Source organism: Protofrankia sp. Cj5 (assembly GCF_917627405.1).
In the GTDB taxonomy this organism is placed as follows: Bacteria; Actinomycetota; Actinomycetes; order Frankiales; family Frankiaceae; genus Protofrankia.
This window is the reverse complement of sequence record NZ_CAKJTO010000011.1, coordinates 1-57,355: the sequence shown is the minus strand read 5'-3', so window position 1 is coordinate 57,355 and position 57,355 is coordinate 1. Positions and strand designations below refer to the sequence as shown.

Annotated in this window: 50 protein-coding genes (1 of these 50 cut by a window edge); 27 read left to right on the top strand and 23 right to left on the bottom strand. The window is 69.6% G+C overall.

From position 1 onward, the window contains the following. From MJ777_RS04620 to MJ777_RS04595, 6 genes are all read left to right on the top strand, one after another. On the top strand, positions 1-893 hold the 3' portion of the coding sequence (locus tag MJ777_RS04620) for a sugar phosphate isomerase/epimerase (protein WP_239308817.1). The gene continues 25 nt to the left of window position 1, outside the view; 893 of the gene's 918 nt are visible here — the last part of the coding sequence; its start codon lies beyond the left edge, outside the window; its stop codon occupies positions 891-893. 62 nt (positions 894-955) lie between these two features. After that, on the top strand, positions 956-1,429 hold the full coding sequence (locus MJ777_RS04615) for a VOC family protein (RefSeq protein ID WP_239308816.1): 474 nt from the start codon (positions 956-958) through the stop codon (positions 1,427-1,429). Positions 1,430-1,569: 140 nt separating this feature from the next. Next, positions 1,570-3,306, top strand: coding sequence for a PEP-utilizing enzyme (locus MJ777_RS04610; RefSeq protein ID WP_239373434.1), 1,737 nt, complete (start codon positions 1,570-1,572; stop codon positions 3,304-3,306). 289 nt (positions 3,307-3,595) lie between these two features. Continuing rightward, on the top strand, positions 3,596-3,877 hold the full coding sequence (locus tag MJ777_RS04605) for a hypothetical protein (protein WP_239308814.1): 282 nt from the start codon (positions 3,596-3,598) through the stop codon (positions 3,875-3,877). Positions 3,878-4,195: 318 nt separating this feature from the next. Further along, positions 4,196-4,405, top strand: a complete 210-nt coding sequence (locus tag MJ777_RS04600; protein WP_239333780.1) for a hypothetical protein — start codon at positions 4,196-4,198, stop codon at positions 4,403-4,405. Positions 4,406-4,492: 87 nt separating this feature from the next. Beyond that, positions 4,493-5,962, top strand: a complete 1,470-nt coding sequence (locus MJ777_RS04595; protein ID WP_239308812.1) for a flotillin family protein — start codon at positions 4,493-4,495, stop codon at positions 5,960-5,962. Between the two features lie 45 nt (positions 5,963-6,007). Here MJ777_RS04595 and MJ777_RS04590 read toward each other — a convergent pair whose 3' ends face one another. Then, on the bottom strand, positions 6,008-6,637 hold the full coding sequence (locus tag MJ777_RS04590) for a TetR/AcrR family transcriptional regulator (protein ID WP_239373432.1): 630 nt from the start codon (positions 6,635-6,637) through the stop codon (positions 6,008-6,010). Positions 6,638-6,721: 84 nt separating this feature from the next. On the opposite strand from MJ777_RS04590, the gene MJ777_RS04585 reads away from it, so the two are divergent. From MJ777_RS04585 to MJ777_RS04565, 5 genes are all read left to right on the top strand, one after another. Next, positions 6,722-7,366 carry a TetR/AcrR family transcriptional regulator gene (locus MJ777_RS04585; protein WP_239308810.1) on the top strand — a complete coding sequence of 215 codons (645 nt, stop codon included), beginning with the start codon at positions 6,722-6,724 and terminating at the stop codon, positions 7,364-7,366. Positions 7,367-7,725: 359 nt separating this feature from the next. Continuing rightward, complete coding sequence (locus MJ777_RS04580) at positions 7,726-8,505, top strand: SDR family NAD(P)-dependent oxidoreductase (RefSeq protein ID WP_239373430.1); 780 nt, start codon at positions 7,726-7,728, stop codon at positions 8,503-8,505. Between the two features lie 97 nt (positions 8,506-8,602). After that, positions 8,603-9,364: an SDR family NAD(P)-dependent oxidoreductase gene (locus tag MJ777_RS04575; RefSeq protein ID WP_239373428.1), complete on the top strand. Its 762-nt coding sequence runs from the start codon at positions 8,603-8,605 to the stop codon at positions 9,362-9,364. Positions 9,365-9,382: 18 nt separating this feature from the next. Beyond that, positions 9,383-10,168 (top strand): ThuA domain-containing protein, encoded by a 786-nt coding sequence (locus MJ777_RS04570; RefSeq protein ID WP_239308807.1) that lies wholly within the window; start codon positions 9,383-9,385, stop codon positions 10,166-10,168. Positions 10,169-10,384: 216 nt separating this feature from the next. Beyond that, a complete protein-coding gene (locus MJ777_RS04565; protein ID WP_239373426.1) occupies positions 10,385-11,545 on the top strand; it encodes an epoxide hydrolase family protein in 1,161 nt (386 codons plus the stop codon). A gap of 134 nt (positions 11,546-11,679) precedes the next feature. Here MJ777_RS04565 and MJ777_RS04560 read toward each other — a convergent pair whose 3' ends face one another. The 6 genes from MJ777_RS04560 to MJ777_RS04535 all read right to left on the bottom strand — a co-directional run bounded on the left by MJ777_RS04560 (position 11,680) and on the right by MJ777_RS04535 (position 15,486). Further along, positions 11,680-12,732 (bottom strand): NADP-dependent oxidoreductase, encoded by a 1,053-nt coding sequence (locus tag MJ777_RS04560; RefSeq protein WP_239373424.1) that lies wholly within the window; start codon positions 12,730-12,732, stop codon positions 11,680-11,682. After that, positions 12,729-12,950 (bottom strand): hypothetical protein, encoded by a 222-nt coding sequence (locus MJ777_RS04555; RefSeq protein ID WP_239308805.1) that lies wholly within the window; start codon positions 12,948-12,950, stop codon positions 12,729-12,731. Before MJ777_RS04555 ends, MJ777_RS04560 begins: the two co-directional genes overlap by 4 nt. A gap of 7 nt (positions 12,951-12,957) precedes the next feature. Further along, positions 12,958-13,302 (bottom strand): 2Fe-2S iron-sulfur cluster-binding protein, encoded by a 345-nt coding sequence (locus MJ777_RS04550; RefSeq protein WP_239308804.1) that lies wholly within the window; start codon positions 13,300-13,302, stop codon positions 12,958-12,960. Beyond that, entirely contained in the window at positions 13,287-14,690 is a 1,404-nt protein-coding gene (locus MJ777_RS04545) for an SRPBCC family protein (RefSeq protein ID WP_239308803.1), read from the bottom strand. The genes MJ777_RS04550 and MJ777_RS04545 overlap by 16 nt, the downstream gene beginning before the upstream one ends. Before the next feature lie 137 nt (positions 14,691-14,827). Further along, complete coding sequence (locus MJ777_RS04540) at positions 14,828-15,100, bottom strand: hypothetical protein (RefSeq protein WP_239373422.1); 273 nt, start codon at positions 15,098-15,100, stop codon at positions 14,828-14,830. Beyond that, entirely contained in the window at positions 15,061-15,486 is a 426-nt protein-coding gene (locus MJ777_RS04535; protein ID WP_239373420.1) for a helix-turn-helix domain-containing protein, read from the bottom strand. The genes MJ777_RS04540 and MJ777_RS04535 overlap by 40 nt, the downstream gene beginning before the upstream one ends. Before the next feature lie 140 nt (positions 15,487-15,626). Here MJ777_RS04535 and MJ777_RS04530 point away from each other — a divergent pair, with 140 nt between their 5' ends. After that, positions 15,627-16,484: an SDR family oxidoreductase gene (locus tag MJ777_RS04530; RefSeq protein ID WP_239308802.1), complete on the top strand. Its 858-nt coding sequence runs from the start codon at positions 15,627-15,629 to the stop codon at positions 16,482-16,484. A 154-nt stretch (positions 16,485-16,638) separates the two neighbouring features. On the opposite strand, the gene efeB is transcribed toward MJ777_RS04530, so the two are convergent. The 3 genes from efeB to MJ777_RS04515 all read right to left on the bottom strand — a co-directional run bounded on the left by efeB (position 16,639) and on the right by MJ777_RS04515 (position 21,967). Continuing rightward, positions 16,639-18,093, bottom strand: coding sequence for an iron uptake transporter deferrochelatase/peroxidase subunit (gene efeB, locus MJ777_RS04525; protein ID WP_239373418.1), 1,455 nt, complete (start codon positions 18,091-18,093; stop codon positions 16,639-16,641). After that, positions 18,090-20,201: an iron uptake transporter permease EfeU gene (gene efeU, locus MJ777_RS04520; protein WP_239373406.1), complete on the bottom strand. Its 2,112-nt coding sequence runs from the start codon at positions 20,199-20,201 to the stop codon at positions 18,090-18,092. The genes efeB and efeU overlap by 4 nt, the downstream gene beginning before the upstream one ends. Positions 20,202-20,431: 230 nt before the next feature. Next, positions 20,432-21,967 carry an AMP-binding protein gene (locus tag MJ777_RS04515; RefSeq protein WP_239373449.1) on the bottom strand — a complete coding sequence of 512 codons (1,536 nt, stop codon included), beginning with the start codon at positions 21,965-21,967 and terminating at the stop codon, positions 20,432-20,434. Positions 21,968-22,292: 325 nt separating this feature from the next. On the opposite strand from MJ777_RS04515, the gene MJ777_RS04510 reads away from it, so the two are divergent. Genes MJ777_RS04510 through MJ777_RS04490 form a run of 5 tightly spaced genes read left to right on the top strand, consistent with a single transcriptional unit; the run spans position 22,293 to position 27,472 of the window. Next, positions 22,293-23,360, top strand: coding sequence for a thiamine pyrophosphate-dependent dehydrogenase E1 component subunit alpha (locus MJ777_RS04510; protein WP_239373404.1), 1,068 nt, complete (start codon positions 22,293-22,295; stop codon positions 23,358-23,360). 55 nt (positions 23,361-23,415) lie between these two features. Continuing rightward, positions 23,416-24,399: an alpha-ketoacid dehydrogenase subunit beta gene (locus MJ777_RS04505; RefSeq protein WP_239373402.1), complete on the top strand. Its 984-nt coding sequence runs from the start codon at positions 23,416-23,418 to the stop codon at positions 24,397-24,399. Between the two features lie 4 nt (positions 24,400-24,403). Next, the gene (locus MJ777_RS04500) at positions 24,404-25,843 is read left to right on the top strand and encodes a 2-oxo acid dehydrogenase subunit E2 (RefSeq protein ID WP_239373400.1); all 1,440 of its coding nucleotides are present in this window, start codon (positions 24,404-24,406) and stop codon (positions 25,841-25,843) included. 13 nt (positions 25,844-25,856) lie between these two features. After that, the gene (locus MJ777_RS04495) at positions 25,857-26,312 is read left to right on the top strand and encodes a Zn-ribbon domain-containing OB-fold protein (RefSeq protein WP_239373398.1); all 456 of its coding nucleotides are present in this window, start codon (positions 25,857-25,859) and stop codon (positions 26,310-26,312) included. Then, positions 26,309-27,472, top strand: a complete 1,164-nt coding sequence (locus MJ777_RS04490) for a thiolase family protein (RefSeq protein WP_239314012.1) — start codon at positions 26,309-26,311, stop codon at positions 27,470-27,472. Before MJ777_RS04495 ends, MJ777_RS04490 begins: the two co-directional genes overlap by 4 nt. 49 nt (positions 27,473-27,521) lie before the next feature. Here the strand turns inward: MJ777_RS04490 and tnpA are convergent, their stop codons facing one another. Next, positions 27,522-27,947 (bottom strand): IS200/IS605 family transposase, encoded by a 426-nt coding sequence (tnpA, locus tag MJ777_RS04485; protein WP_239373387.1) that lies wholly within the window; start codon positions 27,945-27,947, stop codon positions 27,522-27,524. A 21-nt stretch (positions 27,948-27,968) separates the two neighbouring features. On the opposite strand from tnpA, the gene MJ777_RS04480 reads away from it, so the two are divergent. Together MJ777_RS04480 and MJ777_RS04475 are read left to right on the top strand one after the other, a co-directional pair. Beyond that, a complete protein-coding gene (locus tag MJ777_RS04480) occupies positions 27,969-29,183 on the top strand; it encodes a transposase (protein ID WP_239373385.1) in 1,215 nt (404 codons plus the stop codon). Positions 29,184-29,265: 82 nt separating this feature from the next. Beyond that, the gene (locus MJ777_RS04475; protein ID WP_239373383.1) at positions 29,266-30,513 is read left to right on the top strand and encodes an acyl-CoA dehydrogenase family protein; all 1,248 of its coding nucleotides are present in this window, start codon (positions 29,266-29,268) and stop codon (positions 30,511-30,513) included. A gap of 51 nt (positions 30,514-30,564) precedes the next feature. Here the strand turns inward: MJ777_RS04475 and MJ777_RS04470 are convergent, their stop codons facing one another. Both MJ777_RS04470 and MJ777_RS04465 read right to left on the bottom strand, forming a co-directional pair. Next, on the bottom strand, positions 30,565-31,341 hold the full coding sequence (locus MJ777_RS04470; RefSeq protein ID WP_239313417.1) for a VOC family protein: 777 nt from the start codon (positions 31,339-31,341) through the stop codon (positions 30,565-30,567). Positions 31,342-32,046: 705 nt separating this feature from the next. Continuing rightward, entirely contained in the window at positions 32,047-33,087 is a 1,041-nt protein-coding gene (locus MJ777_RS04465; RefSeq protein WP_239373381.1) for a cation diffusion facilitator family transporter, read from the bottom strand. A gap of 1,027 nt (positions 33,088-34,114) precedes the next feature. On the opposite strand from MJ777_RS04465, the gene MJ777_RS04460 reads away from it, so the two are divergent. Both MJ777_RS04460 and MJ777_RS04455 read left to right on the top strand, forming a co-directional pair. Continuing rightward, positions 34,115-34,951: an oxidoreductase gene (locus tag MJ777_RS04460; protein WP_239373379.1), complete on the top strand. Its 837-nt coding sequence runs from the start codon at positions 34,115-34,117 to the stop codon at positions 34,949-34,951. Positions 34,952-35,271: 320 nt separating this feature from the next. Continuing rightward, positions 35,272-36,036: a protein kinase gene (locus tag MJ777_RS04455; RefSeq protein WP_239373368.1), complete on the top strand. Its 765-nt coding sequence runs from the start codon at positions 35,272-35,274 to the stop codon at positions 36,034-36,036. A 126-nt stretch (positions 36,037-36,162) separates the two neighbouring features. Here the strand turns inward: MJ777_RS04455 and MJ777_RS04450 are convergent, their stop codons facing one another. From MJ777_RS04450 to MJ777_RS04410, 9 genes are all read right to left on the bottom strand, one after another. Further along, positions 36,163-36,441, bottom strand: a complete 279-nt coding sequence (locus MJ777_RS04450; RefSeq protein WP_239373357.1) for a hypothetical protein — start codon at positions 36,439-36,441, stop codon at positions 36,163-36,165. A 23-nt stretch (positions 36,442-36,464) separates the two neighbouring features. Then, entirely contained in the window at positions 36,465-36,788 is a 324-nt protein-coding gene (locus MJ777_RS04445) for a hypothetical protein (RefSeq protein ID WP_239373355.1), read from the bottom strand. A 26-nt stretch (positions 36,789-36,814) separates the two neighbouring features. Further along, complete coding sequence (locus MJ777_RS04440) at positions 36,815-37,975, bottom strand: HNH endonuclease signature motif containing protein (protein WP_239373353.1); 1,161 nt, start codon at positions 37,973-37,975, stop codon at positions 36,815-36,817. A gap of 276 nt (positions 37,976-38,251) precedes the next feature. Next, positions 38,252-39,157, bottom strand: coding sequence for a hypothetical protein (locus MJ777_RS04435; RefSeq protein ID WP_239310678.1), 906 nt, complete (start codon positions 39,155-39,157; stop codon positions 38,252-38,254). Beyond that, positions 39,157-43,365: an AAA domain-containing protein gene (locus MJ777_RS04430; protein WP_239373351.1), complete on the bottom strand. Its 4,209-nt coding sequence runs from the start codon at positions 43,363-43,365 to the stop codon at positions 39,157-39,159. The genes MJ777_RS04435 and MJ777_RS04430 overlap by 1 nt, the downstream gene beginning before the upstream one ends. 379 nt (positions 43,366-43,744) lie before the next feature. Then, positions 43,745-43,927, bottom strand: coding sequence for an ester cyclase (locus MJ777_RS04425; protein WP_239310676.1), 183 nt, complete (start codon positions 43,925-43,927; stop codon positions 43,745-43,747). A gap of 635 nt (positions 43,928-44,562) precedes the next feature. Further along, positions 44,563-45,738, bottom strand: a complete 1,176-nt coding sequence (locus tag MJ777_RS04420; RefSeq protein ID WP_239373349.1) for an acyl-CoA dehydrogenase family protein — start codon at positions 45,736-45,738, stop codon at positions 44,563-44,565. After that, positions 45,735-48,320, bottom strand: a complete 2,586-nt coding sequence (locus tag MJ777_RS04415) for a putative PEP-binding protein (protein WP_239373347.1) — start codon at positions 48,318-48,320, stop codon at positions 45,735-45,737. Before MJ777_RS04415 ends, MJ777_RS04420 begins: the two co-directional genes overlap by 4 nt. Continuing rightward, positions 48,317-48,949 carry a hypothetical protein gene (locus MJ777_RS04410; RefSeq protein ID WP_239310672.1) on the bottom strand — a complete coding sequence of 211 codons (633 nt, stop codon included), beginning with the start codon at positions 48,947-48,949 and terminating at the stop codon, positions 48,317-48,319. Before MJ777_RS04410 ends, MJ777_RS04415 begins: the two co-directional genes overlap by 4 nt. Before the next feature lie 504 nt (positions 48,950-49,453). Here MJ777_RS04410 and MJ777_RS04405 point away from each other — a divergent pair. After that, positions 49,454-50,710: an aromatic ring-hydroxylating dioxygenase subunit alpha gene (locus tag MJ777_RS04405; RefSeq protein WP_239373345.1), complete on the top strand. Its 1,257-nt coding sequence runs from the start codon at positions 49,454-49,456 to the stop codon at positions 50,708-50,710. Positions 50,711-50,804: 94 nt separating this feature from the next. Continuing rightward, positions 50,805-51,584: an SDR family NAD(P)-dependent oxidoreductase gene (locus MJ777_RS04400; protein ID WP_239347518.1), complete on the top strand. Its 780-nt coding sequence runs from the start codon at positions 50,805-50,807 to the stop codon at positions 51,582-51,584. A 79-nt stretch (positions 51,585-51,663) separates the two neighbouring features. On the opposite strand, the gene MJ777_RS04395 is transcribed toward MJ777_RS04400, so the two are convergent. Next, on the bottom strand, positions 51,664-52,230 hold the full coding sequence (locus MJ777_RS04395) for an HdeD family acid-resistance protein (RefSeq protein ID WP_239373343.1): 567 nt from the start codon (positions 52,228-52,230) through the stop codon (positions 51,664-51,666). Between the two features lie 200 nt (positions 52,231-52,430). On the opposite strand from MJ777_RS04395, the gene MJ777_RS04390 reads away from it, so the two are divergent. The 4 genes from MJ777_RS04390 (at position 52,431) to MJ777_RS04375 (ending at position 57,222) form a co-directional block, all read left to right on the top strand. Continuing rightward, on the top strand, positions 52,431-52,919 hold the full coding sequence (locus tag MJ777_RS04390) for a hypothetical protein (RefSeq protein WP_239373341.1): 489 nt from the start codon (positions 52,431-52,433) through the stop codon (positions 52,917-52,919). 269 nt (positions 52,920-53,188) lie between these two features. Continuing rightward, positions 53,189-53,470: a hypothetical protein gene (locus tag MJ777_RS04385; RefSeq protein ID WP_239310667.1), complete on the top strand. Its 282-nt coding sequence runs from the start codon at positions 53,189-53,191 to the stop codon at positions 53,468-53,470. A gap of 688 nt (positions 53,471-54,158) precedes the next feature. Next, complete coding sequence (locus MJ777_RS04380) at positions 54,159-55,286, top strand: substrate-binding domain-containing protein (protein WP_239347515.1); 1,128 nt, start codon at positions 54,159-54,161, stop codon at positions 55,284-55,286. Between the two features lie 382 nt (positions 55,287-55,668). After that, positions 55,669-57,222 carry a sugar ABC transporter ATP-binding protein gene (locus MJ777_RS04375; protein WP_239310665.1) on the top strand — a complete coding sequence of 518 codons (1,554 nt, stop codon included), beginning with the start codon at positions 55,669-55,671 and terminating at the stop codon, positions 57,220-57,222. Positions 57,223-57,355: the final 133 nt, after the last annotated feature.

Sequence of the window (57,355 nt, the reverse complement as noted above, 5' to 3'; positions counted from 1 at the left end):
GCGGGCTGCCCCGGCGTGTCCCCGTGCCCGGCCGGGCCGGGCCGGAGGACCTCGCCAGGGTGGTGCTGTCGTTCTATTCGCTGCCCCCGCTGGAGCCGCTGCGGCGGGCACAGGTGGCGCGTGCCGCCGGCTTCACCTCCATCGGTCTCAGCCTGAGCTGGCTGCGCCGTTGGTTGGCGGCCGGCCACGGCCTGGCCGAGCTGGAGGACGCGCTCGCCGAGGGTGGCGTCACCGTGGGCGAGCTCGACGTGCTGCGACCGCTGGGCGGCCAGCCCGACGAGGCCGAAGAGGTCTGCTGGGCGGTCGCGGAGCGGCTGCGGGTGCCCTACGTGGGAGTCATCGGTCCCTATGCGGGGAGCTGGGATGACGCGGTGGCCCGCTTCGCCGGGGCCTGTGACCGGGCGGCGACCGTCGGGACGGGTGTCGTGCTCGGTGTCGAGTTCCTGCCGTTCACCAATATCCCCGACGGGGCCACGGCGGCGTCGCTGGTGCGTGCCGCCGGCCGGGCCAACGGCGGGGTCTGCCTGGACGTCTGGCACGTCTACCGCGGCGGCCAGACCCCGGACGACCTCGGCGACGGTGTCTGGCCGTATGTCGTGCGGCTACAGCTGTCCGACGGGCCGCTGGTGGCCGAGGACGACGATCTGCTGGCTGACTGCCTGGCCAACCGGCGGCCGCTCGGTGACGGCGAGTTCGACCTGACCGGTCTGCTGGCGGCCGCGGCCCGCCGCCGTCCCGAGGTGGGTATGTCGATCGAGGTCATCTCCGAGCGGCTGCGTGCCGAGCCGCCCGAGCGGATCGCGCCCCGGCTCGCCGCGGGGCTGCGTGCGCTCCTGCGGGGACATGGCCGGTTCTCCCCGGCGTCGGACGTTCTTACTATTGACAGCATTTAGTTTCTCGGCTGTGATGGGCATCACGGTGACGTGCGGTCGAGAAGGCGCGGGGAGGAGGGGCGATGGCCACCCCGCCCTCGTCCACCCCGGCGCTGGTGATGACCCGGCCGCTGGAGGTCGGGATCGTCGTCGACGACCTGGTGGGCATGGTCCGCTTCTACCGTGAGGCGCTCGGCTGTACCGAGGCGCACCGTTCGGACGTGCCTGCCGAGCTCAACGCCAAACTGGGCCTGGGGGCGGCGGCCACCGTGGTCTGGCTGCGCACCCCGTGGGGGGAGCGGATCAAGTTGCTGCGGCCCGCCACCGGCACGGGCCCGCTCGCGCCGGCTGTGCCGCTGACCGCCCGCCGCGGCCTGTCCTACCTCACCCTGTACGCCGCCGATGCGGTGGGGGCCGCCGAGCGGATGCGTCGTGGGGGAGCGAGCCCGCTGTCAGAGCCGGAGCTGGTCGAGGCGAGCGGGCGGCTGATCGCCTTCTGGGCTGATCCCGAGGGCAACGTCATCGAGCTGGTCGAGGATCTCGGCCGGGCCGGGTGAGCCCGGCCGTGCAGGCGTGCGCATCGCAGACTTTCTGTTGACAACACATAGTTAGTGCCATGTAATGGCCGTCACATTCGTGCCGGCCATTACATGTGTGTCCGTACTGGCGCCTGGCATCAGCGGAGAGAGGACGCGCCGTGCAGAGCTGGGTCGCAGACTGGGAGCGCAGCCCGCGGCTGCCCCACTACACCAGGGCCAACGCGGGCGAGACGTTGCCCGCGCCCGCGAGCCCCCTGGGCTGGACACTCGCCTATGTCAGCGTCCTGCGGGCGTGGCGGCAGGGTTTCATCGACATCGGGGTCTACCGCCCCGACGAGATGTCGGCGGACCGGCCCGAGATCGCGGGGCTGTTCGGAGGCTACTTCTACCTCAACCTGTCGCACATGCGGCTGTTCTCGCTGCGGCTGGGGATGCCGGTCGAGCAGACCGACCGGGCCTTCGTCGGGGAGCGGCCCGACATCCCGCCCTACGTCGCGCATCCCGACGACGTCGACGCCGAGCGCGCGGCGGCGGCCGGCGCTTCGGTGCAGCGGCTCCTCGCGACCACGGAGTTCACCGATGCCATGACCGATCGTGATCGCGTGCGGGCGTGGCGTCGCGAACGGCCCGATCTCACGACGCTCTCCGAGAGCGAACTGGTCGCCCGGGTCCGTGCTCTGCTCGACGAGAGCGAGAAGAGCATCTTCTACCGGCACGTGTTCTCCAGCCTCCCGGCGAGTTTCGGCCCCGGTATCCTCGGGCCGATCTGCGAAAGTGTGGGACGCGGCAGCGACCTGCTCGATGTGATCAGTGGTATCGGCGGCATCGACTCCGCCTCGCCCGCGGTGGGCCTGTGGGACCTGTCCCGCGCCGTGACCGGGTCCACCGAGCTGACCACGCTGTTCGACAAGGGCCCAGCCACGGTGGCGATCGCCCTGGGCGAGGACGCCACGGGCGATGTTGCCCTCTTCCGGGACGCCTTCGCCGCTTTCCTCGACAGCTACGGTGACCGTGGCCCCAACGAGTGGGACATCCACTCGTTGGCGTGGGAGGTGGATCCCGCCGCGGCGCTTGCCCTGGTCGACCGGCTCCGCACCAGCCCGGACTCGGAGTCGCCGGCCCTGCGTCACGACATGCTCGCCGCCCGCCGCGCGCGGATCGCGGCGGAGATCCGCGAGGCGCTCGCTGGCAACGCCGAGGCTCTTGCCACCTTCGACATCGGTATGCGGGCGGTCGACGTCTGGATGCCCGCGCGGGAACGCACCAAGTCCAACTGCGTCGCGGCGCTGCACGAGATCCGCATGGCAATCCGCGAGCTGGGCCGCCGCGGCGTCGAGGCCGGTCGTTTCGCCCATCCCGAGGACATCATGATGCTGCTCGCGGACGAGCTCGACGGCTACCTCACCGACCCCGGCCGGTTCACGCCGGTGATCGCGCGGCGGCTGGTCGAGTACGCCGAACTGGCCCAGCTGGAGCCGCCGTTCTTCGTCGCCGAGGACCCCGACATCGCCACCTGGCCGCGGCGGGACCGCGAGAGCCCGGCCGCGGCGGTGGGGGAGGTGTTCACCGGCGTCGGGGGCAGCCACGGTGTCTACACCGGCCGGGTCCGCATCATCACCGATCTGGCCGGCTGCGACGCCCTCGAGCCCGGCGAGGTCCTGGTCTCCCCCATCACGGACGCGGCGTGGACGCCGCTGTTCCTGGTGGCTGGCGCGGCCGTGGTGGACGTGGGCGGCCTCAACAGCCACGCGGTCGTGGTCTGCCGCGAGCTCGGCATCCCGTGTGTCATCTCGGTGGGCGACGGCACCGCGCGGCTGCGCGACGGTGCCGAGGTGACGGTGGACGGCGGGGCCGGCACGGTCACGGTGGTCTCGGCCGTCCCCGCCGACGGCTGAGACCACCCGGCACGGCTGACAGCGGGTGGGATGCGGGGGGCCACCCGGCCGTCCGCATCCCACCCATCCGGATGGCTATCCCACCCATCCGGATGGCGCGCCCGCGGTCCTGAATCACCGGTCCTGAATCACTCGCGGCGGGTGATGCGCCGCGGCCCCGAGCGGCCAGAATCGGTGACGGGAAAGCTCCGGGCTGATGTCGCGGGTCTCGTGGTGGTGGCACCGTCAAACCACCGGCTGACCGGCGGCACGGTGCCGGAAAGACACCGGACGACAAGGCGGCGGATATATGGGTGCGCAGACATACGGCCGTGGCATTCAGCCCAGCCGGCGGCTGCTGGTGGGCGGGGGGCTGCTCGTCGGTATCGGCGGCCTGCTGGGAGCTGCGGGCATGGCTCTGGTCAGCGTCGCCGTGGTGTCGGCGACCCGGCAGTGGGCGCGGCAGCTGGAGGTGCCGCCCAGTGAGATCGCGAAGGTGAAACTCCAGCAGGCCAGGGCCGCCACAGCCGCGGCCACGTCAGCCGGTGCCGACGCCTGGCGGAGCGGAGCCCCGGGCGAGCCTCCATCCTGACCGCTGCCGGTGGCCGTGCCCGCCGCGGCGCCTGATCCGATCGCATTGGATCGTCATGCTCCCGACAATGGTGTATGGGCTGTTCGCCACGGGCCTACGGTCGGGAACCATGAGAGCGTGTGTGAGATCGGGCTTTCGATCAGTGAGCCGTGTCCAGGCGCTCCCTGGCAAGGCGGAAGGCCGAAGCGATACCGGATGAGTTGTATCGGTTTGGCCGACAACGCAGCCAGGGGACGCCTGGGCGCGGCGAGCCGGAATGACGATCTCACACACGCTCTGAGTGCCTATGCTCTATCCCGATACCGAGTGGGAGAGTGCATGGCCGATCAGATCATGCTGGGCAAGACGGCTCGGGTGACCGGGACAATCAGGCCGGATATGGTGGGCGAGGTGATGGTTTCCGTGCGTGGTGGCGCGGAGGCGTTCCATGCCTATGCCGCTGAGGACGGTGTGACCATCGCGATCGGCTCCCGCGTGCTTATCGTGGAGTATCACCCGCCCCGTACCGTGATCGTCACCAGGTTGTGAGGACCACCGCTGGGTACGCCGTTCTGGCTTCTGGCCAGCGCATTCTCGTAAGTTTCAGCAAATCCGGGTCTCAACAGAGGAGATCGCGTGGTCCCGATCCTCATCGCGGTGGGTGCGGGTGTCATCGGCATCATCGGCGTTATCAAGTTGATGTGGCGGGTGGCGGAACCCAACGAAGCGCTGATTATCTCCGGCTTACGGGCGTACAAAAATCCGGACAACGCCGTGGCGGAAAGCCTGGGTTTCAAGATTATCACCGGGAAAGGGGTGCTGGTGTTCCCGGGCGGGCAGAACGTGCGGCGCCTGTCATTGGATCTTCGAGCCGCTCAGTTGAGTACCGATTGTGTCAGCCAGCAGGGCATCCCGGTCGGCGTGCGCGGTGTGGTGATTTTCAAGGTGGGGGATGACTACGCCTCGATCGCCAACGCCGCCCGGAGATTCCTTGACCAGCAGGACAAGATGGATGACCGGGTGCACAATGTTTTCACCGGCCATCTCCGGGCGATAGTCGGCCAGCTCACCATTGAGGATATGATCAGGGATCGGGAGAAACTGACGGCGCTGACCCGGGCGAGTTCCGGTATGGAGATGCAGAAGCTCGGGCTGATCGTTGACTCCCTGCAAATCCAGGAGATCGACGATCCCACCGGCTACATCAAGAATCTCGGCCGCCCGCACGTCGCCGCCGTGGCCGCCCAGGCGCGCATCGCCGAGGCGCAGGCCGACCGTGAGGCGACCGAGCAGGAACAGGTCGCCGCGGCGCTCAAAGCGGAAGCGGCCCGGGACAGCTCCATCAAGCAGTCGGGTTTCCAAGCCGAGGTCGACGAGGCCGCCGCGCGAGGGCAGCAGGCCGGCCCGCTGGCGGAAGCAGCCGCTCACCAGCAGGTCGTGGTCGAGCAGACCAAGGTTGCCCAGCTTGAGGCGGACCTGGAGGAACAGCGGCTGCAGACGACGATCCGCAAGCCGGCGGACGCCCGTGCCTATGAGCAGATCACCCTGGCCCGTGCCAGCCGCGACGCGCAGATCAGCGCGGCTGAGGCGAGCGCCCGGGAGGCGACCTTGCTGGCGGCGGCGCAGGCCGAGTCGACCCGTACCCTCGGTGATGCCCAGGCGCATGCCCGGCGCGCCGTCGGTGATGCCGAGGCGGACGCCCTGCAGGCCAAGGGGCTGGCGGAGGCCGCGGGGATCAGGGCGCGGGCGGACGCCCTGTCGGTGAACCAGGAGGCCGTGATCGGCCAGCAGCTCGCCGAGCAGTGGCCGGCCATCGTCGAGGCGGCGGCGAAGCCGTTCGGCGACGTCGACCAGATGATCCTCCTCAATGGCGCGACCGGTATCGGCGAGCTGCTGACCCAGGCGCTCTCCCAGGGCAGCGCCGGTCTCCAGCTCGCGCGGTCCCTGCTGGCGGGCCAGGCGCGGCCCGGCCCGCCAGCTTCCGGTACCGTTTCTGGTGATGTTCCGGCGCCGCATGTCGACATCCCGGCACCGGCATCCGCCCCCGCGGAGCCAGCCCTGCCGGTGGAACCAGCCTCACCGGCAGCCGATGCCGACGAGGCATAGTTCAGACGAGGCATAGCTCAACAGTCATCGTCAGCCCAGCTGACGTCAGGTGCTGACGATGCGCTCGGCCAGCGCGGCGGTCTCCCGCAGGAAACGGCGTCGGCCGAGCCCTTCGAGGATGGCGTCCTCGGCCAGCCAGGATGCCGCCGCCGTTTCGATCAGAGACAGCAGGCCTGTCGCCATCACACCGGCTTCTGCCGCCGGTATGCGCTGGGCGGGGAGCCGGGCCGTGCGCACCGCCTGGGTAAGCAGCTCCATCAGGCGGACCCGGGTTTCCCGGCGCAACGCCTCCGCCGCGAGATTCGCCCCGGACGATGTCACGAAGTAGACCGTTCCGGCGAGGCGCTGGCCGTCGAGCCAGCCCAGCATGCTGGTCAGCAGATCACCGATGGGGCCGTCGTCGGCGGCCGGTCCGGTGATCTGGGCATCCAGTTCCCTGACAAAGGCATCGCTGAAGCTCCGCATGGCCTCCAGTAGAATGTCAGCCTTGGACGGGAAGTGGTAGTAGACGGCAGCCGGCGTCATCCCGGCTTCGTCGGCGATGTCGGCAACGGTGACCGTTTCCAGGCCACGCATGGCAAACAGCCGGGTGGCAGCCTCGATGACATCAGGGCGGCGGGATGGCCGGTGTGCCGGTCGTCGTGGTTCACCGCTCCGGTCGGTGCTCGCGGTCATGTGGCAGATTACTCCTGAAAGCTGCGGGACACCTGGGCCGGCATGGCTCTGCGAACAGCAACAGACGGTCGGGAGGCGTTCACCGTGGCGGAGCCCGCAGACCTGCCCGAGCGGGGCAGGCCGCCGGCCCACCGGCCATCCAGACGCCAGATTATTATCAGCGCCGCCATCCGGGTGTTCGCACGCAAGGGGTTCGACGAGGCGAGTGTCCAGGACATCGCGGCAGCGGCCCAGGTCGTCCCCACCGCTGTCTATTACCACTTCTCCGGCAAGGAGGAGCTGTTCGACGTGGCGCTGCGGCGGGTGGTCGGCGCGACCAACGCCGTCGTCGCCGCGGCTCGCTCCGATGACGAGCCCGGTGACTTCACCGCGCTCAGGCGGGTCACCGCCGCGGTCTGGGACTGGATCGAGGCCCACCCCGACGAGGCGCGGCTGCTCTACCTGCACATGCCCGGCGCGACCCAGCAGGCGCGCACGCTGCGGCGGGACTTCGAGGAACTGCACATCGAGCGGTCGTTCGACTACATCGTCTCCGCGCGGGTGCCGGCCACGCGGCGTTCCGCCGTGGCCAAGCATGCCACCCAGTCACTGGCCGCGCGTACCCTCAACCACCTGCTGCTCGCCATCCATCCGATGCGCATGGACGACGGCCCGTTGAGCCAGCAGCCGCCGAAGGCGCTGCGCCGCGCGCTGGATGCCGTGTCCGAACGGATACTCACTGTCGATTAATGGTCGACGCTTTGTCATTGATTTTTCCGCCACCGGACGGTGCCGCCCGCACGGAACCTATGGACAGATATTGGCGGGACGGCCAAGGGCAGTTACTGTTGTCGCCATCACAAAAGTAGCCCCGGAGGGAGCGCCGTGTCCCCGGCTGCTCCTCGGCCGCTCTCGGGCGAGGAGCCCGATAGCGGCAGCTCCCGTGCTCCGGGTCCGGAGTCTGCCGAAGAAGTTCCCCAGGCAACGAGCCCTGGTCGAGGCCGACCGCGATACGGGCTGTATCGGTTCGTCCGAGAACACGGCCAGGGGCCGTCTGGGCGCGGTGAGCCGGACCCACGACGTGAGACAGGCTTCAAGAAGGGATCGGGATGCTCGCGGGACTCAGCGGTCGGTCGGTGGTCGTCACCGGCGGTGCGGGTGTGATCGGGTCGGCGGTCAGCCGGCGGCTTGCGGCGGAAGGGGCACTGGTCGTGGTCGCCGACCTCGACGACGCCGCCGCCGGGACGGTCGCGCGGGCCATCGGTGGTGACGCCGTGGGCGTCGGCGTCGACATAACCACGCCGGCCGGCGCGCAGGCCAGTGTCGACGCGGCTGTCCAGGCCTTCGGAAAACTGGACCATTACCATGCCAATGCCGGCGTGGAGTGCATGGTGCGGCCGGTGGCGGATTTCGATCCGGCTGACTACCACCGGGTTTTCGCCGTCAACGTGCTCGGGGCCTTTCTGTCAGCGCAGGCTGCGGTACGGCAGCTGGTGGCCCAGGGCAACGGCGGCTCGATACTTTTCACCGCGTCCATCGCGGCGCTGATGGGGGCCGGTGGAACAGCGATCTACAATGCTTCCAAGCATGCCGTGCACGGCATGGCCCGCTGCCTGTCCCTGGAGGTCGCGGGTGCTGGAATCCGGGTCAACACCCTGGCGCCGGGCGTCGTCGAATCCCGCATGATGGATTCGCTGGGCGCCGGCCTTGGGACGCTGGCCGGGGTGGGCGAGACGGCTTTCAGGGGCGGCATGGAACGCGCGGTGCCGCTCGGCCGGTACGCCACTCCCGCGGAGATCGCGGCGGCCGCGGCGTGGATCCTCAGCGACGAGGTGCCCTATCTGCACAACGAGTGCATCACTGTGAGCGGCGGAATAGCGCCGTACTGATGCCCGCCGTACCGGTACCCACAGCGCTGATGATTGCCCCACTGAACACGCGGGATATGTGGGCAACTCATCGATGGCCGACGAAAGGTGACAGATAGTGGATCTTGAATTGGCGGGACGGCGGGCGCTGGTGACGGGCGCCAGCCGAGGACTCGGCCGGGCGATCGCGGCGACGCTGGCCCAGGAGGGCTGCTCGCTTGCCCTGTGCGCCCGCGGCGCCGAAGGCCTGGAGAAGGCCGCGGCCGAGCTGCGTGCCGACGGTGCCCAGGTGTGTGCCGAGCCCTTCGACGTCAGCGACACCGACGCGCTCACCACTTTCGTCAACGGCGCCGCGGCGGAACTGGGCGGGCTGGACATCGTCGTGTCCAACGTATCCGCCGGCGCGGCCAAGGACCCTGGCCAGTGGCAGCGCAGCCTGGACGGTGACCTGCTGCCGTTCGTCCGGCTCGCCGAGGCCGCGGTGCCGCACCTCGCCGACGGCGGTGGCTCGATCATCGCGATCGGCACGACGAACGCCTTCGACACGGTGCGGCCGGCATCGGCCAACGCCTACTCGGCTATCAAAGCGGCCGTGCTGCACCACTCCGCGGCGCTCGCGCGGACCCTCGCGCCGCGGGGGATCCGGGTCAACACGGTCTCCCCCGGGCCGATCGAATTCCCCGGCGGCGACTGGGAGAAGATCCGGGAGCAGCGGCCGGAGGTCTACGCGGAGGTCCTGGCCAAGATCGCTGTTGGCAGGTACGGCCGCCCTGAGGACGTCGCGGCAGCCGTCGCCTTCCTGGCGAGTCCCCGGGCCGGGTTTTGCAACGGCGTCAACCTCGTGGTCGACGGCGGGCTCGTCACCCGCGTGCAGTTCTAGAACCGGCGGTTGCGAGCCATGGCGGGACCGGCCGGCCGGGTGGAGGCCGTACTCGTGTGCGGCGGGCGCTGGCACGACTTCGACTTCGCGCGGTTACACCTTCTTGAGCGCCTGGGAAGACACGAGCGGGTGCGCACCCGGGTCTTCGAGGACTACGCCCGCATCGATGCGATCGAGTCCGCAGACCTGCTCGTCACCTACACCTGTGACGTGCGTCCCAGCCGTGAGCAGCAGCGGGTTCTGGTGGACTTCGTGGCGCGCGGCGGGCGGTGGCTGGCACTGCACGCCACCAACGCGGCGATCGAGGCGCCCACGCCGGGCGGGGAGCGTCTGTTCACGACGCCGCGGGTGTTCGGAGCGGTGGCCGCGGTGCTGGGCAGCCAGTTCCTCGGCCACCCCCCGATCGCGCCCTATCAGGTCGAGATCACCCAGCCGGATCATCCGCTGGTCGCGGGGATCAGCCCCTTCCAGGTCAGCGACGAGCTGTACGTCAGTGAGCTGCACCCGCCGATCGACGTGCTGCTGCACACCCGCTACCGCGGGCCGTCCCGGGGTTTCGCCGAAGGGCAGGTGCCCGCTTCCGCGGACGCTCGCCAGCCCGTGCTCTACCTGCGTCGCCATGCTGCCGGCGAGGTCTGCTACCTCACCCTTGGGCACTGCCGCGGCCGATTCGACGTCCAGGATCTCGGCGTCGACGACCTCGGCCACAGCGACCGGGGGAGCTGGACCGTCCCGGAGTTCATCACGGTGCTCGACCGTTGCTTGTCCAGAGCGGTCTACGGCACGGAGCACGGCGCCGGGTAGGAGGCTCCGGTAACAGGGGTGTAGATCAAAGAGCGGGGCTGGGGCGCGTGCGTCGCAAGGCGGCGCAGGGAGCCACCCTGGTCCTTTGATCCGCAATTAGTCATATAATTTTTTTATTTTGGGAGATGGTTGTCGATGACCCGTCAGCCGGACCTGTAAAAGACCCACAGCGTGCCCATCGACCCCCACCGGCGTGACCCGCGAATGGACCAGGCCATGACCCCACCGACCATCGAACCCTTCGATGTGCGCGTCACCACCGCCGAGATCGACGATCTCCGTGACCGGCTGGCCCGGACCAGGTGGCCCGACCAGATACCCGGCACGAGGTGGGAGTACGGCACCGAACGCGATTTCCTGGTCGAGCTGTGTCGGTACTGGAAGGACGACTACGACTGGTCGGGCTTCCAGACCCGGGCCAACGCCTTTCCTCAGTTCACCACCGGGATCGACGGGCAGCGCATCCATTTCATCCATGCACGCTCTCCCGAACCGACGGCGAGGCCCCTGCTGCTGACCCACGGCTGGCCGGGCTCGGTGGCGGAGTTCTGGCAGGTGCTCGGCCCCCTGTCCGACCCGGCAAACCACGGTGGTGACCCGGCCGACGCCTTCCATGTCGTCGTCCCGTCCCTGCCCGGCTACGGCTTCTCGGGTCCGACGACCGAGCGGGGATGGACCATCATCCGGGCTGCGTCCGCTTTCCTGGAGCTCATGACCCGCCTGGGCTATGAGCGCTTCTTCGCGCAGGGAGGCGACTGGGGCAGCGCGGTCACCACCACGGCTGCCGGCCTGGCCCCCGAGCGAGTACGGGCCATCCACCTCAACCTGCTGCCGGCGCCGCCACCGGACCGCAACGACCCGACCGCCGGCCTGGACGAAGCGGACCTGGCCATCCTGGCCCGGGTGAAGCATTTCGCCGACCACGAGACCGGCTACCAGAAGATCCAGGGGACGAAGCCGCAGACGCTGGCTTACGGCCTCGTCGACTCGCCGGCCGGGCTCGCCGGCTGGATCGTGGAGAAGTTCCACGGGTGGAGCGACTGCAACGGCACGATCGAATCTCGCTTCAGTCACGACCGGCTGCTTGACAATATCTCGATCTACTGGCTGACCGGGACGATCAACTCGTCGACCCGCCTCTACTACGAGTCGATCGGTCCCGGCCGGCGCCACACGCCCCCGCCGATCACGGTCCCGCTCGGCCATGCCGCGTTCCCGGCCGAAATGGTCCGGGCTCCTCGTAGCTGGTGCGAGGCAGCCTTCCCCACCCTGTGTCACTGGACGGATATGGCCCGGGGCGGCCACTTCGCGGCGATGGAGGAGCCCGAGCTGCTTGTCGACGACGTCCGCGCGTTCTTCCGCACCCAGCGGCTCTGAACGGCTCTGCCGCGTTGGCGAGGTCTGTTACCGCACCCTTGGCTTGGGCGCTGCCGCGGTCGATTCGGCGTCCAGGACCTCAGCGTCGACCACACGTTCCCAGACCCGCGGCCGGCGGATTGTGCGGCTTTCGGTCATGCTTCGACGTCGGGGTCGACACGGACGAGCATCTTGCCGACGTTGTCACCCCGTAGCATCCCGAGGAAGGCTGCGGACGCGTTTTCCAGGCCGTCCACGACCGTCTGTCTGGATACGAGCTCGCCGGTCCGCAGCCAGCCCGAGACACGGTCGGTGAACTCCGTCCGCAGGTCCTCGTGGTCGCGGATGATGAACCCGCGTAGGGTCACCCGTCTGAGCACAGCCTGGATGAGGTGGTCGATACCGGGCTGGGGTGCCGTCGAGGTGAACTGGGAGATCATGCCGCAGAGGACGACCCGGCCGCCGACCCGGAGGGCATGCAGCGCGGCCACCAGGTGGTCGCCGCCGACGTTGTCGAAGTACAGGTCGATGCCGTCCGGCGCGGCCCGCCCGAGCCCGGCCGCGATCGGTTCCGCGCGGTAGTCGACCGCGGCGTCGAAGCCGAGCTCCGTGGTAAGCAGGTGGCACTTGGCCACGCTGCCCGCGCTGCCGATGACGCTGGCGGCACCCAGCAGCCGGGCGAGCTGGCCGACCGCGCTGCCGACCGCCCCGCCGGCCGCGGAGACGAAGACAGCGTCCCCCCTGGCCAGCTTGCCCGCACGCAGCAACCCGGCATAGGCGGTGAAACCGGTCTGGCCGAGGATGCCGAGCCAGGCCGATGGCGCGGCGCGCGCGGCGTCGACGGCGCTGAACGCCGCGGGGCTTCCCGGCGTCGCCTCGACGATCGCCAGCTCTCGCCAGCCGAGCCGGTGGCGCACCCACGCGCCTGGGTGGATACCGGGAACGCGGCTCGCGAGCACCCGCCCGATGGCGGAGCCGTCCAGCGGCTCGCCGACGGCGAAGTTGGTCGTGTAGTGCTTCTCGGTCTCCTCGAGGCGACCCCGCATCGACGGGTCAACGCTCATGAAGGCGTTGCGGACGAGAAGCTGGCCCGCACCCAGCTCGGGCACTGCTCGTTCGGTGAGCGTGAAGTCCTCGGGCGCCGGTCCGCCCGGACCAGGACGGCGGGCCAGCGTCACCACCCGGGTGTGGCGCCCGGCGGTGCTCATGGCGGGGTTTTCCCGTCCCGCGGCCGGGCGCGGCGGCCGACCCAGCCGGTGATCTGCAGGTCCGCGTGACGGATCTCGCCCGACTGCCAGCGGCCCTCGGAGTCGAACAGGCCGCGCTGGCCGGTCATCGGGTCGTGGACCTCGACCAGCCCGGTGTCGGTCAGCGTGTACACCTGTTTGGTGATCGGATGAGTCAGGCTCATGGGTTTTGCGTTCACCGCACGTTCACAGCTCCTCCAGGCCGCGCAGTTCCTCCACACGGCGTACGCCGCGCTTGACGACCACGACCGGGCCGGTCACACGCAGCCGGCAGGCCAGCCGGAGGCGCCCGTCCGCCTCCGGACCGATGGCGGTCAGCCCCTCCTGTTCACGATCGTCAACGGGGCCGCAGTTGTCGGCCCCCGCGCTGACCCGCAGCACGCAGATACGGCAGGTGCCGAGCCCGCCGCAGACGGTCGGCCACCACAGGCCGTGCCGCCGGGCGGCGCTGAAGACGGTCTCGCTCTCGGCCACGGCCAGCACGATGCCGGACGGCGTTACCGTCACCTGAGCGGTCAGCGTGACATCCACGTGTCGAGCAGATGGTGAAAGTGCCGGATGCGGCTTTCCTGATAGTCCGCGAGCGTTATGCCTGGTTTGCGGGTCGCCTTCAGGCCCTGCTGGACGAACGGCAGGTTGGCGAGGTCCTGGTCGAAGACCGGGCCCAGCAGACCGAGTTCGGCAACGTCCGCCATGTTCATGCCCGCGGGCACCCATCGGATCTTCGCCGGGGCCGGGCGCGGGGTGCCCTTGGGCCATCCCGACAGGAAGAAGATTTCGGCAACACAACGGTCGGGGTCGTTACCGTAGGGCCGGAACCGATAGACGATATTCGATTTTTTCCCCGCCCAGGGGTGGAAGTTCGGGAAGAGAATATAGTTGACCGCGTCCAGCAGCTCGCTGTCGGTGACCTCCGCGTAGCTCTCGCCGGAGAGCGCGCTCAACTGGGCGCGCATCTGGTCGGCGAGCACCGCGCGGGCCGTGCCACCGGCTGGGATCTCCGGCAGGTCGCCGCCAGCCGCGGTGAGGTCCCGGCCCTGGGTCGAGGCGTAGAAGCCGCGTGAGAAGTAGAAGCTCTCCAGGACATCCTCTTCGGTCACGCCGCCCGCCAGATGCGGGCTCGGCACGCCCTGCACGGTGATCGTGCGGTCCCAGTTGGCGCTGGCCACCACGTCGTACTGGGAGTTGGCGTCGCCCATCCAGGCCAGTAGCTGCGGGTGGGTGCCGATCACGTGGAAGGCCTCCATGAAGGCCTCCTGCCCGATCTTCCAGTTGCAGGGCAGGACCTTCGCGATGTGTAACGAGGTATAACGGTCTTCCAGCGGCCACCGGGTGAAGTGGTCCGGCAGGTCGCCGGCGAAGGTCTCGAACGGCTCGCTGTGGGGATCCATGTTGATGAAGACAAAGCCGCCCCAGGTGGCGACCCTCGCCTCGGGCAGGCTGAATTTCTCCCGGTCGACGTGGGGGAAGTCCCAGGCGCACGGGATGCTCTTGAGGGTGCCGTCGATGTTCCAGGTGAACCCGTGGAACGGGCAGCGGAACTCCGGAACGTGCCCGCTGGTGGTGCGCAGCTTGCGCCCGCGGTGCAGGCAGGCGTTGACGAAGGCCCGGATCTCGGTCGGGGCGGTCCGCACGATCAATAGCGAGTCGTCGGCGATCTCGTAGATCTCGTGGTCACCGACCTCGGGGATGTCCTCCTCCCGGCAGGCGAACTGCCAGACCCGCCGCCAGAGCTTCTCGACCTCCAGACGATGCCAGGCGGGGGAGATGTAGCGCTCGGCATCGATATCCTCGTTGCCGAGGTACTCGTTCACGGTGAGCCGCAGGACGCTGGGCACGGGCCGGGTGTCCGCGGCGAGGTAGTCCTGAGCGGACGGGCCGGGGCAACGGGCGCGGGTGCCGGGCTCCTGCGTGACCATGACGCCTCCCGAAGTTTCTTGTGTCTGGCTATAGTAACCGGTCGCCAGGCGCCAGGCAGGAGATCACACCGGAATCCCCCCGGCCGGAATACGCTGCGGGGCCTGCGGCCATGCCAGCTGGCTGGGTGGGGAACGACCTATGGCCGGTGGTCGATGAGGATCGGTTCCTCGGTGACAGTGATGGTGTCTCCCGGTTGGACGGCGGTTGTACTGCTGTCCAACCGGTGGATCGCCGCGACGCCGGGTTCGGCGGTGGTGGTCGCGGTGCCGTGGTCGGTCCACCGGATCGTCGCGTCGTAGCGCCGATCGGATTCGGCAATGGTGAACAGGCACTGCCAGACGTTGTCCGGCAGCCTGATCGCCAGGAACGTCAGGCCGACGAGGCAGGGGGCTTCGCGCGGTCGTAGCACGTCTGGGCCGCGATCACCGCGGGCATCTCGCTCTCGATGAGCTCTATCAGCTCGCGCAGCTTCGCCGCGATGCGCACGCCGAGCGGCGTCAGGCTGTACTCCACGCGTGGTGGGATGGTCGCCTGGACGTCCCGGCGGACCAGCCCGTCGCGTTCCAGCGCCTGTAGCGTCTGCGACAGCATCTTCTCGCTGACCCCGTCGACTCTGCGGCGCAGCGCGTTGAACCGGTATTCGCCCTGGGTCAACGCTGCCAGGGCGAGGACCCCCCACTTGCTGGTGACGGTCTCCATCGTCCGCCGCGAAGGGCATGCGCGGGCGAAGACGTCGGCGGCCAGAGCGTCCGCCGGGTCGGCGGACACGGCCGTCGTAGGGGTCGAGCGGTTCATGGTACCCACTGTAGCGATTCAGGGCGCCATCCCCATCAACCGTACTAACCAATATGACTGCACTTACAAATAGTTAGTACACTCCTGGAGTGCCTACCGCACGGGCAGGCAACGCCAGATCGGCCACCAGGGAGAAAGCTATGATCACTGTTACCGGCGCCACCGGGCACCTCGGCCGCCTTGTCATCGAGGAGCTGCTGGAACGCGGCGTGCCCGCCGGCGACGTCGTCGCGGCCGTGCGCGGCCCTGAGAAGGCCGCCGACCTCGCCGCCCGCGGCGTGCAGGTTCGGGAGGCCGACTACACCAGGCCCGAGACGCTCGCCACGGCCCTCGCCGGCACGGACAAACTGCTGCTGATCTCCTCCAACGAGGTCGGCCAGCGCGCGGCCCAGCACCGCAACATCGTGGATGCGGCCGTCGCGGCCGGCGTCGGCCTCATCGCGTACACAGGCATCCTCAACGCCGACACCACCGGTCTGGCGCTGGCCACGGAGCATAAGGCCACCGAGTCGATCATCCGCGACTCCGGCCTGCCGTTCGTCTTCCTGCGTAACGGCTGGTACATCGAGAACTACACCGACAACCTCGCTCCCGCGCTCGAACACGGCGTGCTCCTCGGCGCCGCGGGCGACGGCCGGATCGCCGGCGCCACCCGCGCCGACTTCGCCGCCGCGGCGGCTGCCGTCCTGCTGGGCGCCGGCCAGGCGGGCGCCGTGTACGAACTGGGCGGTGACGAGCCCTTCACGATGACCGAGCTGGCCGCCGAGGTCTCCCGCCAGAGCGGCAGGACGGTCGTCTACCAGAACCTGCCTGCCCAGGAGTACACCAAAGCTCTCGTCGACGTTGGTGTCCCCGAGGCCTTCGCAAGCCTGCTCGCCGACTCGGATCTCGGCATCGGCCGCGGCGAGCTGACTACCGACAGCGGCGACCTGCGCCGCCTGCTCGGCCGCCCCACCACCAGCCTCGCCGACGCGGTAGCCGTCGCTGTCAAGGCCTGACCGAGCGAAGACGGTAGGCCGGGGCCGGGGCAGGCCCGGAATCGGTTATTGGGTGTGTGCCTGATAGCGGCGATCATGGCCGGCGGCGGGCCGGTGTTACCTGGTCCCGGCCCGCCACCAGCTCGTCCTCTGCCGGCCAGGCCGGCGTCCAGGGTCAGGTGAGCAGAGCACGGCCGAGGTGGTCGGCGGCGTCCCGGACGCCGGGCAGGACGAAGAAGTAGCCGCCACCGGTCGGGCTGATGTAGTCGACCAGCGGTTCATCGATGAGCCGGGTCTGGGTCGCCTCGAACTGGCGGGCGATGTCCTGCTGGTAGCAGCAGAAGGCCAGGCCCATGTCGAGGTTGCCGTTGGTGTCGATGCCCCGGTCGTAGTTGTAGCCGCGGCGCAGGATACGGGAGCCGGCGGTCTCGGCGGTGCGGGGGTTGGACAGCCGGATGTGCGCGTCGAGCGGGATGATCTTTCCGTCGGCGTCGCCCGCGTAGTCCGGGGTGTCGGTCTCGGCGGTGCCGTCCAGCGGCGCGCCGGTGTCCCGGCGCCGGCCGATCATCATTTCCTGCTCGTTGAGGGAGACCCGGTCCCAGAACTCCACCAGCATCCGGATGACCCGGATGACCTGGTAGGAGCCGCCTGTGGTCCAGGCGGGCTCGTCGCCGCCGTGCACCCAGACCAGCCGGTCCAGCTCGGCGGCGCTGGTCACGTCCGGATTGGCGATGCCGTCCTTGAAGCCGAGCAGGTTGCGTTGGGCTCCCGACGGCCGGGGCTGGTTCTGGAAGCCGTCGATGCGCCACCGCAGCTGCATGCCGCCGCGGGTGTGCCGGGCGATGTCACGCAGCGCGTGCAGCACGGTGTCGCGGCTGTGCGCGCACAGCTGAAGGCTGATGTCGCCATGGCACTGCGTGGCGTCCAGGTTGTCGTTGGGGAAGGTGCGCATCGGTGTGAGGTGACGCGGCGCTCGGTCGGCCAGGCCGAAGCGGTTGTCGAACAGGGATGCGCCCACACCGACGGTGACGGTCAGCGCGTCCGGGGGCACCACGGGCCCGACGATGCCGCTGTCCGACGGCGGGGCGGTCGTGCCGAGGTCGACCGGGGTGCCGCCGGCAGTCAGGAAACGGGCCCGTTCGGTGATTGTCCTGAACAGGTCGACAAGCCCGGCCCGGTCCGTCGTGATCGCGTCGAAGGACGCGAACATCGCCGCCGCCGGTGGTGGTGTGATGATCCCGGCCTGGTGGCTCCCGTGGAAGGCGACCACCTCGTCGGAGCTTCTGGGGCTGCCGGCGTCGGCGTTGGCGGTGGCGGTGGTGGTGGTGGTGGCCAGCGCGGTGCCCGCGGCGCCCACGGCCGCGCCCGCGGCCAGCGCGCCAGCGAGAAAGGAGCGGCGCCCGAGCGCGCCCCCGGCGAACCCGGCGCGGCGCCGGGGCACCGGACAGCTGGTGGCGGCTGTGGTGGCGGTGTCAGCGGCGGTTGCCTGCCGCGGCGGCGGTGATGGTTCGGACGCTTCGGCCATGATGGGTGGCACTCCGGAGGACGGTGCGGCAGACGGTGCGGCAGAGGAGCCGGTGAGGTCGGTGTTGGGGCTGGTGTTGGGGCTGGGCAGGCCGGACCCGGTCATCCGGTGCTCCTGATTTCCAGGATGTCCGGGATGGGCGCGAGGGTTTCCAGCAGCGCGCCGAGGCTGCCGTTCAAGCGTTGCCGGTCGGCGCGGGGGAGGGCGGCCGGGGCGATCCAGGTCCCGGCGGGGTGGGCGATCCGTGCCAGGAGCGATCCGAACGCGTCGAGCTCGCGTTCGGAGGCCGCCAGCGTCGCTGGCGCACGGGCCGCCAGCAGCGGTGTGATGATTGTCAACAGTTCGCGGGTGCCGTCCACATTCGCCGCGGCCGTTGCCAGCGTTGTGTTGCTGCCCTGGTCGGCGGCACCGGTGAGCTGGAACTCGAGGGTGTTCTCGAGAATTTCATGGCTGCGCAGGGCCAGGTCGTTCGGATCGAGTTCCTGGGTCGGGAAGGCCTTGGCGAGCGCACCGACGGCATCGGCGAGTGTCGCGGCGGACGCCTTCAACGAGTCCACCGATTCGCCGTGCCACAGCCCGTGCTCGACGCGGTGGAACCCGGCGAAGTCCGGGTCGCTGACGCCGTCCGGCAGGCCGGCGGGCTGGCCGTTGACCGACGCGTCGAAATCGCCGAACGTGCCGTAGGCGGCGCCGAGGCGTTCGTAGCTGAGATGGGCCGGGAGCCAGTCGCGACGGGCCGCGTCGAGGTCACCTGACTCGATGTCAGCCCGGAGCGTGTCGGTGTCGCGTTGCAGCGTGGCCAGGCCGGCGGTGACGAACGCCCGGTAGGCCTCCACCGGTGCCTTCACGGTCTCCTCAGTGACCGGGATGATCGCCTGCCCGCCAGCGCTCGACCCGGCTACCCGCCGGCTCGCCGAGACGACGGGCTCCCCGCCGTCGGACAGGCACTGCCAGGCATAGGTGCCGCCACCGATGGTCACGGACAGTGGCCGGCTGGTGCCCGGCGCGAGCAGTTCGATCTCGGCGTGGATCGCCCCGTTTGCCGGGTCGATGAAGCGTATCTCCATGGCCTGCCCGCCGGTGTTGCGGACGGTGAACATCATTCGACCCGGATGCGGAGCCTCCCAGGCGGTGACGCAGGAAGTGGAGGTCGCCTCGATCGTCGTGCCACCAGCTGGGGCGGACGGGCCGAGGGCGAGGATGGCGCCGCCAGCGGCAACGGCCGGCACCGCCACCAGGGCCGCTGGGAGTACCCACCGGGGCACCCGCCGTGAGCTGGTAGCCGCTGGTGCTGGTGCTGGTGCTGGTGCTGGTGCTGGTTCGGCTGGCGCCGGCTGGGGCACCTCGGCCCCGGCGGCTGCCGGCACAGCGGCTGCCGGCACAGCGGCGGATGCCGCCGGGGCGGGGCGGACACCCCGGACGAACAGGACCATGACCGGGATCAGGTAGCCGAGATAGCCGACGACCTGGAGCACGCTCATGCGTGGCGTGATGTTGAAGATGCCCTCGATGAGCCTGGAGTACCACGAGCTCGGGTCGATGGTGGTGCCGAGGTTGAACGCGGCCGCGTCGATGCCGGGCAGGATGCCGCTCTCCTGGAGGTCGCGTAGGCCGTAGCCGGCCACGCCGGACGCGATCACAATGAGCCCGATGCCGGTGAGCGTGAAGAATTTCGTCAGGTTGATCTTCACGGCCCGCCGGTACATGCCGACGCACAAACCGGTGGCGAGCGCGAGGCCGGCGCAGGCTCCGAGCAGCGGAGCGACCGATTCGGACGCGCCGCGGGTGGTCGTCCAGACGAACAGGGACGTCTCCAGCCCCTCCCGGGCGACGGCCAGGAACGCGGTGATGATCAGCGTGCCCGGCCCGAGTGCCAGGGCAGCCGTGATCTTTTCGCTGATCTCACTGGACAGCGCCCGCGCCGAGCTGCGCATCCAAAAGATCATTATGGTGACGAACCCGACCGCGACCAGGCTCAGGATGCCGCTGAACGCTTCCTGGGCCTTGGTCGACAGCTCGGTGGCGGCGAAGGTCAGGACGGCGCCGAAGCTCGCGGAGAGCGCGACAGCGGCCAGCACGCCCGTCCAGACCTGGGGCAGGCGTGCCCGCTCGCCGGCACGCACAAGCGTGGCAACCAGAATCGAGACGATCAGGCCCGCTTCCAGGCCTTCGCGTAACCCGATGAGCAGGTTCGGGACAACCTCACTCCACACGCCTGATACCTCCGTGATCGCTGATGTCGACCTAGCGGAGGTTATCAGAAGTATAAGTAAACTTCACTTAATTAGAGAGCATCATCAGGTTTCAGGTGAGATCAGAAGACGGCTGTCTGTCTGGTCAGCCGGGCGGCGGGTGTGCGGATGGGCGCACTCTCCGCGGGCGGCCCCGTCTGGACATCATGACTGATCATGATGCCTGGTGGGCTGCCCCGATGTACGGGATGTCATCCCGCGATGGTGCGCTCAGAGCGCCAGTAAGAACGTTGTAACGCTTTTTTGTCAAGCTTCCCCATGGCGTTACGGGGAAGCTCGGCGAGCATTTCATATGATTTGGGGCATTTGTACGACGCGAGTGACAGCCGGCAGAAGCGGTCGAGCTCGCCTGGGCCCGGCGGTTCTCCACGGGGCACGATCAGCGCCCGTAGCGTCTCGCCCAGGTCCGCGTCAGGCACACCGATCACGGCCACGTCCGCGACCGCCGGGTGGTCGGCCAGCACACGTTCGCACTCGGCCGGGTAGAGGTTCACCCCACCGGAGACGACCATGTCCGCGAGCCGGTCGGTGATGTGGACGTACCCATCCGCGTCGACGAAGCCGATGTCGCCGAGCGTGAACACGCCGGGCGCGAGGTAGGCGGCCGCGGTCTTGACGGGGTCGCCGTGATAACGAATGCCCCGGTCGGCTGGGGCGCGAAAACCCAGCACACCTATCTCGCCGGCGCCCACCGGCGCGTTGTCCGCGTCGAGGACGACCGCCTCGAACGGTGGTACGCACCGCCCGACCGACCCGGGCCGGGCAAGCCATTCGTCGCTTGTGATACGGCAGACAGTGCCCGCCTCACTGCCTCCGTACGACTCCACCAGCACCGGCCCGAACCAGTTGATCATTGCCCGTTTGGTGTCGGGTGGGCAGGCCGACCCGGTGTGGGAGACACTGCGCAGGCTGGTCACGTCGTAGCGGTCGCGTACGTCCGCGGGCAGGGCGAGCAGCCGGGCGAAGTGCGTCGGGACCAGCACCGACGACGTCACCCGGTGGGCCTCGATGAGCCGCAGCACATTCTCCGCGTCGAACCGGCCGAGGATGACCACGGGCTGCCCGGACAGCAGATGGCGCAGGCAGCTGAGCGGGCCATTGTGCGCCAGCGGCCCGACCACGAGATGCGGGCCGGGCGGGAAGGCCGAGCGGGCAGCCAGCGCGGCGGCATAGCCGGCCGCGGTGCCGGGGGTCGGCGCCGTCCAGCGCACCTCGGTGCCCCGCGGCCGCCCGGTGGTGCCGGATGTGTAGACGATAGGCGGCCGGGCGGGCCGGCTGGCGATGGCCGGCAACGGCCGGTCGCTACCCGTCCAGTCCGCCCAGTCCGTCCAGCCGGGGTGCTGTCCGGGGGAGACGCCGTGGACAATTACGGCACGTAACCGCACGGACGTGGCGGCCCTGGCGATGCCCTCGCGGCCAGCCGGCCCGGCGACGGCGGCCACCGCGCCGGCGTCCACGAGCAGGTCGGCGAACTCACCGGCGGTGAGCTGGCGGGACAGCGCCACGGTACCGACCCCGGCGCAGATGCCCGCGGCATGCGCGACAAGGGTTGGGATGAGGTTCTCACCGGTGACGGCGACCCGCGCTCCGTCACCGTCCGCGACGGCAAGCATCTCGGCAGCCACGGCGCGTACCTGGTCGGCGAGCTCCGCCCACGTGAGCCGGCTGGTGTCGTCGACGAGGGCGACACCAGCCGGCTCACGCCGTGCCCGCGCACCGATCCCCACCAGCTCCAACGGACCTCACCGCCCCGCTTCTCACGTCTGCCGGCTGCGTGCTTGCCGGTCATGTCGAATGTAGACCCATAACTGTAAGAGCAGTCAAGAAACAGTTCCGGGTTCCGCCGCGGGTGCCGCGGGCGGGGCGGGCGGGGCGGGCGGGGCGGGCGGGGCGGGCACTCCTGCGGCGGAGGCCAACGACAAACACCGGCTATGAGTCTGGTGTGGGGAGGCATCTCTTACTAGAGTCCATTTCGACAAACTCCCGGATGCTCGGACGGCACAGCGGTCCGCTGCGCGCGGCCGCCGGGCCAGGCAGAGAGGGGCAGGCATCATGACGCGAGCCGTCGCGGCCGACCAGAGCGCCCGGCCCGCCCAGCCCGCGGCCGTCGCCGCCACCAACGCCCGCGTCGGCACCAACGCCGACGCCGGTGCCAGTGCCGACGCGGGCGTGCTCCTGGACCTGCACCGCCGGATGGTGCGCATCCGGGTGTTCGAGACCGAGGCCGGTCGGCTGATGGAGGCCGGCACGCTGCCCGGTTTCCTGCATCTCTACGTCGGGCAGGAGGCGGTCGCCGCTGGCGCGATCAGCACGCTGCGGGACGAAGACCAGATCACCTCCACCCACCGCGGGCATGGCCATGCGGTCGCCAAGGGCGCGGACTTCCGCCGGATGTTCGCCGAACTGTATGGCCGAGTCGACGGCTACTGCCACGGCCGGGGCGGGAGCATGCACATCAACGACCTGTCGATCGGCATGCTCGGCGCGAACGGGATCGTGGGCGCGGGCATCCCGATCGCGGTGGGCGCGGCGTTCGCCGGCGCCTACCGCCGCGACGGCACCGTCGCGATGGCCTTCTTCGGCGACGGCGCCTCCAACATCGGCAGCTTCCATGAGGCGGCCAACCTCGCCGCCGTGCTGCGCCTGCCGGTGGTGCTCGTCTGCGAGAACAACGGCTATGCCGAGTTCACCCCGCAGGCCCGGCACATGCTGCTCACCGACGTTGCCGATCGCGCGGCGGCCTACGGCATGCCGAGCGAGATCTGCGACGGTATGGACGCGGCCGCGGTCCGGGCGGCCACCCTGCGCGCGGTGGAGCGGGCCCGGTCCGGTGGCGGCCCGACGCTGGTCGAGGCCAAGACCTACCGTTACTACGATCATCAGGGCGTCAAGGGCCTGCGCATCCCGTACCGCACCCAGCAGGAGATCGACGCCTGGAAGGAACGCGACGCGATCAAGCTGCTGGAGAGCGGGGCCACCGCGGCCGGCACGGTCGCGCCGGAGCGTTTTGCGGAGATCTGGGCGCGGACCAGGGCCGAGGTCGCCGCGGCGATCGCCTTCGCCACGGCGAGCAGTGAGCCGGACCCGGCTGACATCGCCCGGGATGTCTACAGCGTGTGATTCCTACGGCATGTGACGCCCACGACGACCAGCGGTGAAAGGAGCTCCACGGCCGATGACACGCACCCTGACCTACGTCAAAGCGTTCAACGAGGGCCTCGCGCAGGTCATGCGCGCCGACGACGACGTGTTCGTGGCCGGCGAGGATGTCGCCGGCTACGGCGGGGTCTTCCACATGTTCGACGGGCTGCTGTCGGAGTTCGGGCCGCGCCGTGTTGTGGACACCCCCATCTCCGAAGCGGCGATCATCGGCCTCGGTGTGGGCGCCGCCGCCCGTGGCCTGCGGCCCGTGTGCGACCTGATGTTCATGGACTTCCTCGGCGTCTGCATGGACCAGGTGGTCAACCAGGCGGCGAAGATGAAGTTCATGTACGGCGGCTCGGTCAGCGTCCCACTCACGATCACGACCGCGGCGGGCGCCGGGCTCGGTGCCGCCGCGCAGCACTCCCAGAGCCTGGAAGCATGGCTCGCGCACACCCCGGGCCTCAAGGTGCTCATGCCCGCCACCCCGGTGGACGCCAAAGGGATGATCGTCTCCGCTGTACGTGACGACAACCCGGTCATCGTGATGCTCAACAAGGCGCTGCTCGGATCCAGGGGCGAGGTGCCCGAGGAGATCTACGAGGTGCCGATCGGCACGGCCGCCACGCTGCGCACCGGTGACGACGTCACCGTCGTGGCCCTGGGCCGGATGACCGTCGAGGCGCTGGCCGCCGCCGAGGAGCTCGCGGCCGAGGGCGTCTCGGTCGAGGTCATCGACCCCCGCACCGTGCAGCCGCTGGACAGCGAGACGATCGTGCAGTCGGTGGTGCGCACCAACCGGGTGCTCGTGGTGCACGAGGCTGTACGGTTCGGTGGCATCGGCGCGGAGATCGCCGCGCAGGTCCAGGAGGCCGCTTTCGACTACCTCGACGCGCCGGTGTCGCGCCTGGGCGCGCCGTTCACCCCGGTGCCGTTCAGCCCGGTGCTGGAGCGGGCGTACATCCCCGACCGCGCCCGGATAGCCGACGGCTGCCGCCGGCTGCTCGCCCGAGGCTGACGCCATGGCTGTCGAGGTGCTGCTGCCCAAGCTCGGGCTGACGATGCGGGAAGGCACGATCACCGAGTGGCTCGTGCCGGCCGGTGGTCTGGTCCGTCCCGGTGATGTGATCATGAGGCTCGCCACCGACAAGGTCGACGCGGATGTCGAGGCCGAGGGGGAGGGACTCTTCCATCCGGTCGTCGCGGCCGGGGCCACAGTGCCGCCGGGCGCGCTCGTGGGCTGGCTGCTCGCCGCGGGCGAAGTGCCGCCCGGCGGGCCGCGGCCCCGCCCCGCGCCGGCCGAGCGGCGCTTCGCGTCCCCGAACGCCCGCCGGGTGGCGCGGGAACACGGCCTCGACCTCGCGACCGTCCAGGGCACCGGCCCAGGTGGCCGGATCGTCTCCGAGGACATCGAGGCGGCGGCCGACCGGGCGGCCACCGTTGCCACCGCGGCCACCGCGTGCCCGGCGGTCCCCAGCATCCCGCCAGTGGCCATCCCGCCAGTGACCATCCCGCCAACTGCCACCCCGCCAGTGACCATCCCGCCAACTGCCACCCCGCCGCCACCGGCGCCGCTGGTGCGCCGGCACGCCGAGACCCTCGGCGTCGACCTCGCCACAGTGGCCGGCACCGGAGCGGGCGGACGCATCCGCCGGGCGGACGTGGACCTCGCGGCCGCCGCCGACACACGCGATCGCGCATTACCGCCGCCGCCCGCGCGCCGGTCGCCGCCCAGACCCCGGCCAGGCCAGGTCGTGGCGCTGACCGGGATGCGCGGCGCGATCGCCCGCACCATGCGCGCCAGCCTGCAGGAGATGGCGCAGCTCACCCACGGTTACGAAGCCGACGTCACCGATCTGGTCGCCCTGCGCGCCCAGCTCAAACGGGAGTGGACCGGCCTGGGGGGCGCCGGTGCCGCTGCCGGTTCCACGCCGCGGGTGCCGTCCCTGAACGACTTCGTCATCCGGGCCGCGGCGCTGGCCCTGCGCGATCATCCGATGCTCAACGCCACCATCCGTGACGACGGTATCCACCTGCTTGCCGAGATCCATATCGGGACGGCGGTCGCGGTACCCGACGGGCTCGTGGTGCCGGTCGTGCGGGACGCGGCCGACCGTGGGCTGCTCGCCCTCGCGGCCGAGACAAGGCGGCTGGCTGGCGCCGCCCGCGACGGCCGGCTCACCACGGCGGATCTGGCGGGCGCGACCTTCACGGTGACGTCGCTGGGCGGCTACGGCGTGGACTTCTTCACACCTGTGATCAATCCGCCGAACGTGGCCATCCTCGGGGCCGGGCGGGTCCGTGACGGGGTCCGCTGGGAGGGCGACACACCGCGGCGGACGTCCGTGCTGACGCTCAGCCTCACCTTCGACCACCGCGCCGTCGACGGCGCGCCCGCCGCCGAGTACCTGCGCGCGGTCACGGCGCTGCTCGCCCGTCCGCTGCGGTTGCTGGCCGCATGAGCCGGGTGCTCCGATGACCTCCGCGGTGACGCCGCGTGGTGTCCCCATCGACCCGGCGCTGTTCGCGTCGCTCGACCCGCCGCGCCTTGCCGGCGGCAGGTGCGGGAACTGCGCGACGACGGTCTTCCCGGTGGCCGCGGCCTGCCCCCGCTGCTCGGCGGACGGACCGGCCATGGCACCGGTCGCGCTGCCCGGCCATGGCACGATCTGGACGCTGACCAGCCAGGGCTTCGAACCCAAGCCGCCGTACACCCCACCGCCGGACGGATTCCGGCCGTACGCGGTCGGCTATGTGGATCTCGGTGACGTGCTTGTCGAATCCCTGCTGGCCGGGGATCCGGCCGCGCTTGACATCGGGGTCCGGGTACGGCTCACGCTCGTCCAGACCGGCACTGCCGGCGAGGTCACCTACGCGTTCGAGCCCGCCGAGCCCGCCGAGCCCGCCGGGGAGAAGGAGACGGGCACATGAGCATCGACCGGGGCCCCGACGCCGTCTACGTCGTCGGGGTCGGCATCCACCCGTTCGGCCGGCACGAGGGCGTCACCGGGATGGGCATGGCCGAGCACGCGGCCCGCGCCGCGCTCACCGACGCGGGCGTCAGCTGGCCCGATGTCGATCTTGCCGTCGGCGGCAGCAACGTCTCCGGGAAGCCCGACACCCTCGTCTCCCGCCTCGGCCTCACCGGGCTACCGTTCGTTACTGTCCGCAATGGATGTGCCACCGGTGGTGTGGCGCTGGCGACCGCGGCGAACGCCCTGCGGGCCGGGGAGGCCGACGTGACCGCGGTCATCGGTTTCGACAAGCACCCGCGGGGCGCGTTCAGCTCCGACCCGGCCGGCTACGGGCTGGGAGAGTGGTACGGCCGGACCGGCCTCATGGTCACCACCCAGTACTTCGCCATGAAGACCCGGCGTTACCAGTACGAGCACGCCATCTCCGACCGGTCGCTGGCCCGGGTCGCGGTCCGCGCGCTGCGCAACGGCGAGGCCAGCCCCACCGCCTGGCGGCGCACCCCGCGCACCGAGGACGAGGTGCTCGCCGCGCCGACCGTCAACGCACCGTTGACCCGATCGATGTTCTGCTCGCCGAGCGAGGGCGCCGTCGCGCTCATCCTCGCCCGTGGCGACCGCGCGGGTGACCTGTGCGAACGCCCGGTGCGGCTCGCGTCGGTGGCGCTGCGCACCCGCCGGTTCGGCTCGTTCGAGGTGTTCTCCCCGTGGCTCGCGCCCGAGCCCTGCCACAGCCCGAGCATGGCCGCGGCCGCCGCGGCGTTCGCCGCGGCCGGTGTCGACCCGTCCGATGTGGCCGTCGCCCAGCTGCAGGACACCGACAGCGGATCGGAGATCATCCACCTCGCCGAAACTGGGCTGTGCGGGCACGGCGAGCAGGAGAAACTCCTCGCCGACGGTGTCACCGAGCCAGCTGGCCGCCTTCCGGTCAACACCGACGGCGGATGCATCGCCAACGGCGAGCCGATCGGCGCGTCCGGGCTGCGCCAGGTGCACGAGATCGTCCGCCAGTTGCAGGGACGGGCGCTCGGCCGGCAGGTCCCCGGGTCTCCGCGGGTCGGCTTCACCCATGTCTATGGCGCGCCTGGGCTCTCCGCCTGCGCGGTGCTGACCGTCTGAGTGCTTGACCGGGAAACGTAGCGCGCAAGCCCCGCCGTTCAGGGCGGGGTTAGCGCATCGGGGCTGGCCGCCGCTGCCCTTCGATGTACTCGCGCAACACCGAAATGGGCGCTCCGCCAGCTGAGGCAGCGAAGTAGGACGGGGACCAGAAATGCCCGCGCATCGAGGCCCGGTTCACCCGGCCGGTGAACTCGGCGCGCAGCATCCGCGCGGACACACCCTTGAGGCTGTTCACGAGCGTGGACACGGCGATTTTGGGCGGATATTCGACCAGCAGGTGTACGTGGTCGTCCTCCCCGTTGAACTCGACGAGGCGGGCGCTGAAGTCGGCGCACACGTCGCGCATGGTCTGCTCGCAGGTGTTGAGCATCGCCGCGTCGAACACCCCACGCCGGTACTTCGTCACGAAGACCAAGTGAATATGAAGCGCGGAAACCACGTGCCTACCGCGCCGATAGTCATCGGAGATGTCCATAGACCAAGTATGCTTGGTGGCGTGTCGACCGTCCGATACCGCTACCGCGCCTACCCGGCCCCAGCGCAGGTGCAGGCATTGGCGCGGGCGTTCGGATGCGCCCGGGTCGTCTACAACGACGCAATCCGACTACGTGATGAGACGCACGCGGCAGGCGAGAAGATCTCCGACACCGAGGTACAGCGCCGGGTCATCACGCTGGCGAAGAAAACTCCCGAACGGGAATGGCTCGGTCACGTCTCGTCGGTCGTTCTGGTGCAGGCATCGCAGGATGCGCGGAAGGCATGTCGGAACTGGTTCGACTCGCTGTCAGGCAAGCGGAAGGGCCGCCGGGTCGGGCGCCCCCGGTTCCGGTCTCGGAAGGACAACCGGCAGTCGATCCGGCTTACCCGCAACGGCTTCGGTGTCACTGCGCGGGGCGTGCAGCTAGCGAAGATCGGTAATGTTCGGCTTGAATGGTCGCGGCCGTTACCATCGGTCCCATCATCGGCCACGGTGATCCGGGAAGCGGACGGCCGGTACTACGTGTCGTTCGTTGTCGATGTCACCGACGAGCCCTATTCGTCAACGTCGAGCGAGGCGGGGATCGATCTGGGTCTCGAACGACTGGCAACCGTGTCGACCGGCGAGATCGTGGCCAATCCACGCCACCTGCGCACCGCTTGGCGCCGCCTGAGCAGGGCTCAACGGGCACTGGCCAGGAAGAAGAAAGGCTCGGCGAACCGGGCGAAAGCGGTCCGCCGTGTGGCGGTATTGCACCGGAAGGTCCGAGAGACCCGCCGAGACCATCACCACAAGCTCGCCGCTCGACTTGTTCGCGACAACCAAGCGATCTACGTTGAGGATCTTGCGGTGTCCGGTCTCGCCCGAACGAAACTCGCGCGGGCGGTCCACGACGCTGGCTGGTCGAAACTGGTCGGCCTGCTGGAGGAGAAGGCCGCGCGGCGTGGTCGAAGCGTGGTGCGGGTAGGCCGGTTCTTCCCGTCGTCACAACTCTGCTCAGCCTGCGGAGTGAAAGATGGTCCGAAGCCACTGGCGGTCCGGACGTGGACGTGTCCGGCCTGTAACACCACACATGATCGTGATCTGAATGCGGCCCGGAACATCCTGTTCGAGGGACAGCGCATCGTCGCCGCCGGGCGGGTGGAGACGGTAAACGCCTGTGGAGTCGATGTGAGACCGGCACCCGTGCCGGCAGTCGGCAGTGAAGCAGGAACCCACCGAGGTGCGGCATGAACCGCACGGTAGGAATCCCCGTCCTTCAGGGCGGGAGGACGTCAACGTCTGAACACGACCGGCGAAGGGGGCAGCACCACCGATGAGCACTCCGGAACTCGCGACCTGGCGTACCGAGGTACGGCGCTGGCTCGCCGCCACCGTCGCCGCGCCCGCGGCAACCGGCGGTCCGCGCGATCTCGCGGTGTTCCGCAACCTCTCCGACGCCGACGAACGCACGCTGCTGGACAACGTCCGGGCATACCGGCGGGCCCGGTATGACGCCGGCTATGGCGCACTCACGCTGCCGGTCGAGCAGGGCGGTGCCGGTCTGCCCGCGCTGTTCGCGGCCGCCTTCGCCGACGAGGAACGCGCGTTCGCCGTGCCGCCGTCCACCGAGTTGATCAGCGTCACGACCGGCCTGGTCGGCCCGGCCTTGGCGATGTTCGGTACGCCCGCCCTGCGGGAACGGTTCGTCGGCCCGCTGCTGCGTACCGACCTGCTCGCCTGCCAGCTGTTCAGCGAGCCCGGAGCCGGTTCCGATCTGGCGGCGCTGTCCTGTCGTGCCGTCCGTGATACCGGGGATACCGGGGACACCGGGGACGGCTGGGTGGCGGATGGGCAGAAGGTCTGGTCATCTGGCGCGCGGTTCGCCGACTACGGCCTGCTGCTCGCTCGCACCGACCCGGACGTGCCCAAGCACGCCGGGATCACCGCGTTCCTCGTGCCCATGGGCGCCGCCGGTATCGAGATCCGTCCGATCCGGCAGATGAGCGGGGGGACGTCGTTCAACGAGGTCTTCCTCACCGGCGTCCGGATCCCCGACAGCCTGCGCGTCGGTGCTGTCGGCAACGGCTGGCGGGTGGCGAACGCGACGCTGTCCTTCGAACGCACCGCGTCCGGTTCGGTGACTCGGCGTAAGGGAGGAACCTTCGATGACGTGCTGGAACTCGCCCGTTCGCTTGGCCGGGCCGGCGACCCGGTCGTCCGCCAGCAGCTCGCCGATCTCCACATCCGGACGGTGCTGCGGGCCGCCACCGCCGGGCGGGTGGCGCGGGCCGCCGCCGCCGGGATGCCGCCGGGGCCGGCGGCCTCGGTCGGCAAGCTGGTCGCGTCCGACGTGCTGACCCGAACCGGGGAGCTCGCCGTCGACCTGCTCGGCGGCCGGGCCGCGGCTGACACCGGCGAAGGATTCGCCTGGACGGAGCACCTGCTGGGCGCGCCCGGCTACCGGCTCGCTGGTGGGACCGACCAGATCCAGCGGAACATCATCGGCGAGCGGGTGCTGGGTCTGCCGGCCGAGCCACGGGCCGACAAGGACCTCCCCTGGTCCGGACTGTCCCGATCCTGAGCGGTGGCCGCCAGACCCGGCCCGCGGCTCGCGCCGCGCCCGCCTGGCCCGCTACCCAGGTGGGTTCGCCAGGGAGGCGACGATGTGGAACTCCACGCCGAACGGGTCCTCAGCGGCGGCGATACGTCCGTAGGGGGAGTCCTGGGGCGCGCCGGAGATGGTGCCGCCAGCGTCGACAATCCGCCGGGCGGCCGCATCGGTGTCGTCCACCTGGAAGTAGGTGATCCAGGATGAGGAGCGCGCGTCGGCCACGCCGTGGATCCCGCCGACTATGTGGCCGTCCGGGCGGTGCAGCAGCGTGTAGTCGATGTCGGGTGTCCGCACGGGTTCCAGGGTGTAGTCGAAAATCGCCTGGTAGAACGTGCGGGTCGCCTCGGCGGCGGGAGTGCGCAGCTCGTTCCACGCCAGGGAACCGGGCTCGTCGACAATGCGCGCGCCGGGGTGCGTACGCCCCTGCCAGAGGCCGAACTGCGCGCCGGCCGGGTCGCGCGCGATCGCCATCCGCCCGGCGTCCATCACGTCCATGGGCGCCATGACCAGCTGGCCGCCAGCGTCGGCGATGTGCTTGGCGGTGCCGTCACAGTCATCGCTGGCGAAGTAGAGGTTCCACCAGAAAGAAGCGGCCTGCGGGTCAGGGTTCGCCATGACGGCCGCGACCGGCTGCCCGCGCAGCAGGCACATCGTGTAGCCCTCGGTCTCGGGCGGGCCTTCCTCGAACTCCCAGCCGAACAGCGCGCCGTAGAACTCCTTTGCGCGTTGAATGTCGGGAATGCCAAGGTCGAGCCAGGTAGGTGTCCCCGTCGGTGGATTGCTCGTGATGTTGACCATGAGATTGTCTCCTTCGGGCCTGTCGGATATAGGTCTGCCTACCCATCCTTGACATCCCCGGACGGCTCTGCCAGTTCCCACGTGCGGGCACTCGCCGCGATAGATGCCCGGTATCACGCGGGAGCGGACTGACCGGGGAGGAGGAACGGAAGGGGATCCCGGGAGAGAGGGCAAGCCCTGCCGGCCTACCAAGGGCTGACCTGCAACGCTGCAACGCTGTGACGCTGGGCAGTATGTCAGCGATCAATGACCCGAACCGGCCGGTCCACTATGACTATCAGCATAGGCGTGCAACCCGTACAGCGATCTTGTTCGACAACCATAGTTGTCGGCCTGTTGGGTGACAGCTATGGCTGTCGCATGGCGGACGATGCTGCGTCGGCACGTGGTGAGAAGTCGGCGGGCGCCTTTTAGCCCAGCGGGTTACATGTTCTTCGCATCCTGCGGTCGGTCAGGGAGTGGGGATAACCGTGCCCCGATAGCGATGGCGGGTGGTGCCCACTTTCTCGGGGTTGACCAGCATCCTGTCCTCCTTATGCGGATAGATGAGCAGCCTTATGCGGATAGATGAGCAGCCGGCCTGGGGGCTCGCGGCTATTTGAGCAGAATCCTGGGCTGCGCTGTCGGGAAGTTCAGCAGCGTTGAGATGCCGCGGACAGGATCTGGCTGCCTTGGCCGTCACCGACCGTGAACTGTGATGGAAGGTTATGGCGCCGCGACAGCGGCGGTGTCGTGATGGGCGGGGCTGGTGTGGATGGTCGCGGCCGATAGCCGGCGGATGTGGCGCAGGAGGTGGGCTTCCGCGGCGTGCGCGACGTCGTGGGCGGCGGTCAGCGTCAGGTCCGGGTCGACGGTAACGTCGGCTTCGGCGCGCAGAGTGTGGCCGATCCAGCGCAGGCGCAGTTCGCGGACGGTTTCGATGCCGTCGGTGTGCAGGAGGGTTCGGGTGGCTTCGGCGACCGTCTCGGGGTCGACAGCGTCCATGAGCCGGGCGCCGACGACGCGGGCGGCGGAGCGTAGCACCCCGAGGACCGCAACGGTGATCGCCAGGCCGGCGGCGGGGTCGGCCCAGCGCCAGTCCAGGGCGACGCCGACGGCGCCGAGGACAACCGCGAGGCTGGTGAAGCCGTCAGCGCGGGCGTGCAGGCCGTCGGCGACGAGGGCTGCGGAGCCGATCTGGTGGCCGACGAGGATGCGGTAGCGGGCGACGATCTCGTTGCCGGCGAAGCCGACGAGCCCGGCTGCGGCCACCGCGGCGAGGTGGTTGATGTGCTGGGGGTGGAGCAGGCGGTCGATCGCAGCCCAGGCGGCGAGCGCACTCGACAGGGTGATCATTGCGAGGACGGCGAGTCCGGCGAGGTCTTCGGCACGGCCGTAGCCGTAGGTGAACCGGGTGGTGGGCGGGCGGCGCGTGAGGGTGAAGGCGAGGAGGAGCGGGACCGCGGTGAGCGCGTCGGCGATGTTGTGCAAGGTGTCGCCAAGCAGCGCCACCGACCCGGACAGCATGACGACGACGGCTTGCAGGGTCGCGGTCAGGCCGAGGCCGGCCAGGCTGATCAGCAGGGCGCGGCGGCCGGCGGCGTCGGCTTCCAACACGTCGTCGATCTGGTCGGCGCTGTCGTGGCTGTGCCCCCCGACCAGGTCCGACAGCCGGTGGCGAAGCTGTGCCCACCGCCCGGCTGGGTGATGGTCATGCCCGTTCTTGTGCGTGTGCCCGCCGTGAGCATGCCCGTGGCCGGTGTCCATGTCTCGCGACGATAGACAAAAACGATCAATGCGGTGTGCTGGCATCTACCATCGCAACGCACCTGCCCCGACGGTGCGTTCAGCGACTCGCGGTGCCCCGCTCGAATCGATCTTCGCCGTCGGCTACTGCTCGTCATAGCCCAAGATGAGCAGTGTTCAGAGGGCTGCGCCGGGATGGTTGAGCAGGATCTTCCGGTTCTCGCGCGGGCCGATGGCGGGTGTCGGTCCCGGTCCCGGTCCCGGTCCCGGTCCCGTGGACAGCGGACCTGGAGTCCACTGTCCGAGAGGACGGGGCGGCATGGGTCCTCCGATCCCTACAGCACGCCCTTGCCCATCGGGTAGCCGTACCGGTCCCCTGTTTGAGCGGCTACCCCGCAAGGGCGCCGCTGGCGCAGGCCACCGGCTGCGCTGGGACCGCCCGAGGACAGCCCGACTCGTTAACACAAGCGCAGATCGCAGCACCTTTCACACCCACCCGAGCACTCCGCGACTTAAGAGCGACCGGCAATAGGGGACGCGGCGCCGCGGGGCTGGGGCACGCACCTCGCCGCATCGCTGCCCGTCCATCGCTGCGTGATGCACGGGTACCCCGGCTCGTCGGTCGCCACCCACCACCTCCGGTGGCTCCCTCCGCTGCCTCGCGATGCACGTACCCCAGTTCCGCTCCTTGATCCACACCCCTATTGCCGGGCGCTCTTAAATACCCAACGGATACTGTTCAAGATGTAGGCGCGGGCCGTGGGTGCGTCATGTGCGCTCTTTCCGTGCCGTTCTCCGAGAGTACGGGAGGGGAGCATGGAAACAATCAGCGTGCGAGCCGAGCGGAACGTTTCTGGGCTGTTTGTGTGACGGCGATGATCGTTCGTCTCGAGGGGCTGACACGGTCGAGTCCGCTTGGAGGCCGCTCTGCCTGGCCCCGGCCCCGGCCCCGGCCCCGGCGCCGGCGCCAGGGCCGCTGGCTACACCAGGCCGTGGCGCTGCTTGCCGCGGGCCTGAAACATCCGCAGACCACCATCCAGGAGTCCGCATGACCGCCGCAGTACTGATCACCGGAACGTCCTCGGGTATCGGCCGGGCCACCGCGCGGCGGCTGGCCGGTCATCCCGGCCTGACCGTCTACGCCACCGCCCGCCGCGCTGAGAGCATGACCGACCTCGCCGGGGCCGGCGTTCGGACACTCGCGCTGGACGTCACCGACGAGAAGTCCATGCGCGCCGCCGTCGCCTTGGTCGAAGCCGAGCACGGCGCCGTCGGTGCTCTGGTGAACAATGCTGGTTACGGAGAGTACGGAACCATCGAGGAAGCCGACCTGGACAGTGTGCGCCGTCAGTTCGAGACCAACGTGTTCGGGCTCGCGCGCATGACCCAGCTCGTCCTGCCCAGCATGCGAGCCGCCGGCCGGGGCCGGATCGTCAACGTCGGCTCCATGGGCGGCCGGCTCGTCTTCCCCGCCGGTGGTTACTACCATGCCAGCAAATACGCCGTGGAAGCTCTCACCGACGCATTGCGTTTCGAGACGGCTTCTTTCGGCATCAAGGTCAGCCTCATCGAGCCCGGCCTGATCCGTACCGGATTCGGTGCTACCGCCGCCCACACGCTTGCCGGATCGGCAGCCCCGTCCGGGCCCTACGCCGCCCTCAACGCCGCCGCCGATGAGAAGATGGCCCGGTCCTACCGGTCGACCCTGCTGTCCGCTCCGCCTGAGGCCGTCGCCAAGGTGATCGAAGACGCCGTCACCGCCATCAGGCCGCGCACCCGGTACCTGGTCACCCCTGCGGCCAAGGTGCTCGTGCACACCCGCCGGTTGCTGGGCGCCCGCGCGTTCGACGCCTATCTGCGAAGGCAGGGCTGGGGCGCTGAGTGAACAGCATCGGCGGCCGCGCAACCGCGCAACCGCCGTCGGGACCTTCGCGCGGGCGCGGGCTGGTTGGTGACCGTGTTCGGGAGGCGTCGGAGGCGTGCTGTCGAAGGCAGACGAGGAACAGCGGGCCCGGGAGATCGGGTTGTTCCGTTCACCGCTGGAATCGGGGCAGAGCCGGAAAGCTGACAGTCTCGAGAGCCACTTTTCTCCCTATATCGACGAGCTGGGGAGCGGAAGCAGGAACCTGGAACGGAGACGATTGTCGGAATCCCGAAGGCCGCGCCCGTTTCCTTATTCGCGTATTGTCTACCGAGGAGTATCGGATGGACGAGATCACCTGGGCGGTCACCGTCCCGCCCGGATACCTGCTGGGACGGTGGCGGGTCGTCGACGGGATCGCCACCGGGAGCTGGGGAAGTGTGTATCGCGGCGAGCTGGCGGAGACCGCGGGCGGGGACGACGGCAGCCGTTCGGGCGCGGGCGGCGGGTTGCCCGGCCGTGCGCGCCTGCCTGCCCAGGCGGCGCTGAAATTCCTTCCCACCGGTACGGTCACGGCTCGCCAGCTGGCGCACATGGCGGCGATGGCCGCCCGTGAGCTCGACCTGCACCGGCGGCTGAGTCACCCCCGGCTAGTGCGCCTCTTGGAGACGCTCACCGTCGACGACCCCGAGCACGGCGAGCTGGACGGGGCGACCGTGCTCGTCATGGAGCTCGCCGAGGAGAGCCTGGATGCCCTGTTACGACGCAGCGGCGGCCCGGCACCGGACGCCGCCCGGATGATCGTCGAAATCTGCGAGGGGACCGCCTTCCTCCATTCCCAGGGATGGCTACACGGTGTCACTGCTCACCTCGCGTTGACCGGCCGTCATCCTTTCCTCGGCGCCACGGCCAGATCGCGCGTCGCCGCGATCGCCGCGTACGCGGCCGGCCGGCAGGCCCTGTCGCTCGATCCCGGGCTGTCACCCGGATGGTGCTCGTTCATCGCCGACTGTCTCGCGCCGGACCACCAGACGCGCAGCCGGCACAACGCCGCCGATCTGCTGGCGCGTGCCCACTCTTTCGGTTTCGTGGCTGCGGCCTGGCTGTGACCGCAGCCGTGGCCACGGCCACGATCGCCATACCCCTGGTCCTGACCCTCCTACCCGACGAGGCGGGCCGTTCCTCCACCGAGACGGACAAGGTGGCCGAGGCCGGATTGAGCACCGTGGGCCCGCTCACGAAGGATTCCTCTCCCGGACCCGAAGCTTTCTGCGCGCGAGGTAATCAATGTGGAAAGCGACCGCACGGCGGGTGAGCCCCGTGCACTCCGGATGTCCGTTCAGCCGCCGGACGATGTCGGGAACCGACGGGAGCACCGTCGACGCGCCGTCACGCAGACGAGGCTCGCACAGCGCCACCAGGACGAGAAAGTACTTCGCCGACTCGTCCATGGGGAAGGCGGACAGTGTTCCATCCAGCTCGGCGGTGGAGGTGGACGGTGTCATCGGGTCCAAAAAGGTATGCTGCGGGGCGAAGATCAGGAAGCTTGCTCCGCCCCTTCCACCGGTATGACCACCCGGGCGAACTCGGAAGGTACCGGCATTCCCAGCCGCCGCGGGGCGATCTTGACGTGTTCCCCGCCGCCCTCCGGGTTCTCGACCGCATATGTCCGGTCGTTCGACAGATTGCTGATCAGCCAATAGTCCTCATGTGCCCGGATGCGACCGGCCAGCCGTGACACCGCAGGATGATGGAGCTGGAGATCGACCGGCAGGCCGGGTGCCCCACGGCCGAACGTCGCGTCCTCGCCCGAACGAAGTTCCCGCACGGCGGGCGTACCGGTCACCCGGTCACCGCTCACAACCGCCGCTTTTAGAATGACTGCTTTCAGAACGGTGGTGGGTCCAGCTCCGGCTCCGGGTTCGGAACGCAGTCGGTGTAGGGTTCCGGACTGGTGTGGTGGACGCGTTTTTCCGGGCTCGTCCAGGTGACCGACCCGTCGGAACCGGCCAGGCTGACCGACCATTTCCCCCCGTGTTTCATGCGGTGGTGGTGGCGACACAGAGTGAGCAGGTTTGCCGGGTCGGTGGTCCCGCCGTCAGCATGGGGCTGGACGTGGTCGAGGTCGCAGGCCGCGGCGGGTTTACGGCAGCTTGGGAACCGACAGGTGCGGTCCCGGGTCCGCACATGACGGGCAAGCGCGGCTGAGGGGAACCGTCGCCGGCTCACATCCAGGAGACTGCCGTCGACGGGGTCGGTGAGGATCCGCCGCCAGGTGGCGTTGGCCGCGCAGGCCAGGTCGCGGGCGAGCCCGGCGGGGATCGGCCCGTGGCCGGCCAGCTCGCCGGGGGCGTCGGTCAGCCCCAGCAGGGTGTCAGCAGGCACGATCACCCCGATCTCGATATGGACGGGTTCGTAATCATGATGGCGGCCCAGCAGAAGGTCGGTGAGGACGTCCGCGCGGCGTTCATCCATGCTCCGGGGATCGTCCGGAGCGCCGGCACAGCGGGCGAGGGCGTCGATGCGCTGGTAGGCGGCCTGGGCTTCGGCGGCCGGCAGGAACGCCCACAGTTCGGCCATGCCGTCGTCGAGGGGCCCGATGCGAACCTGCCGCTCCCGGCGCTGCTTCTCGTGGCGCCGCTGGGCGCCAGCGGGGTCGACGGCGAGCACAGCCCGGCGCAGGGCCTGGCGGAACAGTGTGTGGCTGGCTCGACCGCCGCGGGCCAGCACCTTCTCCTCGACGGCGGCCGCGTGGACCTGCGACAGCGAGTCGGTGGCGTCGACGACCGCGCGCGCTCGGCCCAGGTCGATCGCACCGGCTTCCAGAGCGGCCAGGGTGGCTGGTAGTCGGTAGATCACCGTGTGTGCCAGCTTCAGCTGGGCCGCTGCGGCGCCGCACGACAGGTCCAGCTCGATGGCGATCTCGCTGGCGGCGAACTCGCTGAACACCGGGTCCGGCCCGGCCGCGGATCGCAGCTCGACGAACCGGGCCTGCGTACGGATCAGCGCCGCGTCCAGCCTGGCCTTCTCCCGCACGATGGTCGCCATGAGGGTCAGGCAGGCATCCGCATCCAACCCGGCGATGGGCTCGGGGCCCGCGCACGCATCACATGGTGGACACACATCAGATCGTGCGCATCCATCGGATGTATCGAACATATGTTCAGTTTAGCTTGCCATCCCGACATTTCCACCCCGTTCGGCGACCTGGAGCCGTCTGGCGGGCCACCGCAGACGCGGCGTAGATCTACTTGCGACGGCGCACCTCGTCACCTGCCGGACCGCCGCTGCAGCCGCGTCCGGCGGCGTGATCCCGGTAACCGTTCAACGGGATGACTTCGGCCCATCCGAGCGCGGGTCGCCATCCCGGGTCTGCGAATGCGATGCGCCAAGGTCGTTGAGGGTCATGATCGCGACATTCCAGCAGATGGTCGCGAGGTCGGCGTCCGGATGCACGTTGCGTTCAAGTTGGGACCGCGGGTGGACGAAGTTGCGGTATTCGCGCAAGACCTGGGCGAAGTCCTTGGCGTCGCGCTTGATGAGTCCGTACCGGTGCGCGGTGTCGATGAGGTTGTAAAGATTGGGCTGATCTCTGTTCCCGCGACCGGACGCGGATGTCGCAGCGGTACGGGTTCCGCTGGTGCTCTCGGCCGCCAGAATTTTGTCTCGTTGTTGCACCACCGCGTGCAGGACGCCTTCGAGAAGGCTTCCCACCGTGACGATCGCCGCGAAGTAGGCGCCATTTTCTCTGCATGTCACGGCTTCGCCGAGTCGACTCCGCAGCAGTCCGACCATAGCGTGGTCGTGTACGAAGTCGGCTATGTCAACGGTCAACTCGACTGGAGCGCTTGCCGCCGGTTCGGCAGCCGATGGTCTCACGTCGATAACAATGTTCTGGCCGCCACGGTAAGCCACGGCGAGGCCGTCTGTGTTGAGAATCCGGTTGACGGCATCCCGCATGGCGACGGCTGATCGTGGGTCGTCGTACTCCCGCTGGTCGCACAGCCGGCGCAGGATTCGTTCGACCGCATTCCGATCTCCGGCTCTGGATGTCAGGAGTTCGTCGACCCAGGGGACCCGGTATGAACCGTCGTAGTCCACCGGATCCGGCCAATCCGCATGACGAAACAGCGCCGCGATCTCGCGTCCGGTCCGTTCATACGGTCCGTCCTGGTCGACGATAAGACGCGCCAACCGTTCCCGGGTGACCGTGTCCAGCACGTCCGGCATCAGACTGTCCCGTTTCCGACGTTGGTCCGCCTGACGGCTTCGGTGAGCCGGCTGCGGATCACCGGGCCGAGCCGGCCGTACCCGAGTTCGGATCGGGCCGCCTCCACCAGTTCTTCCTCGGTACGAAGCAGCTCGTCACTGCGGATCCACCGCACGAGGGCGTCGAGCTGGGAATCGGTGTACTGGACGATCGGCGTGCCGCGCGCGCGTAGGCGTGGCCGTGCTCCCTTCCGCCTCGGCGGCACGGGTGTGGATCCCACCGGTTTCGTTCGCGGTGTTGGCATGGTCGGTCGGGCCGGTGCATCGCTGTCGACCGCGGTGACCGCTTCCTTCCAGGCCGCCTGCACCTTCGCCAGCTCGGTGATCGGGTCCCGGAACCAGCTTGTCGACCATATTCGATGGAAGCGCCAGCCGAGGCGTTCCAGATGTTCCTGACGAAGGCGGTCCCTGTCCCGTGCGGATTGCGAGCTGTGGTAGCTCGCTCCGTCCGCTTCGATGGCCAGCACCATACGTCCAGGCTGTTCGGGATGAGCGGCGGCGAAGTCGATTCGGCAACCGGACACCCCGTACTGGGGAACGACCCGTATGCCCGCTTCCTGCAGGGCCTTCAGTACGTCGTCCTCAAAGGGGTTGAGGTCAATTCCGGTTGCCTGACCCGATCCGGTCAGGTCGGCGCCGAGCCGGGCGTACTCCAGATATGCCCGCAGCAGGCGAGCACCGGTGGCGCGCAGTTTCTCCGGGTGCATGTCATAGTCCGAAAAGGAGCTGACCACGGTCATCCGCCGTCGTGCGCGGGTCACGGCCACATTGAGCCGTCGTTCCCCGCCGTCGAGGTTGAGTGGACCGAATCTGTGGGGGAGACGGCCGTCGACCCCCTTGGCGTAGCCGATGCTCAGAATGATCGAATCGCGTTCGTCGCCCTGGACCCGTTCGATGTTCTTCACGAAGAACGGACGCCGGATGCCGTCCGGGTTTTCGGAGAAGAAGCCGGTGAGATCCGGACGCCCGGCGCGGGCGGCTCGCAGCTTGGCATCGATCCGCTGCGCCTGCTTATCACTCATGGTGATGACACCCAGGCTTTCGGTCGGGCGTTGCTCGGCGTGGCGCAGCACCAAGTCGACAACCGCCTCGACCTCCTCGGGTGCCGGGGCCTGCTGGCCCGGGGACAGCCGCCCGTCGACCAGGACGTGCTCGACGGGCGTCCCGGTCAGCACACCGGGAAAAGTGATCAGATCATTGTCGTAGATGTGGACGTTGGAAAACGTGATGAGTCGTTCGTCCTTGCTGCGGTAGTGCCACTGCAGTCGTCGGCTGGGCAGTAGCGTCTGCAGGACATCCAGAATCGACTCGAAGTCTCCAGTGTTCGTCGCGCTGTCGCTGTCGTCGTCGCCAGTTCCGTCGGAGCCGCCACCGGCCTGCTCGTCACCGGCGGCGAGAAACCGGGCGAAGAATGTCGTCGGCGGAAGTTGGTGCGGGTCGCCGGCGACCACGAGCTGGTGGCCACGGATGATCGAAGTGATCGCGTCCGCCGGCCGTACCTGGCTTGCCTCGTCGAAGATGACGACGTCAAACAGGCGTTGCGCGGGCAGCAGCTGGCTCACGACCAGTGGAGACATCGCCCAGCAGGGGCGGGCGGCCAGCACCAGGTCGCCGGCCTTTGTCACGAGGTCCCGAATGGGAAGGTGCCGGGTCTTCTTACGCGCTTGCGTTTTCAGCACCGGCACCTGCCCTGGGAAGGCGTTCATGGCCAGGTACAGGCGTTCCGCAACCAGTCGGCGAATCCGATCGGTGGTGGCCTGAAGATGTTCGGAGTCGGTGGTGACGAACTTGGCCGCGATGCGCGAGTGCGCATCGCCCCGGAATCCGCTGAACCCACGTTCGGTCAGCGCCAGCTCATCGAGGATGGACCGCAGCCAGGTCCATCGAAACGTCTGGGCTGCTGTCTCGGCATCGGCCTCCCGGGCAACGAGAAGATCGACCAGGGTGCCCAGCCCGATACCGCGCAGCCGCTCCAGCAGGTCGTTGATCTCAGGCAGGTTCTGCAGGATCGGGTCGTCACGCATCCGCCGTAGCACGTCGGCCGCGCGGTCGGCGGACATGTCCTCCAACCGGGCTGTGGCCAGTACCGCCGAAACCGCGGCCAACCTGCGCAGCAGCTCCTGGTGGGAGGCGGCTGCCTCGGCCAACTCCGGCGGTGCGCTCGGCGCCCGATCGTCAACGGCAAGAGCGCGCCAACGATCAGTGATCGCGACGACCGCGGAAACGCCCGCGTGCAGGGTGGCGCGTCGGAACGCGCGGTCCCGCCGCAGCGCCCTGGCCCGACGTCGCAGAGTTCGCCGTTGTCCAAGGCTCATCCCGCTGGCGTTCCGGCGTCGCCACGAGCGGGACGCCGTGGCCTCGACAAGAGCTGCCAGCTCGTCCGCGGAGGCGGTGATCGCCTCGTCGACGTGGTGTTCCAGCAGCTGCTGGAGGTCATCCAGCAGCGTGATTATCTCTTCCCATTCGGCCACGACGGCGGGCTGCCGGAGTCCGGTTCGCGTGATCAGCTCGCTCAGGAGGCGGTCGGCGTCGGGTAGGGCGCTACTCAGCAGCGTGTTGACGTGATCGCGAAGATCGCGCACCTGGTCGGACGTGCGTACCCGGGCGCCGGCCCACGGGGAGACCGCAGGAGTGAGCGTCAACCCGCCGAGATCGGCGAGTCGACGGATATCGGAGTCGACAGCCCGGGACTCTGCCGCGCCGAGATCTCGTAGCACAGACCCGGTGAAACGGACGTCGTTGGTGCACTCATCCGGGAGCCCGGCCAGTTCGGACTGGGCGTCGAAAATGTTGAGATCCCACGGTGGCCTGATCGTGTGCATGATCTGTTCATGTTCGATCAGCGTGCGGCGCTGTTCGGCGAGCTGCCCGTACCGGACCCGTGTCTGCCGATCCGGCGGTGGTGTCTGGCGCGCAGCCTCCAGCGTATCGGCGAGCTGACGCGCGACCAGCCGCTTGTTCTTCGCGGTTCCGCCGCCATGCAGGTCCAGGACGAGGTCAGCCAGCCCCGCGTCGGTGAGCCGATCGACGACGGCGTCGATAGCCGCGCGCTTCTCGGCGACGAAGAGCGCGGTCTTCCCGTGCGCGGCGAGGCTCGCGATGAGGTTGGCGATGGTCTGGCTCTTGCCGGTTCCCGGCGGGCCATGGATGACCAGGTGCCGGCCGGCAAGGACCATTTCGATCGCGGCGTGCTGGGAGGAGTCGGCATCCAGGACGATGAACTCCTCGACGGGGGCGATCTCGTCCGGAGGTCGGATGGGCGTGTCGCGGCCGCTGGTGGCCAATGCGTCCCGTGCTCGGCCATCGCCGGCGAGCGCGGCCACGATGTCATGGGCGGCCATGAGGTCATGGGCCCGGCCGAGATCGTCCACCATGGCCAGCTTCTCGTAGTTGAAGAGCCCCACCGCGAATTCCTTGGTCACGGTGAGCCCTGGCAGCGCCCGCCCGGCGGCCGCCCGGATCGCGCTGAACACGTGCTCGACCTGCGTCAGTGCCCGGTCGATGAACACTCGCGGATCGGCGGCGGAGGCCGTGGTGTCCGCCGGCTCGTTGTCGTCGCCCACCCGCGGCGGCACCCATCCGCCATCCGCGTCACCGGTCACCCGGGATCCGCCGCTGTCGACACCGTTGGCTGTCAGCCCGTTTTCCGGAAGGACACCCGATAGGTCAACGGTGACGCCATAGCTGCGTCGCAGGAGGTGCAACAGCACCTGGTTGATCTGTATCTCGTCGCCGGCCTCGAGATGGAAGTCGCTACCCGTGGGGTCGATCGGTGTGATCTCAACGGGTCGGAGTAGCACCGGCGCGTTCGGCCGGGGGATGCCCTGTGAGGACCCACCGGGCGGCGTCCACGACAGGGCTCCGTAGATCAGGAAAGCAGGTCGGATGCCCTGTTCTTCTTCGACGACCCGGGCTTTGCCACGGATGTTCTTGGCGGCGGTCCGGGCGCGAAGGATCGCATCCGGATCGGGGAAAAGGTCGGACAGCCGGACCCGTTCGCCGTGGAGCAGCCGTCCCAGAACGTCAGCGGCGCTGTCGGCCAGGTCGAGGGTGGTGGTCCTGCTGTGGCGGAAGTTGAGGAGTGTGTTGCGACCGGAGATGTCGATGAGGTCTTCCGCCCAGGTGGAGGCGGCAGCCTCGACGACCCGGCGACGATTCTGCGTGGACAAGGCGTGCTCCTGGATGATCTAACCCGGCCAGGCGACCGATGATGCCGCCCTTTCAGACGAACCGACCATCATCGGGGATACGGCCACCAGTGTCCACTATGCGGGGTAGGGGCATCGCGCAGGGCCAGCAGCTGTCCACATCTGTCCGTGATGGCAACCGGGACGCGTTGCCGGATCGACACAGCTGGGCGGCCACCACGTCGTGCGGGGCATTGCATTGGGTAGCTCCGCGCTGCCATCAGCGTTCGGCGTGCAGCTGGGTGAGCCACTCCTCGGACATGCGCCCCGTCCGATCAACCGCGGGCTCGGGCAAATGCGCCCGGTCGAATGGACGCCCGGCCGGATCAGTCCGGCCGTCACCAGGCGCTGGTAGCGATCGTCAGCCGCCGACGCCGATCTGGCCGAGCAGGGTCGCGTGGTCGAAGTAGACGGTCTCCTTGATAAGCCGGTCGCCGTCGAAGTGGAAGACGCAGCCGCAGCGCACGTCGATGGGTCTGCCGGTGGCGGGCACACCGGCCCACGGGCCATTGTGGGTACCCGTCATCCGGGTGTCGACGAACACGATGTCGTCGCCGTGATGGATTGAACGGGCTCTCGCGGCGCAGCTCCACCAGGGCGACGGAATGGACCACGACGCGGATCCGGGGCAGCTCCCGCAGGGTCGCGACGGTCTCGACGACCGGGCGCGCGTCGATCGTTTCGCCGACGTAGGCGATGTTGATATATGGGTGGAACTCGTCAGGTTCGCCCATGGCTTTCACCGTGCGGGCCCCCGCGTCAAGGAGGTGGTCATTCAGGGCAAGCAGCGGCTCCCAGGGGACGACGGCGAGTCCGATCGAGTCCGATCGAGTCCGGGGAGCCGGTCGCCGGACCCACGATCAGCGTGAATGGTTCGATGGCCGCGAGCGACCGACGGGCCTCGGCAACAGCACGGTTGATATCGCCGATGTCGTCGATCTCGTCTTCTCTTCGACTACCACTGCACCGCACGACAGTGTCGTGGCTCGTAATGCGGCCACCGCCGCCCCGGAGAGAATCTTCAACAGCCTCGGCACGGTCGCTCTCGCCAGCGACAGTGACGTCAGGGACAACCGTCCGACCAACCGCACACCAGCTCCACCGGTAGCAGGGTGCGATGACTGATCCGTCCCGGCCACGGCCTCGCCCACCTGTCCGGTCTGTACCGGTGATCGGTGGCTACCAGCCGAGGACGGTGGCGATGCGCTCACGGTGGTGGGCGGCACCGCCGAGCAGCACCGCGTCGGCGCGGGCCCGGCGGAAGTACAGGTGGGCGTTGTGCTCCCAGGTGAACCCGATCCCGCCGTGCAACTGGACGGTTTCCGCGCTGACGGTGCGGAACGCGTCCGAGCACCACGCCTGCGCCACCGCCGCCGCCTCGGCGAACGCGGGGGTGCCGGCGGCGATGAGCGCGCGGTCCACCGCCGAGCGCGACATCTCCACGAGCACGAGCAGGTCCGCGCACAGATGCTTGACGGCCTGGAAGCCGCCGATCGGACGGCCGAACTGGCGGCGTTCCTTCGCGTAGGAGACGATCATGTCCAGGCACGCCTGGGCGCCGCCGAGTTGTTCGGCGGCGAGCACCACACCGGTGGTGTCCAGCGCGGGGCAGACTACATCGGTCGCGGTCCCACCGCGGGTGAGCCGAGTCGCGGCCGCGCCGGTGAAGGTGACCCGGGCCTGTGCCCGGGTGAGGTCGAGGGTGGTCAGCCGCGTGACGGTCACACCGGGGCCGTCAGCGGGGACGAGGAAGAGATCCGCTCCGTCCCCCGGCCGGGACACGGCCGCGACGATGAGGCTGCGCGCACCCGGACCGTCCAGCACAAAGGGCGCGACCCCGTCGAGGACCACCCGGTCACGGCCGCTGTCCCCGCCCTCGTCACGGAACGTCAGCTGAAGACGGCCGGGCCGCCACAGCCCGTCGGCGTCGGTGACCGCGGGCCCGGTCACCTGCCCGGCCGCGATGTCCGCGAGTGCCGCCGCCGGCCCACCGGCCCCGGCCAGCACCTGGCCGGCCAGCACGGTCGAGGACAGGAACGGTACCGGCAGCAGGGTGGCGCCCAGCACCTCGGCGACGGTGGTGAGCTCGGCGAGGCCGCCCGCACCGCCGATGTCCTCGGGCAGCCCGAGGCAGGCCAGACCGATCTCGCGGCCCAGGACCGTCCAGGCGTGTTCGTCGAAGCCCGGCCCGTCGTCGCCGAGCCCGCGGGCCACGGCCGGGCCGCCCAGTTCCAGGCAGGCCTGCATGACGGTTTCCCGCAGGCTCACGAGATCCTCGCGCCGCTCGCGCTCGCGCTCGCGGCCGTGGTCGTGGGAGGCCGCCACGGCGGTGGCCTGGGCGGCGGCAACGGTCATGACAGGCCCTCCGGGCTGATCATGGAAGCCATGGCATCCTCACCCTGGGTGGCCGCGGCGTTCAGACGGGCCTGGGCGGCGGCGAGCCGCGCGACCGGCACCCGCCGCGGTGAGCAGGAGATATAGTCCAAGCCCAGCGGTTCAAGGAGCGCGATCGACGCTGGGTCGCCACCGTGCTCCCCGCATACTCCGATCGTGATGTCGGGCCGGGCTGCCCGCGCCCGCCGGATGGCGATGGCGAGCAGCGCGCCCACGCCCTCGCCGTCGAGCTCGGCGAACGGGCTCGACGGGAGCAGTCCGCGTTCGACGTAGGTGGCCAGCAGCCGGCTCTCCACGTCGTCGCGGGAGAAACCGTAGGTGAGCTGGGTGAGGTCGTTGGTACCGAAGGACAGGAACTCCGCGTGCGCCGCCAGCTGGCCGGCCAGCAGCGCGGCCCGCGGTGTCTCCACCATCGTGCCGATGCGGTAGGGAATGTCGACGCCGGTGCGCCGGGCTACGTCGGTGGCGACGGCGGCGACATCGGTGGCGGCCAGCGCCAGTTCCCGCGGTATCGAGACGAGCGGGATCATCACCTCGAGGGCGGGGCGCACACCTTCGGCGGCCACGTCGATCCAGGCGGCGAACAGGGCACCGACCTGAGCCGGATAGAGCCCGGGACGCACCACGGCGAGCCGTACGCCGCGCACCCCGAGCATGGGGTTGGCCTCGCGCAGCGCCGCGGCGCGGGCGGCCTGCCAGTCGTCGTCGTCGCCGTCGCCGTCATGGGGGAGGAACTCGTGCATCGGAGCATCCAGCAGACGTACCGTCAGCGGTCGATCTCCCACGGCACGCAGCAGGTCACGGAAGTCCTCGCGCTGCGCGTCAGCCAGGGCCACGAGAGCCTCGCGCTCGTCGTCGGCATCCTCAGCCATGATGACCCGGCGGACCAGCGGCAGCCGGGCACCCAGGAACTGGTGTTCGGTGCGGCACAGACCGATGCCCTCGGCGCCCAGCCGGACGGCGCTCGCCGCGTCGGCCGCGGTGTCCGCGTTGGCCCGAACCCCGAGCCGGCGGTGGTCGTCGGCCCAGCCGAGCAGAACATCGAGCTCCGCGGACGGGGCCGCCGGGCGCACCTGGACCGCCCCGGCATACACCTCACCGGTCCGCCCGTCGACAGAAATGACGTCCCCCTCGCGCAGCTCCTGCCCGTCGGCGCCGACGCGGCCCGTGACCGGATCGACCCGCAGCGCGGACGCGCCACACACCGCGGGCCTGCCGGCGCCGCGGGCGACCACAGCCGCGTGCGAGGCGAGCCCTCCGCCCGTCGTGACGACGGCGTCCGCGGCCAGCAGGCCCGGTACGTCCGCGGGCGTCGTCTCGGTCATCACCAGGATGGCGGGCACACCGTCCGCGGCCCGCTCGACCGCGTCGCCGCTGGACAGCGTGATCCGTCCGCTGGCCGCCCCGGGGGAGGCCGCGAGCCCGCGCACCAGCAGCGGCTCGCCGCCGCGCAGCCGCAGCTGTGGGTGCAACAATGCCTGTACCTGCTGGGGAGCTACGGACAGTACCGCGGTGGCGCGGTCCATGGTGTCGGCGGCGACCAGGTCCACGGCGAGCCGTACCGCGGCGGCTGGGCTGGGGTGGTCGTAGGGAGCCGCGCTGAGCAGGGCGAGCTCGCCGTCGCGCAGCTCGAACCCGACGTGCGCCACGGCGTTGAAGTGGTGCTCGAGGGTGGCCAGCGCCGCCCGCAGGAGATCGGCGCCACCGGGGAGCCGCGTCACCGGCTCGCCCGGCCCGCTCGGTGACTCGTTGCGGCGCACGCCGCGATGGAACACCCCGCTCGGCGCGAATGCGCCGCTGTCGGGGTCGCGGCTGGTCGCGCTCCCGTGCCCCGAACGCGCCCACGGGCCGATGAGCAGGGCCTGGAGATGCAGCGCGATCGGGGTGTCAGCCGGCAGCGACTGGGCCGCGCGGGCACGCCGCCCCCGCGGGGAGCGCCACCGGGCCAACTTCGCGGTGGCAGCGAGCGCGACCTGCTCGGCCGGGTCGTCCGGGTATGGCCGGCTGCCCAGCCGCTCGCACATCTCCAGCAGCGCGTGCAGCCGTTTGGCTGGGTCGGGGTTGTCCAGGACCACGCCGTCGATGTCATCCGCGGGGACGCCGAGAGCACCCTCGGCGATGCTTCGCACCGTAGCCGACCAGGTCTCGTACAGCACCTCCGCGCGGCCGATCGCCGCGCACAGCGCTGGGGCCGTGTCGAGGCAGAGCCCGAGGCCCGCGACCATCGGTGGCAGGCCCGCCGCCGGCACCGGGGCGCTCGCGACGAGCCGTATCAACATGGGCCGCTCGCTCTGCCCGACCCGTCGGCTGGCAAGCGCGGACAGCAGCTCGACCGCGCCACGGGCGACGGCTGTGTCGGTCAGGTCGCCGGCACGTGACGCCGGGATCGTGAGGCCCGGCACGGTCGGCAGCCCCAGCCGGACGAGGCTGTCCATCTCCATGCCGTGCGTGCCGAGCTCAGCGGCATCCAGGCCGCGGACATGACCGTGGCCGTACGGGATGAGGGGCACGCCGGGGAACGGAGCTGATGATGCGGTGCTCACCCGCCGGCCCTCGAGACCAGCAGGTTCTCCAGCGCCTCGTCCTCGGCCCGGCTCACGCCGAGCAGCAGCAGCAGCTCCTGGTGCAGCCGCATCCACACCGTGTGGTAGGAGTCGCTCAGCGGCGCGGTCAGGGCGGTGGTGTCACCGGCGTCAAACGCGTCGAGCGCGGCGCCCAGCTCGCCGCGGTAGCGGGCGAGCGCGGGGACCTGGTCGGCGAGCCGGCGGATGATCTGTGTGATGGCCGTGTGCACGTCGTCGAACTGGTCGCGCACTGACGCGTCGTAGACGGCGTCGCCGTGGTCGTTGGGTGCGCCGTCCGGCCGGCGCTGCCAGGCCGTACACAGTTCCCGTAACCGGCTGTTGACCGGCAGGAACGCGTGGTAGAGAACGGTGACCCGCTCCCGCTCGGGGGAGCCTGCCGGCAGCCGGGACCAGCCGCCGACGAGGGTTCTGGCACTGGCGGTGGGCATCGTCACCGGCCCCTTGGCCAGCGCCAGCCCGGCCTGCACCAGACGGTCCAGGTCTGGGGCCGGGCCGCGCCGCATACCCCGCACGACGAGGTCGGTCAGCGCGGCGCGGGCAGCGTCGTCGAGCGGGTGCGGGTCTGTTCCGGTCGCTGGCTGCGTCATCGCTGTTGCCTCTCCTGGCCAGGCCGTGGACCGCGCCCGGCGTCGTGCCGGGCAGCGCCGGGCAGGCCCTGGTCCGGCCATCGGTCTGTGATTCCGGTCATGCTGCGGCTTTTGGGAATCCGAGTCAAGAAACATGCGCGGGTGGTTGAGGCCTGATCGTCGCGTCAGCTGTACCCGCTCGTCCGCGAGGCTCAGTCCGCGTTGGCATAGGTCACTATATTGATGATAACTTCAGTAAGTATTTGATCTTAAGTGTGCCGGCCCAGGAGGCGCCGTGGTCGCGTCGCCGCGTCGGGCCCGTGGTCGGTTCGGGCTGTCGCCGGTGGCTGGGCGAGCGAGTGGGCGTCGGTCCGCCGCCGGGGAGCACTGCTGGCATCGCAAAAAGTTACTGTTGACATTCTCTAGTTAAGGGGATGTGATGCGGATCATAGTTACCCGGATCGTGACGGAGGAGGTTTCGGGCGTGCCGGTAAAAATGATGTGTGTGTTGACAGGGTCGCTCCGATGACCAGCACGGACACGGCTCCTCCGTCCGCGCCCTCCGCCACCCCCGTCTACACCTCCATGCTGGACGGCCATGCCGATGATGTCGTGGGCCGGGACGCGCGGTCGGTGATGGCGCGGCTGGTCCGGCTCTACCAGGAGAACGGGACCGACCAGGCCCCGGCGCAGTGGCGTGAGCCCGTCCGCAACTACTCTGACCCGCGGCGCTGGCGTGACGAGATCAACAGCATCCACCGGCGGGTCCCGCTGCCGCTGGCGATGTCGTGCGAGCTGCCCGAGCCCGGTAGCTACAAGGCCATTCAGGTCGTCGACATCCCGGTCCTCATCACCCGTGACGCCGCCGGTGCCGTGCACGCCAGCGTGAACGCCTGCCGCCACCGGGGCGCCGAGCTGGTCGCCGAGGGCGTTGGCCGGACGAACCGAGCACAGCGGATCACCTGCCCCTACCACGCCTGGTCCTACGACATGGCGGGCTGCCTCGTCGGGGTCGCCGGCGAGAAGACGTTCGGAGCGCTGGAGCGCGGCCGCGCCGGGCTGGTGTCGCTGCCCGCCGAGGAACGGGCCGGCATCGTCTTCGTGGGGCTCACCCCGGGCCGTCCGCTCGACCTGGACAACTGGCTCGGTGACCTCGAGCCGCTGCTCGACGGACTGGGGCTCGCCGGGTGCCACCATTACTCCACGCGCGTGTTACCCGGGCCGAACTGGAAGGTCACGGTTGACGGGTACCTCGAGGGATACCACTTCGCCTCGCTGCACCGGACGACGGTTTTCCGGACCAACCTGTCGAACATGGCCGCGTTCGACAGCTGGGGCCCCCACCAGCGCAACGCGTTCGCGCTGCGGCCCATTGCCGAGGCGGCCACGCAACCACCGCGGAGCTGGGATCCGGCCGCCTGCGTCGGCGCGATCTTCTGGGTGTTCCCGGGACTGGCGTTCTCCGGGGGCTGGCGTCAGCAGGTCGCGGTGTCGCTCGTGCTGCCCGGCCGCACCGTCGAGGAGTCCCGGACCCAGCAGCTGATCCTGCTGCGTCACCCACCGGCCGACGACGAGGAACGCACGGCCGCGGACACCACCCGCGACTGGTTCCACGATGTCGTGCTGGACGAGGACTACGCGACCGGCTTCGGTGTGCAGCGGGGGCTTGCCGCGCTGGACGGCACGGATTTCGTCTTCGGCCGCAACGAGCCCGGTCTCCAGCAGTTCCACCGGGTCGTCGAGCGGCTGCTCGACGAGGGCGGTGCCGACATCCCGCGGTGACCCCCCAGCGTTTCCCGGCCGTCTTTTTCCCGGGCGTCCTTTTCCGGACCGCCCGTATTGTGATTACCCCTTTTCCGACCAGGAGGTCGTGCGTATGAATCTCGACGGACGTGTCGCCGTCGTCACCGGAGGCAGCCGTGGCATCGGCCGCGGGATCGTGGAGGCCCTCCTCGCCGACGGCGCGAACGTCGTGATCAGCGGCCGTTCCGAGGCCAAGGGCAAGGAGGCTCTCGATGAGCTCGCGGCCGGCGACCGGGCCCAGTTCGTGCCCGGTGACGTCCGGCTGCAAAGCGATGTGGAGGGACTGATCGACACCGCTGTCGCGCACTACGGCCGCGTCGACATCCTCGTGAACAATGCCGGTGGCAGTGACGGGTTCGCCCTGATCCACGAATTAACCGACGAGGCCTGGACCAACGCCCTCAACTGGAACATCAACGCTGTTTTCTGGGCCACCCGGCGGGCTGTCCCGTCCATGCTTGCCCGCGGCTGGGGGCGGATCATCAATATTTCCTCCGTCGAGGGCAAACAGGGCAACAAGGCCGCTGTCAGCCATTACATCACCAACAAGCACGCGCTCAACGGATTCACCAAGGCGACGGCGTTCGAGTACGGCACCAGCGGGATCACCTGTAACGCGATCTGTCCCGGCGCGATCGAGACGGACATGATGAAAGATGCCGGTCCCGCTGCCGCGGCCAGTGCCGGGATCACCTATGCGGAGTTCCTCCAGACGTACGCGAACGATGCCGCGATCAAGCGGCTGAACACGGTCGAGGAGGTCGCCGCGATGGCCCGGCTGCTCGTCAGCGACGCCGGTGCGGGCATCACCGGCGCGCTTCTCAACGTCGACGGCGGTACCGCCGCCTGGTAGCCGTGGGGGAAGGCGGAGGCCTCGCGTGGACGCCCAGGCCGGCGCTGAAACCGGACCGGGTGTCCACACCCGCCCGCTGTCAGTGGCTGGCCTGTAGCGCCCGGCGGAGGCCCAGGGCAAGGAGGATCTGTGTGACCCCGTGAACGATCACCCAGATTCCGAAGATCACGGCCAGGACGAACACGGTCGCTGACGGCCAGGACACGGCCACGATACCGGCGATCACGCACAGGATCGCGACGGCCACGGCCCGCCCGCGTCCGGGCTCTCCCGCCGGAGCGGCCGCGGCAATGACCAACCGGATGAGCCCGGCCACCATGAGGGACACACCGACGACTATGGCCAGTGTCCAAAGGGTCACATCAGGCCAGGCCAGCGCCACGATCCCGCCCACCACCAGCAGAACGCCGAACACGGCCGCCAGGGCGGGCTCCGTCGCCCGTCCCGCCGCGAGCACCTCGGTGATCCCGGTGAGCACCAGGGCCAGCCCGACCAGGATGGCCAGGGTGTCCGCCGAGCTGGACGGGTTGGCGACCAGCGCGACGCCGAGCGTGGTCACAGCGATGCCCAGGACAAGCAGGACAGCCCACACCGCGCCCGCGGCGGCGTCACCATGTATCCGATGGTCCGTCGCTGTCCTGGACATCATGGCCTCCCCGCGTCCGTTGTCTCACCGATGGTGTTCCCTCCTCTCGGCCGCCCCAGTCCCCGGGAGCGTGCGGATGACTCGATGGGATCGGTTGTGATGAAACCCTTGCCACAGTGCCCGGTATGTGACCCCTTCCCCTCACGTATCGATCTACGGTTCCAGGAAACGTCCACTACGGATATCTGCTGGGGGCAAGCATGACCGCCAGAACCCTGCGGCGTGCCGGTGTCATCACCGTCACCGGGGTGCTCGCCGCGCTCCTGGGCGCGGCTCCGGCCAGCGCCTTCCCCTCCCCGACGGCCGCTGGTGGTGACCCGGGCGCCACGGCGGCCGGTGCGGCCGGCAATGTGTCCCGCGTTGCCATCGACATCACCCGCGGCGCGCTGTCCAGCGCCGCGAACGCGGCCTCCGGCGCCGGTGGGATCAACACCAGCGCCAGCACCACCCCTGCTCCAGGCGTTGGCTCCCCCGCGGGAAACAGCACCAGCCCCGGTAGCGGCGGCGATGCGGCCACCGACCCCGGTAGCACCGGCAAGAACACCGCCAACGATGTCGCGCATGCCGCGCTGGACATCACCCGCGGTGCGCTGTCCAGCGCCGCGGACGCGCTGTCCGGCGCCACCGGCTCCGGGTCCGGTCCCACGACCGGCGGTGGTAGCGGTAGCGGCGGTGGGTTCGCCGGGTGACAGCGATCGACAGGATCACGGCGGTGTCCGCCAGCCTGCCCTGATGATCTCTATGAGGGTTGGTCCCCGGCAGACGTGAGCATGGTTGTCCGGCGACCGGGCCACCCGGTCGCCGGACAACCATGCGTCGATACCGGGGCGGCCCGTTGGGGCCGCATTACCATGCGAGGTATCGCATGGCTGGCCGCCCCTGCCTGCGCCTTCGATCGCCGGCCACCGCATCATGGTCCGTGGCGGATGCGGGGTCGGACGGGTGAGGGAGCGAGCCAGTGGCTGGTCGGGACGTCGATTACGACCGTCCGACTCTGTTGAGCTGCGGGCGATGCGGTGTCCGGTGGACGGCGTTGAGCGCCGCCCACTGCCCGAGCTGTCACGAGACCTTCGCCGGGGTGAGCACCGGCTTTGACACCCACCGGGTTGACGGCAGGTGCGCTCCGCCCGATCAGGTCGGTTTACATCGCGATGGCGGTTACTGGCTGACCAATGGTGAACGGGCTCCCGGTAAGCTGCTGGTGGTGGGCAGCGATTCCCGCGCGCACCCGGTTGACTGAGGACGCGGCCTGACCGAGGACGCGGCCGAGCGCCTCGATGTTTCCCGGCACACCCGCCGCCTCCCGGTGTCCGCAGGCGCGCTGCCATCGCGTCGCCCCGGTCGCGGAGCGAGACTGTATTCCTCATGATGAGTTAGCGGCAAGAGCGTCGCAAGGGTGCTGTTGCGCAGGTCGGCGTCTGGGGGACGGGCGATGCGCGCTCTCCCCGCGCCGCTCCCCTTGCGGTTAATCGTTATGACGTTTATGGTTCCCGTGTGACGTGGACCACGGGCCGGTGTGGGGGCACCTCGGGCACCTCGGGCACCTCGGGCGCATCTTCGGCCCGCGTGTCCGGTCCGCCGGCCGGGGAGGGGAGGGAACGCCTCGTATGTGGTCATGGTGCCTGGACGGCGGCTGGGCGCGTCCGATTCTCGGTGAACCTCCAGGAACGGGCCGCCGAGCATGTCCTTGACAGCGAGCATGCCGAGGAATACTTTTCCTGGCACTTGATCTGGCCTTGACTCGGTATCCAGATCTGTCGGTGGCGACAGCCCCGCCCCACACCCAACTGTTTTCCAACTGATTTTTTATCACTCGGCGACGCTATTCCGAGACGATAGCCGGCTGGTGCCGGCTGTTCGTCCGGCTGCCGGCCTTTCCCCTCACGGAGCGACGGGGTAATCACATGCATCGTGGTTCTCGAAGAATAATGCCGCTCGTCGTCGGCGCGGCCCTCGCGCTAGTCCTCGCGGCCTGCGCAGACAATGCGGGCTCGACGGCACCGGCGACAGGCCAGACGCCAGCCTCCGACACGTCCTTAGCCGCGGCCAAGGCGAACCTCGCCAACTATCTGACGCAGCCGACGAGCATTGTCCAGTCCACGCCGCTGAAGTCGGCCCCGCCGAAGAAGAAGGTTGCCTTCGTCCAGTGCGCGGACCCGAACTGCGCCATCCTGGCCGGCTTCGTCAAGGACGCCACCGCGGCCCTGGGCTGGAACCTGACCACGCTGAGCGCCACCGCCACCGACCCGGGCTCGGCCGTCCAACAGGCCATCGACGCGGGCGTGGACTACATCGCCACCACCGGTTACCCCGTCGACCTGTTCAAGCAGCAGATGAACCAGGCGAAGTCCAAGGGCATCCCGCTGTTCATGTGCTATTCCACGGACGTGCCCGCGGGACCGGGTAACAACCTCTACGCGGACTGCACCGACGGCTCCGCGGCCGGCATCACCGGCGGCGCGATAGCCGACTTCGTAGCCACGGACTCGAACGGGAAGGCCGACGTCCTGCTGGTGACGATCCCCTCCTACCCCATCCTGACGGCACAGGCCGACGGGATGCGGGCGGAGCTCGCCAAGAACTGCCCCACCTGCAAGGTTCACGTCCTTGAGACGACGGTCAACGATCTCGCCGGTGGCGCCGTGCCGCAGAACATCTCCTCCTACCTGCAGGCAAATCCCGGCGTCAACTACGTCTACTTCACCTACAACGGCCTGGAGAAGGGCGTCCCGGCCGTCCTGAAGACAGCCGGGATGCTCGGCAAGGTGAAGCTGGTCGGCACCCAGGGCGCGCAGCCACAGTTCACCGAGGTCGTCAACGGCACCTCGGCGGCGTGGAGCGCGCTCCCACAGGAGCTCGCGATGTGGACGATGGTGGACCAGATGGCTCGTGTCGCGGTCGACCAGTGGTCGCTGCCGGACGAGCGCAAGGCCGCCGTCACGCCCTTCTATCTTGTGACCACGCCCGACCAGGCGAAGCCCCTCGTGGACGAGAAGTACGGCTGGCCCGGCCCGACCGGCTTCAAGGACACGTTCAAGAAGCTGTGGGGCCTCTAGGGCGTGTCTGATGGATGTTGGTCGATGTGGGCGATGATCCAGAAAGTGGCCTGCAAGGCGGAGGAGGCCCGGATAGCGGTGTTCTATCCGGACCGACGACAACGCCGCAGGACGCCTTCTGGGCATTGATCCGCACGATCGAAGATCCATCAGACACGCCCTAGCCCCCGGTTGAACCTGACAGGAATTCCGGCGGCGTCCGTCCGGGGCCACCAGCCCGGTGTGCCGGGCCTTCCCGCGGTGCCTTTTCCGGTGCCGCGGGAGGCCTGAACCACGGTGGAGTTCCCGAGCGGCGGCCACCGCCAGCCGACAACTGTCCAACAACCGGGTGACAAGCGGCCTGACGGCATAATCCGACAGCAATGTGAAAGCAGTGGGCCAGGTGAGCGATGGTGCGGGTGGGACAGCTTCGCGGGCGGACCGGGTGAACACGCCGGCCCTGGACATCCGCACGCTGTCCAAGACGTTTTCCGGGCAGGTCGTCCTCGATCGTGTCGACCTCACCCTCGACGAGGGCCGGGTGCACGCCCTCGTCGGGCAGAACGGCTCGGGCAAGTCCACTCTGATCAAGATCCTGGCCGGGTACCACCGCCCGGACCCGGGTGGCAGCGTCGTGGTGCGGGGCGTGCCGTTGCAGCTGGGAGCGGCGGCGGCACACGACGCCGGGATCCGTTTCGTCCACCAGGATCTGGGGCTCCTCCTCGACCTCAGCGCGGTGGAGAACCTGATGCTGGGGCTGTCCTACCCGCGCGGCTTCCTCGGCCGGATCCGCTGGCGGGAGGCCCGGCGGCGGGCGCAGGAGCGGGTGGCGCGGGTCGGGCTCGACATCGACGTCCGCGCCCCCGTGGGCGAGCTGGGGCTGGCCGACCGCACCGGTCTCGCGATCGCGCGGGCGCTGCCCGAACCGGACCAGGGCAACGCCGTGCTGGTGCTCGACGAGCCGACCGCCGCGCTGCCCGCGGCCGACGTGGACCGGCTGCTGGCGACGATCCGGCGGCTGCGAGACGCCGGGCACAGCGTGCTCATCGTCTCGCACCACCTCGACGAGGTCCTCGACATCGCCGACCGCATCACGGTCCTGCGCGACGGCCGGAAGGCCGCATCGGTGGACGCCGCCGGCATGGACCACGACACCCTCGGCCGGCTGATGGTCGGTCACGATCTGGTCATCTCGGCCGGGCGCGAGGAGACGGCCGAGGCGGCCGGCCCCGCCGTGCTGGAACTCGTGGGAATCGCCGGGGGAACCGTGACCGAGGTGTCCACCACCGTGCGCCGCGGGGAGATCGTCGGGATCGCCGGCCTGACCGGGTCGGGCCGTGAGGCGCTGGGCGCGATGCTCAGCGGACGGCTGCCCCGGGCGGGCCGCGTGTCCGTGGACGGTGTCGCCGTCCCGCCGGCGCGTCCCGCCGCGGCCATGGCCGCCCGCCTGGCCTTCGTGCCGGGGGAACGGGCGCGCTACGGCACCTTCGCCGACCTGACGGTCCGCCAGAACCTGACCATGGGATCGCTGCGCCGCCACGTCCGGTGCGGCTACATCCACGCCGGCTCCGAACGTCAGGAGGTACGCAGGTGGGTCGACGAGTTCGGGATCGTGACCCGTGGCGTGGACGCACCCATCACAAGCCTGTCCGGTGGTAACCAGCAGAAGGTGCTTGTCGCCCGTGCGCTGCGTCTGTCCCCGAAGGCACTCGTGCTCGACGATCCGACCGCCGGCATCGACGTGAAGGCGCGTGATCAGGTCCACGGCATCATCGAGCGCAGCGCGGACGCGGGCACGGCGGTCCTGCTGGTCTCGACCGACAGCGAGGAGCTGGCCCGCCTGGCCGACCGTGTCCACGTCCTGAGCCACGGACGTGTCGCGCGCACCCTGCGCCGGGGCGTCGACCTTTCACCGGAAGCCATTGATCATGCACAGGTATCGCTGGGAACGCCGTGACCCCCGGCCCGCCCGGCGGTCGTGTGCGCGAAACCGCCTTCGTCTCCTACTTTCTTTCGAGGTAGTGCCATGTCGTTAGAAACCGGTCCCAGCCCCGCGGTCAGCGCTCCCGCGGCCGGCCGCGCCGCGGGCC

What these genes read in the sequence shown, in the direction of transcription:
- MJ777_RS04615 (WP_239308816.1), top strand. Translation starts at nt 956, where the DNA reads ATGGCCACCCCGCCCTCGTCCACCCCGGCGCTGGTGATGACCCGGCCG.
- MJ777_RS04605 (WP_239308814.1), top strand. Translation starts at nt 3,596, where the DNA reads ATGGGTGCGCAGACATACGGCCGTGGCATTCAGCCCAGCCGGCGGCTG.
- MJ777_RS04600 (WP_239333780.1), top strand. Translation starts at nt 4,196, where the DNA reads ATGGCCGATCAGATCATGCTGGGCAAGACGGCTCGGGTGACCGGGACA.
- MJ777_RS04590 (WP_239373432.1), bottom strand. Translation starts at nt 6,637, where the DNA reads ATGACCGCGAGCACCGACCGGAGCGGTGAACCACGACGACCGGCACAC.
- MJ777_RS04580 (WP_239373430.1), top strand. Translation starts at nt 7,726, where the DNA reads ATGCTCGCGGGACTCAGCGGTCGGTCGGTGGTCGTCACCGGCGGTGCG.
- MJ777_RS04570 (WP_239308807.1), top strand. Translation starts at nt 9,383, where the DNA reads ATGGCGGGACCGGCCGGCCGGGTGGAGGCCGTACTCGTGTGCGGCGGG.
- MJ777_RS04565 (WP_239373426.1), top strand. Translation starts at nt 10,385, where the DNA reads ATGACCCCACCGACCATCGAACCCTTCGATGTGCGCGTCACCACCGCC.
- MJ777_RS04560 (WP_239373424.1), bottom strand. Translation starts at nt 12,732, where the DNA reads ATGAGCACCGCCGGGCGCCACACCCGGGTGGTGACGCTGGCCCGCCGT.
- MJ777_RS04545 (WP_239308803.1), bottom strand. Translation starts at nt 14,690, where the DNA reads ATGGTCACGCAGGAGCCCGGCACCCGCGCCCGTTGCCCCGGCCCGTCC.
- MJ777_RS04535 (WP_239373420.1), bottom strand. Translation starts at nt 15,486, where the DNA reads ATGAACCGCTCGACCCCTACGACGGCCGTGTCCGCCGACCCGGCGGAC.
- MJ777_RS04530 (WP_239308802.1), top strand. Translation starts at nt 15,627, where the DNA reads ATGATCACTGTTACCGGCGCCACCGGGCACCTCGGCCGCCTTGTCATC.
- efeB (WP_239373418.1), bottom strand. Translation starts at nt 18,093, where the DNA reads ATGACCGGGTCCGGCCTGCCCAGCCCCAACACCAGCCCCAACACCGAC.
- MJ777_RS04510 (WP_239373404.1), top strand. Translation starts at nt 22,293, where the DNA reads ATGACGCGAGCCGTCGCGGCCGACCAGAGCGCCCGGCCCGCCCAGCCC.
- MJ777_RS04505 (WP_239373402.1), top strand. Translation starts at nt 23,416, where the DNA reads ATGACACGCACCCTGACCTACGTCAAAGCGTTCAACGAGGGCCTCGCG.
- MJ777_RS04500 (WP_239373400.1), top strand. Translation starts at nt 24,404, where the DNA reads ATGGCTGTCGAGGTGCTGCTGCCCAAGCTCGGGCTGACGATGCGGGAA.
- MJ777_RS04495 (WP_239373398.1), top strand. Translation starts at nt 25,857, where the DNA reads ATGACCTCCGCGGTGACGCCGCGTGGTGTCCCCATCGACCCGGCGCTG.
- MJ777_RS04490 (WP_239314012.1), top strand. Translation starts at nt 26,309, where the DNA reads ATGAGCATCGACCGGGGCCCCGACGCCGTCTACGTCGTCGGGGTCGGC.
- tnpA (WP_239373387.1), bottom strand. Translation starts at nt 27,947, where the DNA reads ATGGACATCTCCGATGACTATCGGCGCGGTAGGCACGTGGTTTCCGCG.
- MJ777_RS04475 (WP_239373383.1), top strand. Translation starts at nt 29,266, where the DNA reads ATGAGCACTCCGGAACTCGCGACCTGGCGTACCGAGGTACGGCGCTGG.
- MJ777_RS04470 (WP_239313417.1), bottom strand. Translation starts at nt 31,341, where the DNA reads ATGGTCAACATCACGAGCAATCCACCGACGGGGACACCTACCTGGCTC.
- MJ777_RS04465 (WP_239373381.1), bottom strand. Translation starts at nt 33,087, where the DNA reads ATGGACACCGGCCACGGGCATGCTCACGGCGGGCACACGCACAAGAAC.
- MJ777_RS04460 (WP_239373379.1), top strand. Translation starts at nt 34,115, where the DNA reads ATGACCGCCGCAGTACTGATCACCGGAACGTCCTCGGGTATCGGCCGG.
- MJ777_RS04455 (WP_239373368.1), top strand. Translation starts at nt 35,272, where the DNA reads ATGGACGAGATCACCTGGGCGGTCACCGTCCCGCCCGGATACCTGCTG.
- MJ777_RS04440 (WP_239373353.1), bottom strand. Translation starts at nt 37,975, where the DNA reads ATGGCGACCATCGTGCGGGAGAAGGCCAGGCTGGACGCGGCGCTGATC.
- MJ777_RS04435 (WP_239310678.1), bottom strand. Translation starts at nt 39,157, where the DNA reads ATGCCGGACGTGCTGGACACGGTCACCCGGGAACGGTTGGCGCGTCTT.
- MJ777_RS04420 (WP_239373349.1), bottom strand. Translation starts at nt 45,738, where the DNA reads ATGACCGTTGCCGCCGCCCAGGCCACCGCCGTGGCGGCCTCCCACGAC.
- MJ777_RS04410 (WP_239310672.1), bottom strand. Translation starts at nt 48,949, where the DNA reads ATGACGCAGCCAGCGACCGGAACAGACCCGCACCCGCTCGACGACGCT.
- MJ777_RS04405 (WP_239373345.1), top strand. Translation starts at nt 49,454, where the DNA reads ATGACCAGCACGGACACGGCTCCTCCGTCCGCGCCCTCCGCCACCCCC.
- MJ777_RS04400 (WP_239347518.1), top strand. Translation starts at nt 50,805, where the DNA reads ATGAATCTCGACGGACGTGTCGCCGTCGTCACCGGAGGCAGCCGTGGC.
- MJ777_RS04395 (WP_239373343.1), bottom strand. Translation starts at nt 52,230, where the DNA reads ATGTCCAGGACAGCGACGGACCATCGGATACATGGTGACGCCGCCGCG.
- MJ777_RS04390 (WP_239373341.1), top strand. Translation starts at nt 52,431, where the DNA reads ATGACCGCCAGAACCCTGCGGCGTGCCGGTGTCATCACCGTCACCGGG.
- MJ777_RS04380 (WP_239347515.1), top strand. Translation starts at nt 54,159, where the DNA reads ATGCCGCTCGTCGTCGGCGCGGCCCTCGCGCTAGTCCTCGCGGCCTGC.